Annotated in this window: 47 protein-coding genes (1 of these 47 running past the window's edge); 23 read left to right on the top strand and 24 right to left on the bottom strand. The window is 53.9% G+C overall.

Going from position 1 to position 57,671, the window contains the following annotated elements; all coding sequences use genetic code 11:
• Positions 1-321: 321 nt before the first annotated feature.
• Positions 322-1,815, bottom strand: coding sequence for an L-asparagine permease (ansP, locus tag KW828_RS00005; protein ID WP_218334429.1), 1,494 nt, complete (start codon positions 1,813-1,815; stop codon positions 322-324).
• 404 nt (positions 1,816-2,219) lie between these two features.
• On the opposite strand from ansP, the gene KW828_RS00010 reads away from it, so the two are divergent.
• Positions 2,220-2,402, top strand: coding sequence for a hypothetical protein (locus tag KW828_RS00010; protein ID WP_218334430.1), 183 nt, complete (start codon positions 2,220-2,222; stop codon positions 2,400-2,402).
• 182 nt (positions 2,403-2,584) lie between these two features.
• Here KW828_RS00010 and KW828_RS00015 read toward each other — a convergent pair whose 3' ends face one another.
• From KW828_RS00015 to KW828_RS00035, 5 genes are all read right to left on the bottom strand, one after another.
• The gene (locus tag KW828_RS00015; protein WP_218334431.1) at positions 2,585-3,688 is read right to left on the bottom strand and encodes an RHS repeat-associated core domain-containing protein; all 1,104 of its coding nucleotides are present in this window, start codon (positions 3,686-3,688) and stop codon (positions 2,585-2,587) included.
• 24 nt (positions 3,689-3,712) lie between these two features.
• On the bottom strand, positions 3,713-4,876 hold the full coding sequence (locus tag KW828_RS00020; protein ID WP_218334432.1) for an RHS repeat-associated core domain-containing protein: 1,164 nt from the start codon (positions 4,874-4,876) through the stop codon (positions 3,713-3,715).
• A 44-nt stretch (positions 4,877-4,920) separates the two neighbouring features.
• Positions 4,921-9,132, bottom strand: a complete 4,212-nt coding sequence (locus KW828_RS00025; RefSeq protein ID WP_218334433.1) for a hypothetical protein — start codon at positions 9,130-9,132, stop codon at positions 4,921-4,923.
• 76 nt (positions 9,133-9,208) lie between these two features.
• Complete coding sequence (locus KW828_RS00030) at positions 9,209-11,299, bottom strand: hypothetical protein (RefSeq protein ID WP_218334434.1); 2,091 nt, start codon at positions 11,297-11,299, stop codon at positions 9,209-9,211.
• Between the two features lie 794 nt (positions 11,300-12,093).
• Positions 12,094-12,663 carry a flavin reductase family protein gene (locus KW828_RS00035; RefSeq protein ID WP_218334435.1) on the bottom strand — a complete coding sequence of 190 codons (570 nt, stop codon included), beginning with the start codon at positions 12,661-12,663 and terminating at the stop codon, positions 12,094-12,096.
• 229 nt (positions 12,664-12,892) lie between these two features.
• Here KW828_RS00035 and KW828_RS00040 point away from each other — a divergent pair, with 229 nt between their 5' ends.
• The 4 genes from KW828_RS00040 to KW828_RS00055 all read left to right on the top strand — a co-directional run bounded on the left by KW828_RS00040 (position 12,893) and on the right by KW828_RS00055 (position 17,167).
• Positions 12,893-13,594 carry an ABC transporter ATP-binding protein gene (locus KW828_RS00040; RefSeq protein ID WP_218334436.1) on the top strand — a complete coding sequence of 234 codons (702 nt, stop codon included), beginning with the start codon at positions 12,893-12,895 and terminating at the stop codon, positions 13,592-13,594.
• The gene (locus KW828_RS00045; protein WP_218334437.1) at positions 13,591-14,559 is read left to right on the top strand and encodes an ABC transporter substrate-binding protein; all 969 of its coding nucleotides are present in this window, start codon (positions 13,591-13,593) and stop codon (positions 14,557-14,559) included. The genes KW828_RS00040 and KW828_RS00045 overlap by 4 nt, the downstream gene beginning before the upstream one ends.
• A 39-nt stretch (positions 14,560-14,598) precedes the next feature.
• Complete coding sequence (locus KW828_RS00050; protein WP_218334438.1) at positions 14,599-16,254, top strand: iron ABC transporter permease; 1,656 nt, start codon at positions 14,599-14,601, stop codon at positions 16,252-16,254.
• 76 nt (positions 16,255-16,330) lie between these two features.
• Positions 16,331-17,167, top strand: a complete 837-nt coding sequence (locus KW828_RS00055) for an arylamine N-acetyltransferase (RefSeq protein WP_218334439.1) — start codon at positions 16,331-16,333, stop codon at positions 17,165-17,167.
• A gap of 4 nt (positions 17,168-17,171) precedes the next feature.
• On the opposite strand, the gene KW828_RS00060 is transcribed toward KW828_RS00055, so the two are convergent.
• Positions 17,172-17,762 carry a TetR family transcriptional regulator gene (locus KW828_RS00060; protein ID WP_218334440.1) on the bottom strand — a complete coding sequence of 197 codons (591 nt, stop codon included), beginning with the start codon at positions 17,760-17,762 and terminating at the stop codon, positions 17,172-17,174.
• Positions 17,763-17,875: 113 nt separating this feature from the next.
• On the opposite strand from KW828_RS00060, the gene KW828_RS00065 reads away from it, so the two are divergent.
• Positions 17,876-19,372: a SmvA family efflux MFS transporter gene (locus tag KW828_RS00065; protein ID WP_218334441.1), complete on the top strand. Its 1,497-nt coding sequence runs from the start codon at positions 17,876-17,878 to the stop codon at positions 19,370-19,372.
• Here the strand turns inward: KW828_RS00065 and yddG are convergent.
• From yddG to ycgZ, 12 genes are all read right to left on the bottom strand, one after another.
• Positions 19,369-20,250, bottom strand: a complete 882-nt coding sequence (gene yddG, locus KW828_RS00070; RefSeq protein ID WP_218334442.1) for an aromatic amino acid DMT transporter YddG — start codon at positions 20,248-20,250, stop codon at positions 19,369-19,371. The genes KW828_RS00065 and yddG overlap by 4 nt on opposite strands.
• Positions 20,251-20,315: 65 nt before the next feature.
• Complete coding sequence (locus KW828_RS00075) at positions 20,316-20,834, bottom strand: GNAT family N-acetyltransferase (protein WP_371316062.1); 519 nt, start codon at positions 20,832-20,834, stop codon at positions 20,316-20,318.
• Entirely contained in the window at positions 20,819-21,109 is a 291-nt protein-coding gene (locus KW828_RS00080) for a DUF1778 domain-containing protein (RefSeq protein WP_218334443.1), read from the bottom strand. Before KW828_RS00080 ends, KW828_RS00075 begins: the two co-directional genes overlap by 16 nt.
• A 90-nt stretch (positions 21,110-21,199) precedes the next feature.
• Positions 21,200-22,897, bottom strand: a complete 1,698-nt coding sequence (locus tag KW828_RS00085; protein WP_218334444.1) for an NAD-dependent malic enzyme — start codon at positions 22,895-22,897, stop codon at positions 21,200-21,202.
• Positions 22,898-23,075: 178 nt separating this feature from the next.
• Entirely contained in the window at positions 23,076-23,213 is a 138-nt protein-coding gene (gene sra / locus KW828_RS00090; RefSeq protein WP_218334445.1) for a stationary-phase-induced ribosome-associated protein, read from the bottom strand.
• Between the two features lie 221 nt (positions 23,214-23,434).
• A complete protein-coding gene (locus KW828_RS00095; protein WP_218334446.1) occupies positions 23,435-25,153 on the bottom strand; it encodes an ABC-F family ATP-binding cassette domain-containing protein in 1,719 nt (572 codons plus the stop codon).
• Positions 25,154-25,413: 260 nt separating this feature from the next.
• Positions 25,414-26,493: an alginate lyase family protein gene (locus KW828_RS00100; protein WP_371316063.1), complete on the bottom strand. Its 1,080-nt coding sequence runs from the start codon at positions 26,491-26,493 to the stop codon at positions 25,414-25,416.
• 42 nt (positions 26,494-26,535) lie between these two features.
• Positions 26,536-28,074, bottom strand: coding sequence for a PAS domain-containing methyl-accepting chemotaxis protein (locus tag KW828_RS00105; protein ID WP_218334447.1), 1,539 nt, complete (start codon positions 28,072-28,074; stop codon positions 26,536-26,538).
• Between the two features lie 295 nt (positions 28,075-28,369).
• Positions 28,370-29,377: a LacI family DNA-binding transcriptional regulator gene (locus KW828_RS00110; RefSeq protein WP_218334448.1), complete on the bottom strand. Its 1,008-nt coding sequence runs from the start codon at positions 29,375-29,377 to the stop codon at positions 28,370-28,372.
• Positions 29,378-29,501: 124 nt separating this feature from the next.
• Complete coding sequence (locus tag KW828_RS00115) at positions 29,502-31,403, bottom strand: beta-glucoside-specific PTS transporter subunit IIABC (RefSeq protein ID WP_218334449.1); 1,902 nt, start codon at positions 31,401-31,403, stop codon at positions 29,502-29,504.
• A 243-nt stretch (positions 31,404-31,646) separates the two neighbouring features.
• The gene (locus KW828_RS00120) at positions 31,647-31,925 is read right to left on the bottom strand and encodes a biofilm development regulator YmgB/AriR family protein (RefSeq protein WP_218334450.1); all 279 of its coding nucleotides are present in this window, start codon (positions 31,923-31,925) and stop codon (positions 31,647-31,649) included.
• 97 nt (positions 31,926-32,022) lie between these two features.
• On the bottom strand, positions 32,023-32,268 hold the full coding sequence (gene ycgZ / locus KW828_RS00125) for a regulatory protein YcgZ (protein WP_218334451.1): 246 nt from the start codon (positions 32,266-32,268) through the stop codon (positions 32,023-32,025).
• 343 nt (positions 32,269-32,611) lie between these two features.
• Between ycgZ and KW828_RS00130 the strand changes: the two genes are divergently transcribed.
• Together KW828_RS00130 and KW828_RS00135 are read left to right on the top strand one after the other, a co-directional pair.
• Positions 32,612-33,832, top strand: a complete 1,221-nt coding sequence (locus tag KW828_RS00130) for a diguanylate phosphodiesterase (protein ID WP_218334452.1) — start codon at positions 32,612-32,614, stop codon at positions 33,830-33,832.
• A gap of 188 nt (positions 33,833-34,020) precedes the next feature.
• On the top strand, positions 34,021-34,752 hold the full coding sequence (locus tag KW828_RS00135) for a MerR family transcriptional regulator (RefSeq protein ID WP_218334453.1): 732 nt from the start codon (positions 34,021-34,023) through the stop codon (positions 34,750-34,752).
• Between the two features lie 3 nt (positions 34,753-34,755).
• Here the strand turns inward: KW828_RS00135 and KW828_RS00140 are convergent, their stop codons facing one another.
• Together KW828_RS00140 and KW828_RS00145 are read right to left on the bottom strand one after the other, a co-directional pair.
• Entirely contained in the window at positions 34,756-36,096 is a 1,341-nt protein-coding gene (locus KW828_RS00140) for a glycoside hydrolase family 10 protein (RefSeq protein ID WP_218335322.1), read from the bottom strand.
• Positions 36,097-36,167: 71 nt separating this feature from the next.
• Positions 36,168-37,079, bottom strand: coding sequence for a LysR family transcriptional regulator (locus KW828_RS00145; protein ID WP_218334454.1), 912 nt, complete (start codon positions 37,077-37,079; stop codon positions 36,168-36,170).
• Between the two features lie 94 nt (positions 37,080-37,173).
• On the opposite strand from KW828_RS00145, the gene KW828_RS00150 reads away from it, so the two are divergent.
• The 4 genes from KW828_RS00150 to KW828_RS00165 all read left to right on the top strand — a co-directional run bounded on the left by KW828_RS00150 (position 37,174) and on the right by KW828_RS00165 (position 40,949).
• Complete coding sequence (locus tag KW828_RS00150) at positions 37,174-37,644, top strand: DMT family transporter (RefSeq protein ID WP_218334455.1); 471 nt, start codon at positions 37,174-37,176, stop codon at positions 37,642-37,644.
• Between the two features lie 236 nt (positions 37,645-37,880).
• A complete protein-coding gene (locus tag KW828_RS00155; RefSeq protein WP_218334456.1) occupies positions 37,881-38,573 on the top strand; it encodes a hypothetical protein in 693 nt (230 codons plus the stop codon).
• A gap of 240 nt (positions 38,574-38,813) precedes the next feature.
• Positions 38,814-39,293 (top strand): type VI secretion system tube protein TssD, encoded by a 480-nt coding sequence (locus tag KW828_RS00160; protein WP_218334457.1) that lies wholly within the window; start codon positions 38,814-38,816, stop codon positions 39,291-39,293.
• Between the two features lie 447 nt (positions 39,294-39,740).
• Positions 39,741-40,949, top strand: coding sequence for an aldose 1-epimerase family protein (locus KW828_RS00165; RefSeq protein WP_218334458.1), 1,209 nt, complete (start codon positions 39,741-39,743; stop codon positions 40,947-40,949).
• 36 nt (positions 40,950-40,985) lie between these two features.
• On the opposite strand, the gene KW828_RS00170 is transcribed toward KW828_RS00165, so the two are convergent.
• Positions 40,986-41,981, bottom strand: coding sequence for a LacI family DNA-binding transcriptional regulator (locus KW828_RS00170; protein ID WP_218334459.1), 996 nt, complete (start codon positions 41,979-41,981; stop codon positions 40,986-40,988).
• A gap of 242 nt (positions 41,982-42,223) precedes the next feature.
• Here KW828_RS00170 and KW828_RS00175 point away from each other — a divergent pair, with 242 nt between their 5' ends.
• From KW828_RS00175 to KW828_RS00190, 4 genes are all read left to right on the top strand, one after another.
• Complete coding sequence (locus tag KW828_RS00175; protein ID WP_218334460.1) at positions 42,224-43,465, top strand: MFS transporter; 1,242 nt, start codon at positions 42,224-42,226, stop codon at positions 43,463-43,465.
• A gap of 18 nt (positions 43,466-43,483) precedes the next feature.
• Entirely contained in the window at positions 43,484-44,917 is a 1,434-nt protein-coding gene (locus KW828_RS00180; RefSeq protein ID WP_218335323.1) for a glycoside hydrolase family 32 protein, read from the top strand.
• Between the two features lie 121 nt (positions 44,918-45,038).
• A complete protein-coding gene (locus tag KW828_RS00185; RefSeq protein ID WP_218334461.1) occupies positions 45,039-46,382 on the top strand; it encodes a carbohydrate porin in 1,344 nt (447 codons plus the stop codon).
• 25 nt (positions 46,383-46,407) lie between these two features.
• Complete coding sequence (locus KW828_RS00190; protein WP_218334462.1) at positions 46,408-47,361, top strand: aminoimidazole riboside kinase; 954 nt, start codon at positions 46,408-46,410, stop codon at positions 47,359-47,361.
• A 44-nt stretch (positions 47,362-47,405) separates the two neighbouring features.
• On the opposite strand, the gene KW828_RS00195 is transcribed toward KW828_RS00190, so the two are convergent.
• Positions 47,406-49,910 carry an EAL domain-containing protein gene (locus KW828_RS00195; RefSeq protein WP_218334463.1) on the bottom strand — a complete coding sequence of 835 codons (2,505 nt, stop codon included), beginning with the start codon at positions 49,908-49,910 and terminating at the stop codon, positions 47,406-47,408.
• 355 nt (positions 49,911-50,265) lie between these two features.
• Between KW828_RS00195 and KW828_RS00200 the strand changes: the two genes are divergently transcribed.
• Both KW828_RS00200 and KW828_RS00205 read left to right on the top strand, forming a co-directional pair.
• Complete coding sequence (locus KW828_RS00200) at positions 50,266-51,483, top strand: ADP-ribosyltransferase domain-containing protein (protein ID WP_218334464.1); 1,218 nt, start codon at positions 50,266-50,268, stop codon at positions 51,481-51,483.
• 338 nt (positions 51,484-51,821) lie between these two features.
• The gene (locus KW828_RS00205; protein ID WP_218334465.1) at positions 51,822-52,862 is read left to right on the top strand and encodes a linear amide C-N hydrolase; all 1,041 of its coding nucleotides are present in this window, start codon (positions 51,822-51,824) and stop codon (positions 52,860-52,862) included.
• A gap of 10 nt (positions 52,863-52,872) precedes the next feature.
• Here the strand turns inward: KW828_RS00205 and KW828_RS00210 are convergent, their stop codons facing one another.
• Entirely contained in the window at positions 52,873-53,421 is a 549-nt protein-coding gene (locus tag KW828_RS00210; RefSeq protein ID WP_218334466.1) for a winged helix DNA-binding protein, read from the bottom strand.
• A 254-nt stretch (positions 53,422-53,675) separates the two neighbouring features.
• On the opposite strand from KW828_RS00210, the gene KW828_RS00215 reads away from it, so the two are divergent.
• The 5 genes from KW828_RS00215 to KW828_RS21805 all read left to right on the top strand — a co-directional run.
• Positions 53,676-54,398, top strand: coding sequence for a DUF969 domain-containing protein (locus KW828_RS00215; RefSeq protein ID WP_218334467.1), 723 nt, complete (start codon positions 53,676-53,678; stop codon positions 54,396-54,398).
• On the top strand, positions 54,395-55,381 hold the full coding sequence (locus KW828_RS00220) for a DUF979 domain-containing protein (protein WP_218334468.1): 987 nt from the start codon (positions 54,395-54,397) through the stop codon (positions 55,379-55,381). The genes KW828_RS00215 and KW828_RS00220 overlap by 4 nt, the downstream gene beginning before the upstream one ends.
• A gap of 26 nt (positions 55,382-55,407) precedes the next feature.
• The gene (locus tag KW828_RS00225) at positions 55,408-56,403 is read left to right on the top strand and encodes a DUF2891 domain-containing protein (RefSeq protein WP_218334469.1); all 996 of its coding nucleotides are present in this window, start codon (positions 55,408-55,410) and stop codon (positions 56,401-56,403) included.
• 243 nt (positions 56,404-56,646) lie between these two features.
• Positions 56,647-57,222: a YrbL family protein gene (locus tag KW828_RS00230; protein WP_218334470.1), complete on the top strand. Its 576-nt coding sequence runs from the start codon at positions 56,647-56,649 to the stop codon at positions 57,220-57,222.
• A gap of 346 nt (positions 57,223-57,568) precedes the next feature.
• On the top strand, positions 57,569-57,671 hold the 5' end (the start) of the coding sequence (locus KW828_RS21805; RefSeq protein ID WP_256349922.1) for a hypothetical protein. Its footprint extends 257 nt past the window's final position; only the first 103 of its 360 coding nucleotides appear in the window; its start codon is at positions 57,569-57,571; its stop codon lies beyond the right edge, outside the window.

Raw genomic sequence — 57,671 nt, forward strand, 5'->3', positions numbered from 1 at the left:
TGCGGTGACGGCCGTCAGGACGCAGCACATCGACATCGAGCTTTGCTTTAGAGACATCAATGCCAATGAAGTGCAGTTCGTGTTCCATAGTGAAACCATCCTTGTCAGTGCGGATTACCGGAAAAAAACCGGTCCATGATACTGTCCGGTTTGTCACTTGTGGAGAAAGGCAGTCCACTGCATAAATCTACGTCACAGGCTGCAAGCCTGAGGCCGGGTACGGCATGTGGACTGCATGGCAGAAAGAACCGGCCGGTTCTTTGTGCACGGGAAGCATAATACAAGGCCGGGTAAGGCGCAGCCGCCACCCGGCACACAAACTTAACGGGATAACTCTTCCGTTAACTTCCCGTCCTGACCCTCTTCCGGATGGACCGGCGCGGTGCTCTGAATTTCCTGTACGCGCTTGCGCACGCCGAACCAGCCCGCCACTAACAGCACGGCGAGGAACGGAATAGAGGCGATGGTGTAGGTGCCGTTCGGGTAATCGAACGCCATCAGTACCAGCACGCTTAACAGGAACAGCAGCGTCAGCCAGGACGTGAAAGGCGCGCCCGGCAGTTTGAACGATACATCCGCCGCTTTGCCTTCTTTAATAGCTTTACGCAGACGCAGCTGGCACACCACGATAAACGCCCAGGAGGCGATAATGCCCAGCGCCGCCACGTTCAGCACGATCTCAAACACGCTGGCCGGAACCAGATAGTTCAGCACCACACCGAAAACATAAATCACCAGCGTCGCCAGAATACCCGCCCATGGAACCTGCTGTTTGCTCATTTTTGACATGAACTTCGGCGCGGAACCGCCCATCGACATGGAGCGCAGAATACGACCAGTAGAATAGAGGCCAGAGTTGAGGCTGGAGAGGGCCGCCGTCAGTACCACCATGTTCATGATGTCGCCGATATAAGGCACGCCCAGTTTCGAGAAGAAGGTCACGAACGGGCTTTGTCCCGCCTGATAGGCGGTCCACGGCAGCAGCAAGACCAGCAGCACTACGGAGCCGACGTAAAACAGGGCGATACGCCAGATCACGCTGTTAATGGCTTTCGGCACCATGGTCTGCGGATCCTTACATTCGCCGGCCGCCGTGCCTACCAGTTCGATAGAAGCAAAGGCAAAGACTACGCCCTGGACCAGCACCAGCGCGGGCAGCAAACCGTGCGGGAAGAAACCACCGTTATCGGTGATCAAATGGAAGCCCGTCGCGTTGCCGTCCAGCGGCTTACCGGTGCCGAGGAAAATCGTACCGACCACGAGGAATACGACGATCGCCAGCACTTTAACCAGCGCAAACCAGAACTCCATCTCGGCGAACCATTTCACGCCGATCATGTTCATGGTGCCGACAATCGCCAGCGCGCCGAGGGCGAACACCCACTGCGGCACATCGCCGAACGCACCCCAGTAATGCATATAGAGCGCCACGGCGGTGATGTCGACGATACCGGTCATCGCCCAGTTGACGAAGTACATCCACCCGGCCACGTAAGCGGCTTTCTCACCGAGGAACTCACGAGCGTAAGAGACGAAGCTGCCGCTGGACGGACGGTGTAACACCAGTTCGCCGAGGGCGCGGAGAATAAAGAAGGAGAAGATCCCGCAAACGGCATAGACGATAGCCAGTGATGGCCCGGCCATTTGCAGTCGTGCGCCTGCGCCTAAGAACAGCCCGGTGCCGATAGCCCCGCCAATCGCTATCATCTGTACCTGGCGGTTGCCCATCGCTTTGTTGTATCCCTCTTCATGAGAGTTTAACCAGCGACGTTTTGCAGCATGATGCTCCGCTGCGCTGTTGTTGTTTTTGTTCATTGAGTTACCTGTTGACCTGTCTGAATCATCGAAGGATTTCCTCACCCGTCAGGGCAGAACAAACGATTGCCCCGACGAATTAATGTCTTGTCTTTCCAGTCTTTTTGCGTGTGGATAAGACAAAACATGGCGCAGCATCCTACCTGCAAACCGTAAACGACGCAAAACTTACCCTTTTAAAAATTGAAGGAGGTCTCGTCATTTTATGCAGGCGGTTGCAACACCGCGTAGACACGATTCAGCTTGTTTAAAAAGGTGGCGGGGTGGTGAGAATTTACCCATATTCAGATACATAAAAAAGCAGGCCAGGCTAAAATTTTGGGCGTAAATTTATAAGTATTTGCGATGAATGAAAGGGTTTTGAAAGCCCCTGTCTTAACGGCACTAAATAGGGAAGGGGGAAGATGAAAATGTTTAAATGGACGTTTGACTTGGATGTGCTGGCGCAACATATCGTCGCCCTGAGTCTGGCCGGTCACATTTCAGTATTAACGGTGCAACAGGGTTCGGCGGTTCTTAGACGTCACGATGATATTTTAAACGGAGATTTGAGGGAATTAAATTCCAACAATGTCTTATCTCCTTAACAGCTCAACGATACGAAGTTTAAAGTCATTAGAATAGACAGTTCGCGATTCGGTTTGCCAGTCGGCAGTGTTTTTCATGGTTAGAGCTCCTTCTAAATTAAATGGAGCTCTAACCTGACGACACCTGGAGCAAAATAACAGATAGCCGTGGCTATACGCCTACCGTGAGAGAGTTAAGGTATTCACTTAAAATTCACATATTTAGCTTTGTATTGCGGTACAGTTTCCTTTAATCTTTCTGGCATTTCTGTGGTGGGAATTACATTTATTTTTACCCCATTAACCCCAACGGATTTTAAACAAAATTCGGTATATCTCAAATTTTTTTCGCCTGGATAAAAATGTCCAGATGAATTTGACATCGATATTAATATACCCTCTTGAACAACCATTTCGCCTGCAGAGACAGGCCATTCCTTTCCAAGGATAGATGAGTGTTTGATTCCTTTTGAATTTGCTTCCACTCCATACAATTTACCACTGGTATCCTGTATGAATTTAAATTCACCATTGCGGTCTGTTGTTAACGGAGCACCTTGATAATAAAGTTTACTTTCACGAATTCTTATTCTGAAATCACGTCTTGTTTCTTGATAATTTACAAACACACCTTTTTTTATTTTTTTTGCGTCTTCAATCGCTTTATCTTCAAGCATCGCCAGGGGAGCTGGTTGTGCAAGGCTGGGCTTAGGATTGACTTTTCCTGAAAGGGAACCCGCTTGTATTTTAATTACCGGCGGACGTGCAAATTGTTTGTGAATTCTCTCCTTATGCACAGGAGGGACAGGAGGGTTAGGTTTCCCTCGCTGTTCGGCCTGCCCAGGAGGATTGCCTGTAGCCCCATCGGGGCCCTGAATTGGCTCTTTTTGTGCAACATGAAGCGCATTAGCTTGTTCATTGTGCGCTGGCTTAAACGCTACCAAATGGACGTTGTTTTTTTCTTCTTGTGTCCATACTTTTTTTGGCATATGCCCGCTGGGGTCAGTGTTGTTGACCGGGTCATGCTCACAGTACACATACGGGTTTATTCCCCCGTCACCAAAGGGACTCTCACTGTCCGGACAAGTAAAACGACGCAAGGCCGGGCTGTAAGCCCGGTAGCCGTTCCCCAGATGTGTCACTCCGGACAACGGGTCCTGGCGCTCACCGTTAAATCCCGGCAATGAAGTTGCTGTACGTGTCGCGCCGCCCCCGAAGGGGCTCCAGGCAAATATGCTACAGTTGCCTCCCGACAGTGATAGCTCGGGAGAGCCGTTCATGTTATTGCCGGTCATCTGTAAGGTCATCGTGATATCCTCCCAAAATGATTTTTAAAAAAAGCTCGTATAATGGACAGCTCCCGATCTGAACCCAGGTTCCGTGGACTGTCGTCTTACCCGCAAAATGAGCGTCTTTAACAGCAGTTCCTTACCCGTAACGTGACGACCACTGACGCGAACCCGGGCGCTCATTTCTCCGGGATCAAAAACAGACGCCCTGGTAAGCCAGGTACCAGCCAGTCGGTCATGTGTCTGTGAAATAGGCTCCAGCAACGGTGTCACTGCGGTATCACCGATGACAGAGCCGCCCCGCTGGATGCTGCCCGGAATATGTGTGGTCCCGCCAGCCCTGCGTTGCATTACAGTCCCGTTACGGTCTGACAGAGAGAATTCTGCGTTATTGACCAGATTATCATCTGCCAGTGAGTGCAGAGATGACATACGGGAGCGTAATGGCGTATCAGGAGTGAGTGTTTCCATCTCCATAGCTCCGGATGCGGCAGATTTTTCTAACGTTTCATCCAATATTCTTCTGTATCCCCCTTCGGGCCCGAACAGGCTGGATAATTCAGAGTCAGAGGATGTAGCTTTCTTGAGCCCATACCTTTTTGCCGACTTGCGCAATTTTTTTACCGTATGCCTGATATCCCCACCTGCCAGCCCCATAGACAATGAGGCCCAGGTCAGCTCACGGGACGCTGTCAAATTTCCGCGGGCTTTGGCTATCTGCTGGCCTATTCCTGTCGCCACCTGCGTGGCAATCTCCGTCCCGTTTTCCACCGCGCTGGCAGTGGCTAACCCCGCCGCAATACTGTCTGCGGCTTCTTCTGATGCGATACCCAGTTTCACGCTCAGTGTGATCACCTTGCGTATCAGCCAGGTGATCGGGCCGTGTCCGTTGGGGTCGGTCCGGTTGACCGGGTCATGGTCACAGTACACATACGGGTTTATCCCCCCGATACCAAACGGGCTCGCACTGTCCGGACAGGTAAAGCGACGCAGGGAAGGACTGTAGGCGCGGTAGCCGTTTCCCAGATGTGTCACTTCGGACAGCGGGTCCTGCCGCTCGCCATTAAAACCCGGCAGCGAGGTCATGCTACCAGTGCGGGCTGTTCCGCTCCCGAAGGGTCCCCAGGCAAACGTGGAGCTGTTGCCACCGGAGAGCGAAACCTCCGGGGAGCCGCTCCGGTTAGTGCCAGTTAACTGTATAATCATTTCAGTATTCTCCTGATAGCAGGCAGATACCCGTGGTGTCCAAATCACAGGGACTCATCACTGACAGCTGATGTACCCAAGTAGCCGGGAATATTACGAGTAATATGGTTCTGTTCCACGTGCACTTCGCTCAGCAGGCGGCTGCCAGCATAGTACAGCTCACGGGTGTCACCACTCAGGCTCTGTGTCACCAGTGTATCGAACGCATCATAGGCGTACTGGCTGCTGCCATCCTGACCGGTGATGCTGACCAGTCGTCCGGCTTCATCGTAAGTCAGGGTCCGGCCTGCTTCATCGGTGGTCATCCGTCCGTTAGCGTCATAGACCAGCGTGATACTGGCGGGGTAGTGGCTGGTCAGGGTGTGCGTAACCGATATCAGCTGGCACGGATCGTCTGGGTTGGTGTACAGGTATTCCGCGTCATCCGTTGCGCCATTGTCTGCCAGAATGGTCTGGCAGTGTGTAATATTGCTGTACACATCTAGTGTGAAGTGCTCCGCGCTCAGTGCATTCCCGTACGCATCCTGTGTCGGGACACTGCCAGTGCAGACGTAATCAGTCATCCGGTTGCGCACATCGTAGGTGAAGGTTTCATCTCGCAGGGTGGTATTGCCTTGAGTGGTGGTGCGGTTATGTACCTGTCCACCCAGGGTGTAGTGGTTAATAATCGTTAACATATCACCGACGTTTGGGGCGATATCGCGCTGAACTTCACGACCATAATCATCCAGTATCAGGGTGGTGATTAACACATCGGAACCAAAGTGTGGGTTTTGCTCCACTTTCTGTGAGGTCAGCCGTCCGGCAGCATCATATCCAAAGGTCACCGTCACCAGCGGGTCACTCAGGGTGTTCAACTGTCCGTCACTGGCATAATCCAGAATGAGCGTGTTATCCGCGACATCGGTCTGTGTCAGCGGTTCACCCAGCAGGCTCCACGTATTGCCTGCGTGACGGTCAGTTCCGGATGGCGATAAAAAGTTCTGCGTGTTGGAGCTGCCTGACGAAAGCCAGGTATAGGTATTACTCCGGCTACCGTTTTCAGTCGCAGAATAAAGCCGCCCGGTATTATCAGCTACACCAGCGTCTGTCGGCTTCCTGTAGTAGTCAATCGTCTGACTCAGACTGTTTGCATCGTTGTAGACTGTATTCAGGGCGTTATTCAGTTCGGGGATGTAGCGATAGTTCAGTTTATGTCCCGCAGCGTCCGTGGTGGTGTCCGGTACCATATTTGCACCGGAATATTCAGCGTTCAGTGACCGGCCACCACAGACGCTCCCGCTCAACCGCCCAAATCCGTCAAAGGTCTGAGAACCCATCAGCACGTCCGGGTCATTTTGCTTTTCCCGAAGGTAAACATTGACAGGAAGATGAGCATACGCGAATGGTGCATATGTCCATGACTGGACTGCTACCGTTGACGGCTTGGTTGTTCCCGCCTTATCGCTGACATCCCACTGTGTAGTGGTGCTCACCCGGTCAAAAGTATCGTAGGTGTAGCTTGTGCTCACCCAACCAGTCGTATCCGTATCGGACGGGTGCTGGTCCCAGGCATTTGGTTGCGGGTAGGTAGTTTTACGCAGGCGCCCCAGCCCGTCGTATTCATTGACGGAGGTGGTATATACCTTCCTTGTACTGTCGTCTCCAGCTGTCTCCTGCTTTGATTCGGTTATCAGGGTTTCGGTCATCAGGGTTTCGTCCTGCTGTATTTTCTGACGACCCAACAGCAGCATATTACCGGGCACCTGCAGCTCAGTCACTGTAATCTGAGTGACCGGGTCCTGGTCTGAAGCGTACAGCATGCTCAGCGTAACGCCCATGGAGACAGGAATGGAAAGGTTCTGTTCCCCCCAAACGTCATACCGCGCCTGATGCTCAATGTTGACATCTGGTATGCCGGGGTCCGGTTTGTAGGAGGGGGCATCAGGATCCGTATAGAATGTCTTAGTCCAGTCTTGTCGGGTAATGCTGAGTCGTCGCCCCCAGCCATCCCAGCTAACAGCACCGGTCTGAAAGAAATCATTCGGCAGACTGATATCGCTGGCATTAACCTTGTGTGCAACAGGGCGCCCCATGCCGTCGTGATAAATCATTGTCTTATTCCCGGCATTGTCTGACCGAGTTGTGGTTATGGCGTCTACTACATACTTCCCTGTATCTGTATGCCCCTCCAGCGCATATTTATGGGAATGACTAATTTCATAGTCAGTTCCCAGTGCCTGGGTTTCCAGTAACAGGCGACCAAGAGGGTCAAAAGCGAACGTGACAGTGTTACCAAGAGTATCCGTGATGGAATACGGCTTGCCGGTAAGATATGAATGGGAGGATGAACCCTTCAAACTCAGCCCGTCATGCGTTGTCAGGGTATCCTCCTGAATCAGTCCGTAGTCGTCCTGATCGAAACTCCATACGGTATCCAGCGTCTGGATGTAGCTTTCTATGCTGTGTTCCGGGTCCTCTGGGTTGTAGTCAGGGTCACAGATGGTGGTTGTCTGCTGTACCTGTCGCCCGTAGTGAGGAGAGCTGATATCCGTTTCATACGCATTCGCACGGTTCAGTAACATATGGGTGTCCGTCGTCACGTCAGAACCATAATACGAGTCCTGTGCTGGTATTACCGCTGTAGCATAGACCATACCATTAATCGTGTTCATCGACGCATAACGGTAACGTGTTGTCCTGACCGGGACATCTTTATAACCATTTACAAAAGGAGGGGTGACTTTGGTGATTTTCGGGCGGTACACAAAACCATACGGATCCGGCGGGCAGCCGATGGTTTTATCGGTGTTGTCGGCCTCGCCTGCCGGGGGGTAAAATTTATATTCCGTCAGAGTACTGTTGGAAGCCACACCACCGGCGCTATTCGCCAGACTCACCTGCTGTGTCAGGTTACCGTAGTCGTCATACTCATAACTGGTGTACTGGGAGTGACTGCCTGACGGGCTGGTCCAAGTTTCATTCTGCAGCTTCGGGCACTGAAAACAGGCTGGCTGTTCGTTAAATGTTTTACTGGTATCGGCATACCAGTCCGTTTTCACTGTGTTCACGTGCACACCATCCTGTGTGGTGACGGTCGATACCAGGAGATGATAGCTATTGTACTGGTATGTGGTTATCAGTGCATTATCACTGCCGTCAGTGGCCGGCTGCCTGGAAACACTCTGATAGAGATAATCCGGCTCCTGTATACTGTAGGTGGCATCGGAATCAGCTAACCACGCCGCACCTGCGGTATAGCCGCCATATCCGAGATAGTTTTTAGAGGGAGAACTGCTGGCCTGGCTGCTACTGTCGACGAATGACCAGTAAGTGACAATATCCGGTGAACCCAGCCCCGGACTGATGGTCAGTATTGTAACAGCCGGCAGATGATACCGGGGGGCATTCGGGTCGTCAGGAAACGCCATCGCCTCCATATCGTAACCCACTGATTTGACCAGCCCTGTGGGCATGGTGATGGCCGTCAGGGGGCGCAGCCCGGAAGAGCCGATTTCCGCGTCAGTGCAGTACGTAAATGTCCAGGGCACCGGAACCGGCGGAGACGCCGAATCGGTAAGGGCTGAATTTGTCATGGAAACCAGGTAGTCACCGCTCGTGTTCAGCGTGAAGGTTTGTTCGCTATCCGTCCCTGGCAGCAGGGTCATGACCAACCCCGAACTGTAAACCGCAGAAAACAAAACTCTGAGAAGCTGGGTGGTGTCATCCGTGGTATTATCGGTAACTTTCGACAGATAGAGATGGCCTGTGCCTGGGTCCCGTGTCCAGGATATTTTCAGAGAGCGTCCTAGAGGGGACCACAGGGTTACCGGCAGATAATATCCACTATCCTGCTCATAAAGTTCGGTGATATTACCGCCATTGTCAGTGACTCGGTACCAGATTTCATCTGTACCATTATCAATTTTTTCAGCATTAAAGGTTTTAATTTTGCACTGCTTCACATTGAAATAAACCGTTCCGCTGCCATCGGTAGATTCATCAATTTTATAGGTCTCACCGGAGTTTAGATAAAGGGTTCGGGTATTTTTATCATACCAGGTGAGGGTAAACATCATCCCGGTTCCCATCCCCCAGGTGTTATCGGTTGTCGTGGGGGAATAGGTAAGAGTTAGATCCAGCGAGGGGCCCATGTCATAATTGCCGACCAGGGTGGCCAGGGAATGATTAAAGGAAAAAAGACGCGTGCGGGGATCCACATCACCAGAGGAAGCGCTGATGAAATTGGGGGTCTGTGTATAATATTTCAGACTCATGTCGAAGCCTCTCTATAAATTTAGTGATAGACGATTAGTCGCGGGAACACAAATTACGTGTCAATTAAAAAGCATGTTACTGTTCTTCAACGGTTAGAGTCATACTTGTTTCCTCCTTTGGATTAACATCATCGGTACCGAAAATGGGCACCAGAAAAATATGATTGCCAAAATTATCCACCAGACCGATGGGGGATTTCCCTGTGTCGTCCGGATGGTTATTTTTATCCCAGATAACATCTGTAGACGAAGACTCAAATGCGATATTGACCGCAGCGAATGCAATTTCTCCGGGGTTAATAGTGATTCCGTCTTCAGCTGTGTCTCCTATAACACTCAGAGTCCCGGCGCAGGCCCACCCATTTTTTTCATGCGTTCCCACAGGACCTATTTTATGTCCTAATTCAATAAAAAAAGCCTCAGTAAGAGGTCTTTGTGCGGTATAAGTATAGTCGGGTAATAATATGTGCTGGGCATAAGTAGCCCATTGCGGTTTGCCATGGATAGCCATCCCTTTGATATAGGCAGAGTAAATATGGGATCCATAACTCGTGTAACTGCCGTCCACTTCCGGGTATAAAAAATGAATCCATAACAATTTATTAAATTTAAATGAATATTTTGATTGCTCAGGGGTAGAATCAATGTAAACCCTGTAAATGACTCTTTCATGGATTGTTCCTACGTCTCTTACTTCATTACTGCTTTTGAATAATATCTCATCTGACGCTGTTTCCTTACTTACCAGTATATATGCACTGCTCCCGGCAGTGTCAGAGTACTGGTACTTTTTCCTGGATATAAAATTTACACTCACATTAGCGGGCATTTCCCCGTTAGACGTATATTTATAGGTCCCTGTGGACAGTGGTGCCTCAAGATGGATATACACATTGATATTGCCTGGAATAGGATCGGTATGATATTTTGGGCACCAGGCACCAAGGTTTAGTTCATGGTCATATGCCCCACTACTCGGGGATAAGTCTGGCAGCGGGAATGTGGTGGTCGTTTTATAATATGCGTTCCGGTAATCTATGTTGGTAGTAAGGGCAAAATTGTCTGATATATCAATAATGGTTTCGCCATCAGTACCAAGACCGACCAGCGAAAGCGCGGTTAGTACCTCATCATTTGTCGGCTCGTCAAAATTGTCGCTGAACCGCTTAAATGTTATGCCCACAAACACAGGGATGCTGTGTGCACCAAAGGTATTGTATTCGTCATTTTCTCCGTTCATAAACAACGTTCCTTTGTTAGTACTAGTTGTATCATCTGACTGCATACCTATAAGACATGATTTAACAGACGCGACGTTATCCCAGTGGTTGCTGCTGGCGGCGATGACAGTGACAGACGCACTGGCCCCCACTGGCTGACCATCAGACCTGGTATACTGGACTTTGCCGTTATCCAGAGTGCCAAACTTAGGCATGCTGCTGTCAACAGCCAGAGTCATAACACATTCGCTCCATGTGACATCGTCTGCGGTGAGTGTCAGGCGGGCATTCAATCCGTTATTCTCGGGAGTAAAGGTATATTTGTCGGCAAGATTCGGGTCACTGAGAGTACCCCCTGTGATGGTGGCGTTGTGGCTGATTGTTTTAGTCGCAGGGTCGGTGTAAGTTGGGGCGGTGAAGTAAAGGTAAGAACCCTTTCCGTCCGGAGAGTCAGCCACAACGCTGAATGGTATAGCACCGGACATACCCGGAAAAATCCAGGGAATATGTCCGTCAGTCTGTTGCTCTGTGATGGTCACGGTGGCAGCGATAACGGAGATACTGGCATCATTACCCATTTGCTGGCCGTCAGCCATGAAATATCTGGCAATCCCGTCATCCATGGTTATGCCCGATACCGCCTCACTGTCAACTGCCAGGCTCAGTTCGCAACTGCCCCAACTGGTAATGGCCTTTGTCAGTGTAAGATTCCCTGTGCGATGGTCATCGGACAGCGTAAATGTGTAATAGCTGCTGCTCAGGTCCGAAATACTGGCATTGACCAGCGAGGTGCCCGTGGGGGATAAAAAATGAATACGGTCACCACTGCTGACAGTGGTACTGGTCTGAACGCTGAATGTCACAATGCCCGTTGTGCCGGGGGAAATCCAGGGAGCATGGCCACCCGTTTGCTCTTCTTTGATTACCGTTGATGACGTTTTTTGCATAATATTTTTCCTGTTAATTCATATCGTTAATAAAGAATTACATAGATTAAAACGATATTTGATGTTTTTATTCACACCTGCAGATAGGCATCTTCTGCGAACGTGAATAGCGTTCACAATAAAAACAGAAAGTTACAAATACTGTTTTTTTCCGGACTGTAATTTATAAGCCCGTAAAAACCATTTTGTCAGAATGACAGCGAAACAGACTGGGTGTGAATATACATATAACGAGTACGCCAGATAATCCAGTGGGCTGGCAGGTAATGATGGTTAATTAAATATTAATAGCATCGATTCATTAATTTTTAATAAATTTAAAATCTTCAGGTTATTCATTTTTATGATGTAATTTAAATTCTGTCCGGACAATGATATATCTTAAAACATCCTGCAGATCGGGTGGAATTAATAAGTGCCACACACCAGGCTGGTTGATAGTGAAAGATCACCCTATCAGCAAAATGTCAAGATCATGATTCACGTCACATTATCTACTGTGGTACTGAAACCCTACTCATGGCATTGCAATTGACCTGGCTACAACATTTTGCTGATATTGAATCCGTTTGGCTGAGAGGCATATACCCTAAAAGCGTTCCGAATACCGCTACACTTTTACCAGCCCGTCTCCTCGGGGGATCGGGCTGACTGTGTTCATAGTTGATCAAAAAACCGGGTTATTCGATGTGATGCTGCGCCGGGTGGCGGCTACGCCTTACCCGGCCTACAAATTTACTCCGCTGCCAATGACCTTTTCGGTAGGCCGGGTAAGCGCAAGCGCCACCCGGCGCTTACTTCACGCTCAACGTCTTTCCGCAGGCCACAAAATTCCCGCCGCCGAGATGGTGCAAGGTGTTGAGTTTATCGTCATCAAACTGCCAGTGACCGTTGATAAACGCCCGTTCATCTGCGGCGGCGGCCACCACTTCGCCAAACAGCGTGTCATATTTTTCCTGCGCGGCGGTGGCGGGCAGCAGACGGCACTCCATCCATGCCAGACATTTCTCTTCCACCACCGGTAAACCCAGCACCGGACCGGCTATCGCCGGAATGCCGTAGCAATTAAATTTATCCTCATCGCGCCCGGTCACACTGCCCACGGCATAGGTCCATCTGACGGCAGCAACGCCGGGAATAACGATGCCGAACATCCCGCTGCGCTCGATAAGCTCGCGCGACCAGGTACTTTTGTCCACCACAATGGCAATGCGCGGCGGCGAGAACTCGACCGGCATCGACCAGGCGGCAGCCATCACGTTACGGCGGTCGATCTGATCATCACGACTGGTGATCATGATGGTCGGCCCGTGATTGAGCAGGCGGCTGGCGTGCTCGAGGGCAACAGGGCGGAAATGGCTCATGGGGGGCTCCTCATCGGGTTGATAACGCATTTAATGCCTGACGGCCCTGATAAAGCAAGTCGTAACCTGGGCGTAATCCCTTCGTCACAATCCCTCCCTATAGTCTCGCCCTACTAAGTCCCAAAGAGGATAACAATATGTTGACTCCCCTGTGTTTTCCACAGGTGAGTGCGGCCCGGCGGATGTCCATCCCCGGCGCGTATCGGCTTCCCGTTGTGGGAGGGCGATCATGAACGCATTCACCGCAATACGGCTGCAAGGCGTCTCTTATGCCTTCGGCTCACATACCGTTCTCAATCACATCGATCTCACTGTCGACGCGGGCAACATTGTGGCGCTCCTTGGTCCATCCGGCTGCGGCAAGAGTACGCTGCTGCGCCTGCTGGCGGGGCTGACACAACCGGCGGAAGGCGAAATTTATTTTGGCGACCGTCTGGTGGCGAAACCGAACTGGTCACTGCCGCCGGAAGCGCGCGACATCGGCATGGTGTTTCAGGATTACGCCCTGTGGCCGCACATGACGGTGGCGCAGAACGTCGCGTTCCCGCTGAAAATGCGCAATGTGCCGCGCGGTGAGCGGGTGGCCCGCGTGCTGGCGGCGCTGCATCGCGTCGGGCTGGCCGATTTCGCCGACCGCAAACCCGCGGGCTTATCGGGCGGGCAGCAACAGCGCGTCGCTCTGGCACGGGCGATTGTCGCCGAACCGCGCGTGCTGCTGTTCGATGAGCCGCTCTCCAATCTCGACAGTGAACTTCGTGAGTCGTTATGTCTTGAGATGTCGCGCCTGCTGCGCCAGCTCGGCATCACCGCCGTCTATGTCACCCACGATCGTCGGGAAGCCGAACTGCTGGCCGACCGCATCGTGCATCTTTCTGCGGGCAGCATCGCTGCTGTGCGCGCCGTTACATCATCCTCAGGGGAATATGCATGAAAGCCATACTGTCTGTGAAAAAAGGAGTCGCACTCGCCATGATGTTGTCTTCCGTCATGATGTCCAGCGCCCACGCGCTGACGGTGTATACCGCAGGGCCGGGATCGCTGGCGAAGAATCTCGCCACCGGTTACGAGAAAAAGACCGGCGTGAAAGTGAATATTTTCCAGGCCACCACCGGCAAAGTGATGGCGCGTCTGGAAGCAGAACAGGCGAATCCCCAGGCGGATATTTTGATCTCCGCCTCCTGGGATACCGCCGACGATCTGCACGCCCGCGGCTGGTTGCTGCCTTATCAAAGCAGCAACGCCGACAAGGTGCCTGCCTCGCTGAAAACCGCTGAATATGTGGCGCAGGGCATCTCCGCGCTTGGCATCGTCTGGAATACCAAAAGCGGTACCCCGGAACCGAAAGAGTGGCAGGATCTGACCGCCCCGGCGTTCAAAGATAAGGTGACGACGCCGGATCCGGCGCTGTCCGGCGCCTCCCTCGATCTGCTGATCGGGCTGCAAAACAGCATGGGCGATAAGGCCTGGGCGCTGTTTGATGCGCTGAAGCAAAACGGCATGGTGGTCAGCGGCCCGAACGCCCAGGCGGTGACGCCGGTGATGCAGGGGGCAAAAGCGGCGGTGTTCGGCGCGGTGGATTACGTCTCCTATGGCAACATCAGCCAGGGTGAATCCCTGAAAGTGATCTTCCCGGCCAGCGGCACGGTCATAGCACCGCGTCCCATGATGATCCTTAAAACCACCCAACATGCAGACGACGCCAAAGCCTTTGTCGATTACGTGCTGTCGCCGGAAGGACAGGCGATGGTGGCGGACGCCTGGCTGATGCCGGCGCGCACCGATGTGCAGGCTAAACGCCCGCTGCTCAACGATCTGCACATTCTGCCGACCAGCCAGGACGGCACCAGTGAGCGCAGCGACGTTCTGCAACGTTTCAATATCCTTTTCAGCCAGTAAATTCAGCCGACGGGGGCAACCCCGTCTTCAGGATCTTTTGTGAATCAGAGAGTGCTTGCTGTCCTGACGCTGACGCTGCTGGTGGTACTGGTTGCGTTGCCGCTGTCATTTATTGTCCTACAGGCGATTTTCCCGTCGTTCAGCGCCGGGTCGTTTGCCGCGCCGTTTAGCGCGGTTCTGCCACAGTTTAGCGACCCGCAGTTGCCCGCGATGCTGGGCGGCACCTTGTGGATCGCCGCAGGTGTAGCGCTGTTGAGCGCGCTGATTGGCCTGCCGCTGGGCGTAGTGCGCGGGCTGTTTAACCTGCCGTGCCCGCGATTATGGGATGTACTGTTTTTGATCCCTTTTCTGACGCCGCCCTATATCGCTGCGCTGTCATGGATGCTGGTGTTACAGACCAGGGGTTATCTGGCGCAGGTGGCGGGCTTTGATCTCAACGATCTGCTGTTCAGCCGCAGCGGGATTGTGCTGGTAATGACGCTGAATATCTTCCCGGTGGTCTATTTTGCGGTGTCCCGCAGCCTGCTCGCCAGCGGGCAACGGCTGGCGGTGGTCGCTCGTGTTCACGGTGCGAGCGCCTGGCGCGCCTTCTGGCATGTCACATTGCCGATGCTGTCGCCCGCGCTGGCGGCAGGCATGCTGCTGGCGTTTACCCTGGCGGTGGAAGAGTACGGCGTCCCGGCTGCGCTGGGATCGCGATCCGGTGTGGTGATGATGACCGTTGGCATTGAGAAGAAGCTTGCCGACTGGCCAATCGATTTACCGGGGGCGTCGTTGCTGTCGCTGATCCTGATCGTCATCGCGCTCGGCGGCTGGTGGCTGCAACGTCAGCTGGTGGGGGATAAAGACGTCACCAGCGTGACCGGCAAACCGACGGAAAACCTCGGCGCGTCATTGGGTATTGCGACGCTGCCGGTGATGCTGCTGATGGGTGGCGTCGGGTTTCTGGCGGTGGGGCTGCCCGGGATCGCCATGGCGGTGACCGGGATTATGTCGACGCTCTCCGGCGGTCTGTCATGGGAAAACCTTACCAGCAGCCATTATCACGCGCTGTTCTCGCAACAGGGGGATGCGCTTTCCGCTCTCGGCACCAGCCTGTCACTGGCGCTCGGCTCGGCGCTGATCACCGGCGTGCTCGGGTTACTGGCGGCGTGGCTGGTGGTGGTACAAAAAATCCGTGGCCGCACGGTGCTGGATGCGCTGTCTTTGATGCCCGCTGCGCTGCCGGGGATTGTGGTGGGGGTCGGGCTGATCCTGCTGTGGAATCGCCCGTTCTGGCCCGTGTCGCCCTATAACAGCTGGCTGATTTTGCTGCTCTCGTACTGCTGTTTGCTGATGCCGTGGCCGGTGCGCTACGTCGGCAGCGCGTTACGGCAGCTCGGCGGCAATCTGGAGCCTGCCGCCCGCGTGCATGGCGCGAGCGCGTTTCAGGCGCTGCGGCTGATCGTTCTGCCGCTGGTGTTTCCCGCGATGCTGGCGGCGATGCTGATGGTGTTCGCCATCGCTTCACGGGAACTGGTGACGTCACTGCTGCTGGCCCCGGCGGGGACACAAACCGTCGCGGTGTTTATCTGGCGTCAGTTCGAGCAGGGATCGGTCGGGCAAGGTATGGCGATGGCGACGCTGACGCTGGTGACCGGGCTGATCCTGATGTTGACAGCGCTGGGTATCATGCAGCGAAAAGGCCGGGGATAAACGCCAGTGCACAAATTGCCGCATCAAAATAGTCATCCAGGGTATAACTAAGGCTCATCTTTTGCCGGAGTGTGAAATGAGCCCATTTTTAACGGCCTGGTTTGAACGCCTCAACTGGACGGGTACGCCTGAAGCCGATCTGGCGACGCTTCAGTCCCTGCACCAGCACCACAACAGCGCTATCCCTTTTGAAAATCTCGACGTGTTACTGCCGCGGGAAATTGAACTGACGGACGAGGCGCTGTTTGCCAAGCTGGTGGTCGCCCGGCGGGGCGGCTACTGTTTCGAGTTAAATGGCCTGTTTGAACGGGGGCTACGGGAGATCGGTTTTACCGTGCGCAGCCTGCTCGGGCGGGTGGTGATGTCTAATCCGACGCAGATGCCGCCGCGCACGCACCGTATTCTGCTGGTGGATCTGGACGGCGAACCCTGGCTGGCGGATGCGGGCTTTGGCGGGCAGTCTCTGACCGCACCGATCCGCCTGCAGGCCGACATTGAGCAGCAAACGCCGCACGGCCTGTACCGTCTGCAACAGGAGGGAGTGGACTGGATCTTACAGTTCCGGCATCACGACCGCTGGCAGCAGATGTACCGTTTTGATCTCAGCCAGCAATATTTCTCCGACTTCGTGACGGGTAATCTCTATTCCGCCCACTGGCCGCATTCGCATTTCCGCCATCACTTGCTGATGTGCCGTCATCTGCCGGATGGCAGCAAACTGACGCTGACCAATTTCCACTTTACCCGCTGGCAGAACGGTCATGCCGAGGAGCAGTTCAACGCCATTGATGTGCCTGCGCTACATGAACTTCTACAGACGCGGTTTGCGCTCGGAACGGACGATGCGCAGCATGGTGTGACGCTGGAACAGCTGACGGCAGTGATGTCCGGGATCGCCACGCACGACAAGTAATCCGTCAGGATCCTGCTTTACTGAACAGTTCCAGTTCGATCGCCCGGTCTATGTGGCGATCGAACGCCGCGTCATCCAGCCCGTCCAGTTCCAGCACATGCATGCCGTCCAGACCACATACCAGCGCGATCAGCCGCCAGGCGACGTTTTCCACGCTGTCGGTGAGCATAAATTCCCCGTCCTGCAAACCGGCATGAATGATTTTCATCGCTTCTTCATGCCACATCTCCATGGTCAGCACGTAGGCGCCTTTGATTTCCGGATCGCGCATCGCCATCAGCTGCGCTTCCCGCCACAGCGTAATGTAACGCTCAAAGCCGCGGTCATCGCTGCCGAGCATGGAATGCAGGCGCTGTCGCCAGCTGGCGTTGTCAGGCACGACATCCGTATCCAGCAGCACGCGGATCAAGCGGATAAATGCCAGCGCGCGCAGTTCACTGGTGGAGGCGAAATGGTGATGCACCTGGCCTGCGGCAACGCCCGCGACGCTGGCGATACGGCGCACGGTCATGGCGGATAATCCTTCTTCCAGCGCCACGGACATGGCGGCCTGAAGAATGATTTCCCGACGATCTTCTCGATTGAGGTAGCCCATAGTAGCTCTGTGAGTGAGTGGCGGGAGGACTATAACAAAAAGCTGGACATGCGTTCAACTTCAAGTAGGATCGCGCAGTTCTGGACGCTTGTCCAAAAATGGAAGAGGTGAGTATGCTTCGTCAATGGGTGACGTTATGGATAATTGTTCTGGTCTATATTCCGGTGGCGATCGACGCGACGGTTTTGCATGTGGCGGTGCCGACGCTGAGTATGCCCCTGCGTCCCGGCAACAATGAGCTGCTGTGGATCATCGATATTTATTCGCTGGTCATGGCCGGCATGGTGCTGCCAATGGGCGCGCTGGGCGACCGCATCGGCTTTAAACGGCTGTTGCTCTCCGGCAGTGCGCTATTTGGCCTGGCCTCGCTGCTGGCGGCCAGCGCCTCGAGTGCAAGCGCGCTGATTGTGGCGCGCGCATTGCTGGCGGTCGGCGCGGCAATGATCGTGCCCGCCACGCTCGCCGGTATTCGCAACACCTTCTCAGAAACCCGGCATCGCAATATGGCGATTGGTATCTGGGCGGCGGTGGGTTCCGGCGGTGCGGCCTTTGGCCCATTGGTGGGCGGATTACTGCTGGAGCACTTTTACTGGGGCTCGGTTTTTCTGATCAACATTCCCATCATTATTGTTGTAATGGCGCTGACCGCCTGGTGCGTGCCACGGCAAGCTGGACGGCGGGAGCAGCCGCTGAATTTCGGTCAGGCTGTGATGCTGATCGTGGCGATTTTACTGCTGGTGTACTGCGCCAAAATGGCGCTGAAAAATGCCGTCGCGCCAGGTTTACTGGCAGGCGGGGCGGTGACTGGCATGATCCTGCTAGTCACCTTTGTGCGAATTCAACTTGCCGCCCGCACGCCGATGATCGACATGCGGTTGTTTTCAAATCGCATCATTCTGAGCGGCGTGATAATGGCGATCACCTCGATGATCACGCTGGTGGGTTTCGAGCTGCTGATGGCGCAGGAGTTGCAGTTCGTGCATGGCTTTACGCCGTTTGCCGCCGGGGTGTTTATGCTGCCGGTGATGCTGGCGAGCGGTTTTAGCGGGCCCATCGCCGGGCTGCTGGTGTCGCGCCTTGGCCTGCGGCGGGTAGCGGCAGGCGGCATGGCGCTGAGCGCGCTGAGTTTTCTCGGCCTGTCGGTGACGGATTTTACGACCCAGCCATGGCAGGCGGGCGCGCTCATGGCGCTGCTGGGCTTCAGCGCCGCCAGCGCACTGCTGGCGTCCACAGCTGCGATTATGGCGGCGGCACCGAAAGAGAAAGCGGCCGCCGCCGGGGCTATCGAAACCATGGCCTACGAGCTGGGAGCCGGGCTTGGGATCGCGATTTTTGGTCTGCTGCTAAGCCGGAGCTATTCTGCTTCTATCGTGCTGCCCGACGCACTGAGCGCAGAACAGGCGGCGCAGGCCGCGTCTTCCATTGGCGAAACGGTCCAGCTGGCGCAAACCCTGACACCCGATCTTGCCGCCACGATCATGCAGGCGGCAAAAACGGCTTTTATCAGCTCGCACAGTGTGGCGTTGAGCAGCGCTGGCGTGATGCTGCTTATTCTGGCGATGGGGATTTGGTTTAGCCTGGCGGGTACGGATAAACGGCAGGGGCGTTAACGCTGCCGGGTGGCGTACCAGCACAGCAGCGATCCGCCGCACACCATCAGCGCCCCCTGCCAGAACGACAGTGACAGCGGGGCGCTCAGCAGCAGCGCTGCCAGCGCGGAAGAAAGCACGGGGGTGAAATAAGACGCGGCGGCGAGCACGTTAACATGACCGTGCAATATCCCGGTATTCCATGCCGCATAGCCAAAACCCAGCGCTCCGGCAACGAGAAATAATTTTAGCGTAACCGGCCCGCTGAAAATCATTGGTGGCTGATCACTGAGCGCGTATTTGATCCACAAACTGAGCGCGGTCAGCAAAATAAAGAAGGTAATACCGTTGTGCCCGCGGGCATATTTACGGGTAACGGTACAATACGCCGCCCAGATAATCGCCCCGCAAAACGCCAGAATATAACTGAGCGGGCTGGAGATCACGTTACGCATAATCTCCGGGAGGTTAAGACCATTCTCACCGCCCAGTACCCAACAGACGCCAAACAGGGAAAGTAACAGGCCGGGGATCACCCACAGGCTGGATTTTTGTCCGTCAAACAGGATGGCAAAGAGAATGGTCAGACTGGGCCACAGATAGTTCACCATGCCCACTTCAATCGCCTGCTGACGCGTCGCGGCATAGCCGAGCGACAGGGCGAGGCACAGCTCATAGCTGACAAACAGCAGGCTGCCGGCGAGTAAATAACGCGGCGGGAAACGACGAATATCGGGAAAACCCACGGTAATAAGTAACAGCAGGCCGCTAAGCGTGTAAATCATGGCGGCGCCACCCACTGGCCCCAGCCCCTCACTGACACCACGGATCAGCCCGACCAGGGTGCTCCATAATATAATCGCCAGTAAGCCGATCAGCGTTGCTCTTTTTTTGGTCATCCCGCGCCCGTTATTTCCCCGAAAACCGAAGGCGAATTTATAACATTATTTGCGATCGGCGGGGATCAGATTAAAAATTCGAACTGATTAACGTGATAGAACAGCGTTAACGGCTGCGATTTTGAAAGGGTAAAGCCTAATGACTGATAAAAAGTGGCGGCGGCCTCGTCTTTAGCTTCGACGAAAAGCGCATAGATGCCCACCATGCCTGCGGTTAACCAGGTGCGGCGTATAGCATCGAACAATAATTTCTCACCGAAACCTTGTCGTTGCAGACGGCGATCCACGGCCAGTCTGCCGAGCAGGACACAGGGCAGATTGCGGTAAGGCAATTTGCGTTGCCGGGAGCCAGAAAGATGCTCTTTTTCGTAGGACGCCCCGGAGAGGGTATAAAAGCCCATAATTTCAGGGATCGCTTCGTTTGTGACCAGCACGTAGCAGCGCAGAATTCGCCGCTCTTGCTGAATCGACATCTGGGACGTTAAAAACGTATCCAGCGCCTCAACGCCACAACTGAAATTGTCAGTCCGGTAGGGGCGGGCAGGATCCCAGGACTCAATGCTTAGCGTTAATTCTTCTGCCACGTCCAGCTGTCCTTGTCATGATAACGTGCAGCCACTGCTTTCATGCGTTCCGTTGGCTGCGGTGGATTGTCCAGCAGCGCCTGAATGCGCGCCCAGTTTTGCTCATCCAGCGCGATACGCCGATGCTCATTGATGACTTCAGCGGCTCGCTCACGCACGGCATCGATCACAAAGGTACTGACCGGAATGCATAGCAGGCTGGCGGCTTCTTCCATCTGTTTTTTCAAATTCTCATCAAGCCGAAAATCAAAACGCTCTTTTTTCACGGTGGACATAGTCAACCTTAATATGTACGGTAAATTGCCGTACATAATATCATGCCCGTTTAAAAAAACGCCAGCGGATAAACGCTGGCGTCACTACAATCAGATAGACGTCCGGCGGTAGCTGCGGTATTCCGGCTGCCAGAAGTTTTCTTCGATAGCCTGCTGCAACGCCTCGGCGGAGGTTTTCACCGCCAGACCCTCTTCCTGCGCCATTTTCGCCACGGCCAGCGCAATCGCCCGCGACACGGTCTGAATATCTTTCAGCGCCGGGAGCACCATGCCTTCACCGTGGTTTGCCAGCGGGGAGTGCTGGGCCAGAGTTTCACTGGCGGCCATCAGCATGTTGTCGCTGATGCGGGATGCGCCGGACGAAATCACCCCAAGGCCGATGCCAGGGAAGATGTAGGCGTTATTACACTGGGCGATGGGGATCACTTTATCCTGCCAGTGCACCGGCATAAACGGACTGCCGGTAGCAACCAGCGCCTGACCATCGGTCCAGCTGATAATGTCCTGCGGGGTGGCTTCGACGCGAGAGGTCGGGTTCGACAGCGGCAGCACGATAGGGCGCGGGCAGTGCTTGTGCATCTCGCGAATAATTTCTTCGGTGAATAATCCGGTCTGCCCGGAGACGCCGATCAGAATATCCGGCTTCGCATTGCGCACCACATCCAGCAGCGAAATCGCCTCGGCGTCAGTATCCCAGTGTTGCAGATTGTCGCGCTTTTGCACCAGTTTGCTCTGGAACGACAGCAGGTTTGGCATCTGGTCGGTCAGCAGGCCAAAGCGATCTACCATAAAGACATTCTGACGCGCGGCGTCTTCGCTCAGCCCTTCACGCTGCATCTGGGCGACGATCTGCTCGGCGATGCCGCAACCGGCGGAGCCTGCGCCAAGAAATACCACTTTTTGCTGGCTCAGCTGGCTGCCCGCCGCGTGGCTGGCGGCGATCAGTGTGCCAACGGTAACCGCGGCGGTGCCCTGAATATCGTCGTTAAACGAGCAGATTTCATCGCGATAACGGGTCAGCAGCGGCATGGCGTTTTTCTGCGCGAAATCTTCGAACTGCAACAGCACGTCCGGCCAGCGCTGTTTCACCGCCTGAATGAATTCATCGACAAAGGCGTAATATTCATCGCCGGTGATGCGCGGATGACGCCAGCCCATATACAGCGGATCGTTGAGTAACTGCTGGTTATTGGTGCCGACATCCAGCACCACCGGCAGGGTGTAAGCCGGGCTGATGCCGCCACAGGCGGTATACAGGGAGAGTTTGCCGATAGGGATCCCCATGCCGCCGATGCCCTGATCGCCGAGGCCCAGAATGCGCTCGCCGTCGGTGACCACTATCACTTTGATATTATGGGTCGGCACGTTTTGCAGCATGTCGTCCATGTTGTGACGGTTCTGGTAGGAGATGAATACCCCGCGCGCGCGGCGGTAAATCTCAGAAAAACGTTCACAGGCGGAGCCGACGGTCGGGGTATAGATCACCGGCATCATCTCGTCGAGATGGTTATCGACCAGACGGTAGAACAGGGTTTCGTTGGTGTCCTGGATGTTACGCAGGTAAATGTGCTTGTCGATTTCCGTTTTGAAGCCCTGGTATTGTAACCAGGCGCGCTCGGCCTGTTCCTCAATGGTTTCTACCACATCCGGCAACAGCCCCAGCAGGTTGAAGTTGCTGCGTTCTTCGAGGCTAAAGGCGCTGCCTTTATTGAGAAGGGGGAATTCCAGCAACACTGGACCGGCGTAGGGAATGTACAGAGAACGGTTTTTTTTATACTTCAGTAACATCGCAAAGCTCCTTAAAAATCGATCCCGTCATCTGCGTAATGACGGCGACGGCTGCGGCGCAAGTATAAAGCATGCAGATGGCAAATACTTCCCGGTTGCGCCAATCGTAAGGAGAATGTTGCAGAATTGCGAGGCGGGTTCAGAAGCCCGGCAGACGAGTGCCGCCGGGCAAATACGATTAAGACTCCGCGCGGCGATGACGGCCGGTGCGGTGCGTTACCACGGTAGCTTGATCCTCTTTAGTAACGACTTTTCGCTGGTTGGACAGCTTGTGATCCATACCCAAAACATGACGTGCCTGACGATTCGTTTTCATGCTGACTCCTTAATCCTGTGACAAGTTTCAAGGACGCGCCCGCAGCCTGAGCGGGTGAGCGTAATCCCATAGCAAAAACCGTTGCCGCACGGTACAAAAAGTGCGCGGCAACATTGATGTTCGGTCATCCCATACCAAATATCAATGGTTGAGCCGGCTTTCAGAACAGTCTGTGATGTCACTCAGGTTCCCCTCACCAGACCGGTGAGGGGACGTGCGGTTCACTCTAGTTCAAGCTTTCGGTTGATGTGGTCGATAGCCGCCTGCCATTGCGCCTGTAAATGCGGCTTCTGGTGTTTTGGCTTACGTGCCCGATCCTCCGCCAGCCGGTTTTCCAGGGCAATCAGCTCGGCCAGCAGGCGATCGGCATCAGTGTCTGGCCTTGTCGTGGCGGAGGGGATGGCGACAGGGGCGGTCACGGCATCCGGCTCCCGCAGCCGTGCGAATACCGCTTCCACGTCGTGCCACTCCTGCAACTTGCCGTCTTCAATCAGCCAGAAACGGTTACAGCTGCTGGTGATCAAATCACGATCGTGACTTACCAGCAGCACGCCGCCGTCAAAGCCCGTCAGCGTTTGCGCCAGCGCTTCTTTACCTTCCATATCCAGATGGTTGGTTGGCTCATCCAGCATCAGCAGCGCATAGCGCGCCAGCGACATGCCGACAAACAGCAGGCGTGAACGCTCGCCGCCGCTTAACGTGCTGACCCGTTGCCCATGCCGCGCAAAGGTAAAACCCGCGGCGATCAGCGCTTGCTTGCGCACCTCCGGCGGCGGGGCGAACGGCGCTAGCGCATCGAACAGCGTGTCATCGTCCGACAACTGGTGCAGCGTCTGATCGTAATAGCCGAGGGTGACGCGCGGATGCAGCACCACACCGTCATAAAGACGCTGCTGCTGATACTGTTGCCACAGCAGGCGTAACAGCGACGATTTCCCGCAGCCGTTGCGTCCCATGATCGCCACGCGGTCACCGCTTTTTATACGGGCCAGCGGCAGCGTAAACAGCGGAGCGGCATCCGCCGCCGGGGCTACCGCTAATTCGCGCATCTCCAGCAGCCGGTCGGCGCGCAATGCATCGCCCTGTAGCGAGAGCGTCCAGTGGCTACCGGCGGTGACGTCGGTCTGCACCTCTTTCAGACGCAGGATCTGCTTTTCCATCTGCTTCGCCTTACGGGCGAGATCTTCGTTATCGTAAACCTGTCCCCAGGTCGCCAGCCGTCTGGCGCTGGCGGTGATGCGGTCGATCTCTTTCTGCTCGGCTTTCTGGCGCAGGGCGTCAGTTTCATCCCGCTCCGCCAGCGCCCGCCGCGCCGCCTGACACGGCAGCGCAAAACAGTGCAGCGTTTGGTCGCGGAGGATCCAGGTGTTGTTAGTCACCGCATCCAGCAGTCGGGCATCGTGGGACACCAGCACAAAGCTGCCGTTCCACCCCTGCAAAAACTGCTCCAGCCACAGCAGCGTGGGGAGATCGAGATGGTTGCTCGGCTCATCCAGCAGTAACAGATCCGGCTGGCGGATGAGCGCCCGCGCCAGTAACAGCCGCGTGTGCTGACCGCCACTAAGCGTACCCGCGCACAGTTGCCATTCCCGCTCGCAAAAGCCCTGACTGGCCAGCAAGGTTTCCGCCTGCCAACGTTGGGTTTCACGTTCCGCCTGCGGCAGTTGCGACAGCACCGCGTCAAGCATGGTGAGTGCCGCGAGTTCGTCAGGCAGGTGTTGTTCGACCCGCGCCAGCAGGCAGTGTCGGGCCACAGAATAGACGCCAGCGGTCGGGGGAAGGGTGCCATCCAGCACTTTTAACAGCGTGCTTTTGCCGCAGCCGTTATAGCCCACCAGACCAATGCGGTCGCCTTTTTTGACGGTAAAAGAGAGATCGCGAAACAGCGAACCGAACGCCGTATCGACACGAAGGGATTGTGCAGTTAGTAATGTGCTCATTGCTTACTCAAGAGTTACAGGCACGTCTGTGCCTCGTCAAACCTCGCTGACGATAACCCGGTAAGCCCGAGAGAAGGGAGTTAGGTAATAGCTTCGCTCAAGCTTCAGTTATCGCAGCACGATACCGATAACGCTTGAGCTATGGCGATCGCCAAAATGATGTGAATAGATAAACAATTCACAGCGCAGCATAAGTAACCTCCTTTTTTATTTATCAGGTGAATGGATAGAGTGAGTGTAACGAGCAACGCGGCCTTTGCCTAGTCGCCAGCCACTACCAGATTTTGTCCTGTCAGGCGGGAAAGATTGCCGCCAAGCCGCACGTTATTCAACGGGCGTAGCGCGGCAAGTCGGTTATTCACCGCCGCCGGACAGGTATAGAGGGTGCACCAGGCTTCCAGCCAGGCCAGATTGGTCGGCTGTTCTAAAAAGTGACGATCCTGTTCGCTGCCGGTAGCTTCCCGGAAGGGCGTGGGATCGTCAAACCCGGCGATCACCCGTTCGCCCAGACGTTTTAGCGCCGCGTTTTCTGCATCGCTCAGCACCACGTGATTCGCACGGGCAAACAGCGCCAGCATCACCAGCGGTTGCAGGGCGTAATTATGATAGGCCAGCGCCCGCTGACGGCGCTTCAGCTCGTTGGGTAGAAAACCGCGCGCATCCACCTGGGCTAATCCGATGCGCAGCAGGGCAACAGCATCCCCAAACAGATCGTCGCGCCCGGTGACGATGGCCGTTGACATCAGCGCCCAGCCCGCCCAGTAACTGTGGTTGTTGATTTTGTTAAGCGGCAGCCCGCGCCAGTCGCGGGCGGTCAGCGTGCCGAGCTGGCTTAGCCAGTGCTCCACCTGCGCGGCGGCCGGATCGGTGTTCAGCGCAGAGTGCGGGGCGAATTTCATCTGGATCCAGGCCGAGGAAAAGCTCGCCAGCGCCCATTTACGCACCGATCTGCCGGTATGGCTGGTGTCCGTGGAGGTGAGCGCCCCGGCCCGCGCCCAGCTTTCCAGCGCGTTGATGGCACAACGACTGTCGCCCCGTTGCACCAGTTTGCTGACCTGGCGCTCCATCGCGTCAACGGTGCGGGTCGAGTCGCGATAGGCCTCTTCCGCCTCTTTATTTAGCGTGGCGCGGGCGGCGTCGGACCCTTCATATTTACTGCGCAGACGCAGCGCGCCGGTATAGGGCGGCGGCACCGGAGGACAGGCTGCTTTTGCCGTTGCGGATTGCGTGGGCAGGGTAAACCCGGCGGGGGGCAGGTACTGTGCGGCATGCGCCGTCGCGCTGAACGACCCGGCAGCCGCCAGTACCAGCAGGGAGGAAAGAGGTAACCATCGCAGCACAGTGTCAGCCTTAAGGTTTGATAAAGCTGAAACTATAGCAAATTAATGGGTGCCAAAAACCTGCACCGCGCGTTGCAGGCGGGTGGCGCGGGCGGAGAGATCGCCTGCGGCGTCGGTTACCTGCTCCACCATGCCATTGTTGTTATGCGTCATCACGCCGATACGCGATACCGAGCTGTTGATCAGCTGTAACGCCTGCGTCTGCTCCTGGGTGGCAGTGCCGATCTCTTTGATCATCGTCGACATGTGAATGACGTTGTCGATCATCGCCGTCAGGTGGGATTCCGTGCTCTCCACCATCGCCACGCCGTGACTGACGTTGGCGACGTTTTTCTCGATCAGCGTTTTGATCTCTTTGGCCGCCGATGCGGAGTGCTGCGCCAGGTTACGCACTTCGGCGGCCACCACCGCAAAGCCGCGACCGGACTCACCGGCGCGCGCCGCTTCCACCGCCGCATTCAGCGCGAGAATATTGGTCTGAAAGGCGATGCTGTCAATCACGCTGATAATATCGACAATCTGCCGGTTATCCCGGGACACCGACTGCATAATGCTGATGGTTTGCTTCATGATGTCGCCGCTGTTGATGGCGTCGCTGCTGGTTTTATCGGCACGGATCATCGCCTCGCCTGCGGTTTCCGCCGTCTGTTTCACTGCGCTGGCGATTTCTTCCACCGCCGCCGCAGTCTGGTGCAGGTCGGCGGAGGTTTCTTCGGTGCGGGTGTGCAGGTTGGTGCCTTCTTTGGCGATGCGCTGGCTGATCTGCTGAATGCCGTGCAGCTGTGTATTCACGTCATCGACCAGGGAGTTCAGATTAAGACCGGACTGATTCACCATGCGCAGCAATAAGCCAATTTCATCGACGCGATTAAACTGCACATAATCGGCTTTGCGCCCGGAGATGATTTTTTGCATCTGACCAAGAATAACCTTTAACGGGCGCGCGATCTGTTTATTCAAAAACAGGGAGAGCAGAATAAAGATAATGAGGGTGACCGCCATTTTCACCGGCAGCATAACCGGCATTATTTCCAGCACCAGAACGGCCAGCAGACTAATAACCATCGCGAGATGGATGCGCGTTGCCACGCTTATCCACTTAAATATCGACAGGAACGACAACAACCCACGCCGCACCAGCACACCTTTATAAAAACGATGGCCTTTGAGGGTATTTTCATTTACCGCTGCATAAAGTTTTTCGCTGGCGTCGATTTCATCGCGCAGTGGAATATTACGTACTGAAATATAGCCAGTCAGCCGCTCCTGATGATAGACCGGCGTGACGTTGGCGCGTACCCAGTAGTGATCGCCGTTCTGGCGGCGGTTCTTCACCAGCCCGGTCCAGCTCTCACCCTGCTGGATGGTGAACCACATATCGGCAAAGGCCGCCGGCGGCATGTCGGGATGACGAATAATATTATGCGGCTCGCCCGTCAGCTGGTCTTCTTCATAACCACTGGCAGCAATAAACGCGGAGTTCGCATAGGAAATATGGCTGTGTGTATCGGTGGTTGACATTAATGTCATGCAATCTTTGAGCAAATACTCTTTTTGTGTAACAGGAGTGTTACGCTTCATGAAATCCCCACGATGAAATTCTTCAGGTAATCCCTGAAAGTAAAGTGTCGGGTAGTGCATATTTTTCTTTTCGGCGTGGCATTTTCTACTAAGTGCAATGCGACGGATAGTAGCAGCGCGAAATATTTTTTAAGCAGGAATTACATGAGGTTGTTATAAAATTGATAAATAAAAACATCGGCATTCTTATTAAAAGAACGCCCTGAAGACTTAACGCAAATAAAAAGTGAAAAGCGGGAATAATGGGCAGATAAGTATTTTCGCATGAGGCATTTTATTAACACCTCATGCACATTTAACGACGTGGGGCCACCGACTCCCGAATAATTAACCGGCCCTCATGGCGCGGCAGCGGGGCGTTTTTGCTTTCATCGGAGGGGGATAACAGAATACGCACCGCGTCGCTGATCATCTCATCCATCGGGATATGCACTGTGGTCAGCGTCGGGGTGAAGTAGCGGCCAATGGTCGAATCATCGAAACCGGCAACGGAAATATCTTCCGGTACGCGAAAACCGTGATCGGTCATCGCTTTGGTGACGCCGATGGCCATGTCATCGTTGGCGGCAACAATGCAGGTCATGTCCCGGCGCTGTTTCAGGAGCGCGCACCCGGCGTCATAACCGCTTTCCGTGCTCCAGCTGCCACGTACAATCAGCGAGTCATCGGGCGCGATCCCCGCCTGATTTAGCGCATCCAGATACCCCGCCAGACGGCTGTCGCCCGTCGGCGAGCCTTCACCGCCGCCCACGAAAGCAATGGTGCGATGCCCTTGATCCAGTAAATAGTTCATCATCTGCAGGCTGCAATGACGATGGTCGACAAATACCGCACTGTTACGATTACGCTTCAGCTCGCGGTTGATCACCACAATCGGCACGCTGTTCTGGTCGATAATATCGTCCAGATCGTCAACGCTGAGGTATTTGGGGTAAATCATGATCGCCTCGCAGCGCAGCTGGAGCAGGAAATTAATAGCATTAAGTTCATCTTCCCGGCTGTGCTTGCCGTCCGCCAGCACCAGCTGTCGCTGGTGATCTTCACTACAGGTCGCGGCCTGGTAAATCATCGACGAAAAGAACGGCCCGTTATACAGACCGTTGGTGATCACAAGCCCCACGGAATTGGACTCATTCGTTGCCAGCTTGCGCGCCAGCAGATTGGGCCGGTAGCCGGTTTCTGCAATGGCCTGAAAAATGCGGGCTTTCACCTCCTCGCTGACCACCACTTTGCCGTTGAGCGCGCGCGACACCGTCGCTTTTGAAACGCCCGCTTTTCTGGCGACATCCAGTATCGTGACCATAAATTCCTGCTAGTTATCAATGCCTGTGCCTATTATGCAGCAGGAGCATGATTTGAGGGGGGATTTCACAGCGGAATTGTGCGGCAGAGCAGCGATTTCACCGTTCTGCCGCGTGCATTTTGCCTCAGGACACCGTCATTAACGGCGCATTTTGACGAATATCCCCCCCGGACTGGTGCCAGGTTAACTGATAGTCGTCGCTGTTGATCACCAGCACTGGCGTGGTGAGGTCGTACCCGGCACGCTCAATGGCCTCTTTATCAAACTCCAGCAGCGGTGTGCCCGCTTTCACTAGATCACCTTCTTTGACCAGCGGACGGAAATGCTGACCCTGCAAATTAACCGTGTTCAGCCCGACGTGGATCAGCAGTTCTGCGCCGTTATCGCAGGCCAGTCCGACGGCGTGATGGGACGCGATCAGGGTTTCCACCCGTGCATCACAAGGAGCGACAACCATGCCCGACTGCGGGCGAATGGCGATACCATCACCCAGCGCTTTCTGCGCAAAGGCGTCATCTGCCACCGTTTCCAGCGCGATCACTTCGCCGTCCAGCGGGCTCATGATGTTCAGACTGGCCGTGGTTGCGGCGGCGGTTGTGGTGGTGGTTGAAGAGGCAGCGACAGGCGCGACGTCCGGTTCGTTAAGATGCTCATCCGCCACCGGGTCTTCAAAGCCGACGAACTGCACCAGCACAATGGTCAGTACAATCGCCGTGGCACTGCCCGCCAGCTCACCGATAAAGGACATCGGCGCGTCCGGGCTGATGGCATTCACCAGCGTAAACAGACCTGGCAGCGCAGCATAGGCGTAGTAAAGGGAGCCAAACAAACTGGCGACTACCGCGCCCACCGCGCCACCGATACAGCCGCAGATAAACGGCTTTTTAAAGCGCAGGGTCACGCCGTAGATAGCCGGTTCCGTAATGCCAAAAATGGCGGTCACGCCCGCCGACAGCGAGGTGGTTTTCAGTTCGCGATTGCGGGTTTTCAGGAATACGCCGAACACCGCCGCCATCTGGCCGATCACCGCGATGGTCTGGTATGCCTGGAAGGAGTCGTACCCCTGAGTATCGAAGTTCGCCATGATCACCGGGGTGATCCCCCAGTGCACGCCGAAGATCACCACGATTTGCCACACGCCGCCAATCACCGCAGCAGCCACGGCGGGTGCGGCGGCAAAAAGCGCGTTATAGCCGGAGGCAATGCCCATGGCCGCCCAGGTCGTTACTGGCCCGATGATGATCAGCGTCAGCGGAACGATGATCACAAAGCACACCAGCGGGGTAAACAGGGCGGTGACCACATCCGGCAGGATGCGCTCAACACGTTTTTCCAGCCATGACAACGCCCAGACGAGGAACAGCGGCGGCAGCACCGATGAGGTGTAGACGGTTTTCGCCAGCGGAATAAACAGGAAGGTAATAGTTTCACCGCCCGCGATACGGCCCGCCATGGCGGACCATTCCGGGTTGATCAACGCACAGCAGCAGAGCACGGCGATATAAGGGTTACATTTGAAATGACGCGCGGCGGTGATGGCGATAAACACCGGCAGGAAGGCAAACGGCGTCCACGACATAAAGTTGAGGATCGCAAAAGTCCCGGTGGTTTTCACATCGGCATCGATAAGCCCGACGACAATCAACAGCCCCTGCAAAATACCGGCCGCCGCCAGAATATAGACGATAGGCGCAAACACCGCTGACATGGTGCCAATCACCGCATCCAGCCAACGGGTTTTCGGTTTTGCCGTTGCGCCCGTATGATTTTCGCCAAGCAGGGCGGAGAGGGCATTAAACACGTCCGCGACATGGGTGCCAATCACCACCTGAAACTGACCACCGCTCTCTACTACCGCAATCACGCCGGGTAAATTTTGTATGCGGCTTTTTGCTTCGGCCGGGGTTTCATTGAGCACCAGGCGTAAGCGGGTGGCGCAGCGCGTAAAGCTGCTGATGTTATTTTCGCCGCCTGCCTCGCGAAGGATGTCACTGGCTAACTTATTGTAATCCCTGATAACTGCCATTCTTATGTACCTTTTTTATGGGTAAATTTATGCGTGACCGTTCGTGTAACCGGTTTCATGCTAGCAGTGAATGATACCCGTGCAACCGGTTTCATGGCGGAGTGTGGGCTGAATCACATTGATTGACTGAATGAATTTACCAGGGCGAGGCGAGATTTTTTTTCAGAAGGGGACAAGAGATAAATCGACGAGCGAGAGAAAAACGGGGCCATTCCGTTGGCCTGAGACGGGGATGCGCGGGGCTTAAATGTCATCCATGGTGTAACTGACCACCAGCTCCAGACAATGACGGATCACATCGGCCGCAGTGGCATCGTGCGTCGTTTCCAGCGCGCCAATCAGCCACAAAATAATGTCTTTATTGGTGACATAGGCGTGTGAAATCATCAGACTTTTAATGGCGGTAGCCAGCAGGGCCGCCTCATCGGGCATTAATTCTGCGGCGTTACGCACATAAGTCGATAAAGCCGGGTTGTGCAGTGCTGAAAAGACGTCTGGTTGCTGTGCAATGGTCGTGTTCATGTTATTCACCGCAGTTATAAATTTAGTGGCTGACGTAGGTCAGGTGATAGTGATGCTGTTACGACTGTTCGAACAAATCTGTATTTAACTGAAACTATTAGCTCTGACGCTCAAACAGCAAACCAATCAGCGCCTGATAATGTTCTTCTTCTTCCAGCGTGGTGGCCTGTTCAAGACGCACCAGCAATTTTGTACATAAATTTTTGCGATTCAGATGGCGGCCTGTTTTCAGGATTTCCACCACGATCTCACCCAGTGTTTCTTGTTGGGTCGGCAGAGCGGCTTTATTAAAATAATGTGCAATGGCAGCAGATGAATCGAACGAATACCCGTCCTGTTGCATTGGTCGCTCCTGTTAAATGTACTAAACCTCTTAAGTTGCCGCCTAAGTTATACAAACTTTATAAACTTGTACATAACAACCGTACAGGTTTTGCTACGCTTTGGCCTTTTGAGGATATATCGCCCTGCTATCAGGCAGTTAAACAGAAAAATAATTTCGTTGATTTCTGCGCGAGCTGTACAGCTTGTACAACGAAAAACTGTACCGAAAGTTACTGTCGTAACGGGCTTAACTGACTGTAATATCTGCACAAAAATATATTTTATAAAGCCCACTGACGGGCAAGACGAAGCGCCTGGCATCTGGTAATGTTGCCCGCAGACAAGAAAATCTCGGGGAAAAAATGCTCACAACCATCATCTACCGCAGCCATATTCGCGATGACGTTTCAGTTAAATCGCTGGAAGAAATGGTCGCGGGAGCCAATCAGATAAATAGTCAGGCGAATGTTACGGGCATTTTACTTTTCAATGGCACGCATCTTTTCCAGTTGCTGGAAGGGCCTGAAGAAAATGTTGTGAAAATTTACCGTCATATCTGTCGCGACAACCGCCACTATAACGTAGTGGAGCTTCTGCATGATTACGCCCCGGCAAGGCGCTTTGGCAAAGCGGGCATGGAACTGTTCGATTTACGGCAGTGCGAAAAAGACGAAGTGCTGCAGGCCGTACTGGACCGCGGGACTTCAAAGTATCAGTTAACCTATAACGACCGCGCATTGCAGTTTTTCCGCACCTTTGTCGAGGCGACGGAAAAAGAGAACTACTTTGAGATCCCGCCCGGCGACGCATGGGCCTTTGTGCCAGATGACGAGGTTGTACAGCTCGGCGCGCCGCAAAAACAAGCGTCGGCGGATTGCAGCTTCGCCTTTCAGCCCATTATCGACCCGCTGGCCCGCAAAATCGTCTCGGTTGAAGCGCTGCTGCGCACACCCGACGGCGCGGGGCCGGAAGCCTGGTTTGCTGATAAGCACGGGGATGACATTTACCTTGCCGATCTCAACAGCAAGAACGTCGCGTTTGCGATGGCGAGCGGCCTGAATCTGTTCGAACAGTCGTTGGCGGTCAACCTGTTACCGATGACGCTGGTGAAGATCCCTGATGCCGTCGAGGTGTTATTAGCGGGCATTCGCGCCAGCGGTCTGGTGCCGGAGCAGATCATCGTTGAGTTTACCGAAGGCGAGGTGATTTCCGGCTTTGACGCCTTTACCGGCGCAGTGCGCCAGCTGAAAGCCGCCGGCATCAGCGTGGCGATCGATCACTTTGGCGCGGGCTTTGCTGGCCTGCAGCTGTTGACCCAGTTCCAGCCGGACCGCATCAAAATCAACCGCGAGCTGATCAAGGATGTGCACATGAGCGGCCCGCGGCAGGCGGTGATCCAGGCGATCATCAAGTGCTGTCACTCGCTGGAAATTGCCGTCTCCGCCGTAGGCGTTGAGAAAGCAGAAGAGTGGATGTGGCTGGAATCCGCAGGCATCAGCCAGTTCCAGGGGTATCTGTTCGCACATCCGGGTATTGATGCTATCCCGGTTGTTGCCTGGCCGGAAAAACAATCCGCCTGGTAACCGTAACGGTAAATAACCCTGTTATTTGTACAAGCCCCGCCATGTCGGGGCTTTTCTTTCATTCGAAAATTAAAAATACCCTTAATAAACAAACTGTTAATTCTTGTACAACAAAAAAAGGTTTGTACAAGCTGTGGTTATTAGTTAGTTTAGATATGAAGTGTTAAACAGATGTAAGAGGGGGACCAATGGCTCACTACAGTATTGGCGATGTCGCTGAACGATGCGCAATCAATCCTGTAACGCTGCGGGCCTGGCAACGACGTTATGGGTTGCTGAAACCTCAGCGCAGTGAAGGCGGACATCGTCAGTTTGATGAAGAAGACATTCAGCGTATCGAAGATATTAAGCGCTGGATCAAAAGTGGTGTTCCGGTCGGCAAGGTGAAAGCATTGCTGGAAGCAAAAGACGTGGCCGTTGATGACGGTTGGGTGTCGCAGCAGGAAGAGATGATGGCGGTGCTGCGCCGGGTAAATCCGGCGAATCTGCGTGCCAAAATCATCGCCATGGGGCAGGAACATCCGGTTGATGCGCTAATCGATCAGGTTTATACGCCGGTGCGTCAACGTCTTAGCCTCGATCAAAACACTGCCCGCGCGATGAGTAGTCTGCTGGACGGGGCGTTGATCGAATACGCGGTGGGTTGCATCGCGCACGCCCGGACAAAGCCGGGTAAAGCAGCATTGCTGATTGGCTGGGATACCGACGATCGTACCCGCCTGTGGCTGGAGGCATGGCGTCTGTCAGAGCAGGGCTGGCATATTGATGTGCTGGCTGAACCGCTGGATCTGCCCCGTCCGGAGCTTTTCCCGGGTCAGCAGATTTTTATCTGGACCGGTAAAACCCTGACACGCCGTCAGCAGGAGCAGTTTGAGCACTGGCATGAGCAGGGTTTCACCATCGTCTTTCACGGTAAGTAAGCGTTATTTCCCCCAGCGGTCGCGCAGATAGCTGACCGCTTCCCGGGTCTGGGGCTGATTCAGATAATTTTCCCGAAACAGGATCGTGCCGTTAATGTTGGGCACGGACTCGTTCAAATCGATCTGCTTTTTCAGCTCAGGCACGCCGCCCCTGATTGCCCAGTCTGGTTCATTTTTCGACGGTTCTCCGACTTTATATAACGCGACGCCGATATACAGGCGCGTGTTGGTCGGTTTCACGACGTTCGCCCACCAGTGCGCCAGCACATCGTAACGCGCCGCGTCCCGCGCAAAGGGCCAGTAGATCTGCGGGGCGATATAATCCAGTAATCCCTGTTGCACCCAGCGCCGGGTATCGGCAAAGGATTCGTCATAGGCTGCCGCGCCGCGCGTGTTGGAGCCGGACGGATCGTGGGAAATATTACGCCACACCCCCGCCGGACTGACGCCAAACTCCACGTCCGGCTTCAGCTGTTTAATCGTGCGTGAAACCTGTTCAATTAACTGCTGCGTGTTATGCCGCCGCCAGTCGGCTTTCGAGGCAAATCCCTGACCGTATTGCCGGAACGTCTGACTGTCGTTCAGCATTGAGCCGGGCGTTTCGGTATAGAAATAGTCGTCGAACTGCACGCCATCTACCGCATAGCTCGTCACCACTTCCGCCACGATGCTGGTGATCCAGTCCCGCACCTCGGGGATTCCCGGGTCGAGCACATAGCGGTCGCCAGCAGTACGGATCCAGTCACGGTGCAGCACAAAAATACTGGCCGGATGTTGTGACAGCGTACTGTTCAGCTCGCTGGCAGTAGAGGGTTTGATGTTGGTGGACACGCGATAAGGGTTAAACCAGGCGTGAACTTTCATGCCGCGGCGGTGCGCTTCATCAAGCATAAACTGCAGCGGATCATAACCGGGATCCTGACCGATTTTCCCGGTCAGCATATCTGACCACGGCAGGATTTTTGACGGCCACAGCGCTGTGCCATCGGGTTTAACCTGGAAGAAGACGGTGTTAATGCCGAGTCGTTGCAAGTTATCCAGCTTGGTTTTCAGCGCGTCCTGCTGAATACGGATGCGCACCGCGCTGCTGCTGCCGTTCACCGACTCCAGCGGCGGCCAGTCGAGGCGGGATACCGTCGCCAGCCAGACGCCGCGCACCGGTTGCTGATCCTGTTTTGATTTATCCCCCAGCGGATGTTTTGCCACCGGCGGTAACGGGCTGACCATCGAGCGCGGTGCTTTGGAGGAACAGCTGGCCAGCAGCAGGACGCAGCCGGTGAGGGCGGCCAGATGTGTAATACGGCTGAAGCGTGGAAAGCGACGATTACGGGCGATTGAAGTCATTTTCATCATATTCACAGTGAAATCCACGCGGCCATTCGTGACACTGTCACTTAACGTCCGCGCATCAGGTGTTAATTCCGATAGTTATCGCAGCACAACATCATAGTACGACGCAGCCATTGATGCGCCGGATCTCGTTCTTTTCTTTCATGCCACGCCTGCGCATAGTCAAAACGGCTCAACGGTAAGGGTGGCGCGAAAGAGCAGAGTTCGTGCTGGTGATCCTCGCCGCTGACGGAGTGACTGGCGACCGTCAGCAGCAGATCGGTGCCCGGCAACACGCGCAGCGCAGCGCTCCAGTGCGGAAGCGCCACGCAGATATGCCGCCGCAGCCCCCGCGCTAATAGCGCTTTTTCAATCTCATCCACCGTATCCGGCACCACCACCAGCGAGACATGCGGCTTTGCCAGCCACTGCGCCAGTGTCAGCGTCTGGTTTTCCGGCAGAAATTGCTTATCAGCGAAGCAAACAAACTGTTCGGTGAACAGCGTCTGTTGTTGTATCGCGGGGGCCGCGTCCGGAAAGACGCCCAGCGCCAGATCCAGTTCGCCGTCCTGCAACTGCGCGAGCATACCCTCGCGACTGCTCTGGGAAATGGCCAGATCGATCCCCGGCGCCTCTTGACGCAGCGTCCGGAGAAGCGGCGGCAGCACCAGTCGGGCAGCATAATCCGACATGGCGAGGCGTAAACGCCGCCGGGTGGTCGCCGGGTCAAACTCCGGCGCACCCACCAGGCGGTTCAGCCCGCACAGCGCCGCGTCCAGCGGCGCTAACAGGCTCTGCGCCCGTGCGGTGAGCTGCATCTTTCCCTGCTGGCGGATCAGGAGCGGGTCGTCAAACAGGCCGCGCAGCTGCGCCAGCGCATGGCTGACCGCGGGCTGACTGCGGTGCAGACGTGTGGCGGCGCGGGTGACATGCTTTTCGGTGAGCAGGGCGTGCAGCGTCAACAGCAGATTCAGATCGATTTTGCGGAGTTCATCCATTTCGTGCATATCCACCATGCATATAAACGATTTTCATAAATATAACGGATAGTGAAAAATGCCGCCATCAGGTCATTTTTAGGGGAGCGTTAAGATGTTAAGCAAGTCGCTGGTTTTTGCACTGTTACCTGTCGTCATTACCCTGCTGGCGGGGGCGATGCTGCCTTTTCAGGCCGCCAGCAACGGCGCGCTGAGTAAAGCGCTGGGCCATCCGCTGTGGGCAGCGTTAGTTTCGCTGGTGGTCAGCATTATCGTCCTGCTGCTTTTGCTGTGGCTGAACAAAGTGCCTGCGCCGCGCATGGGCGGGGCGTTGCAAGGGTCATGGTGGATCTGGACCGGCGGCGTGATGGGGGCGTTATACGTCACCTGTGCAGCGGCCTTTGCGCCGCAACTGGGCGCGGGGAGTTTTATTGTGCTGGTGGTGGCCGCACAAATGATCACCGCCATTGTGGTGGATCATTTTGGCCTGATGGCCCTGACCCCGAAACCGGTGACGCTGGCCCGTGTCCTTGGCGTGGCGCTGATCATGGCGGGGGCGATATTTATTCAGTTCAGCAAGGACTAGCAGAAAATGAGAGCCAGATCCGTGCGCTGATGTAACGAAACGACATGTGAACTGGCTTACATTTTTGGGCTCTTTCACACTCTATAGTTACAGCACGCTAATCACAGGTAAGTAAGTCCTATTCAATTAGCGATCTGGCTGGATGAGTTTTCGTTTCTCGACCCACTGTTAACAGAACAGCTTCCCGAGGGAAATAATATAAAACTGGATTTAACGAAAATTAGCATGGAGCGGTTATGTACATTAACAATGAAGTTATCAGTTACCTACAAACTAACAGGATCCTCGCATTAAAGTTGGATCAGGCAGTTTCTGCCGTCGGCCAGCAGGTTACAAATCAAGTTGAAACCTTAGGTAAGGGCGCTACCCGCCTGCTGTATTACACGTCTTGTTTTACCGATGAATATAATGATGTTTGCCAGCAGCAAAAGACGGAGGACATGCGTTTCAGAAATGCTGTTATTCGCATTATCCAGCAAGGTGACGTTGTCTATGAAATGCTGCGGGTCTACTTTGAAGAAATATTCAAATACAAAACTAATGCCCAATTAGAGCATATAAAAAAAGCACTAATGGCCGTGAATGTACATATCGCGGCCAGCACGCTTACAGGTGCGGGATACGCTTTAGCAGTCGCTACCAGCGTCCGTATCGGATTGAATCTAAGTCTGCAACTCAGCTCCCTAACGGGTCGTGCAACGGGTACGGCGGCGGGGATTGTGGCCACGTATGGCCTGGTTCAGAAAGCGGCGGATAGTGCTCGCCGTCTTCAAGTCCAATATCCAGCGTATTACTCTGCACTTTACATGCAACAACTGGAAATGATGTATTTCTTGATTGAACCGGTATTCGAGCGCGCGGGCGCACGTGAAGCGCAATGGTCGTCTGATTCCGGTATAGCAAATATCATCACCCGGATGATCAGATAACCATGATTCGATCACTTAAGAAATTTCTACTGTGGCAACTCAGATTTTTTTCATCGCTGTACGGCCCCGTAATTCTTACGATTATTTTTGCATTGCTCCAGGGCTATTTTTTTTCCTGATAGCCCTGTCTGGCCTACAGGAGTATTCGCCATAGTTATGATTGTTATTTTCACGCGTTACTGCAAATGGTAACAGCGGTAACATTACTGTAATTTGAATCTTCACTGATAAGGAAGTTATATGTCTACTCCCGCTCATTTATGGCTTGAAGATGAAAATGGATCGCCGATTATCGGCAGCTGTTTAATGCCCCTGCGTTTAGGTTCCATCGAATTAAAATCATTTTCGCATGGTGTGTCCATTCCAGTGGATCCCAGTTGGGGCAAACTTACAGGCACACGCGTTCATAGCCCGATCACAATAGTGAAAGAATTTGATCAGACAACACCACTCCTGTACCGCGCTGTCTGCGAAGGCCGAAGCATGAAAAAGGCGACAATCAAAATGTATCGTATTATGGAGTCAGGTATAGAGGCCGAATATTTCAATATCATTCTGGAAAACGTTAAGTTCACAACAGTTGCGCCATATATGGCTCCTAACGGTATGAGTAGCACTCACCTTGAAACTCTAGAATTGCGTTATGAGGCGATCACCTGGAAGTATACAGAAGGAAATATCATCTATCGTGATTCATGGAACGATCGTTACTGTGCGTGATAACTAAAGGCATCAGAGGAGGCAAATACCTCCTCTGGCAGTAACGAGGAGAGAAAACAGCCGACTTTACTGCTGAAAACCACAACTGGCGAAGATGGTTCATGATCGTGCCTGTCGGTTTCCTCTGACAGAAAATCGTGATGCTCAGTTATAACTCAATGGATAACTGATAGGCGCAGCGCTGATAAACGCGCCAATAATCTTCGCGCCACACCACAACCTGCAACAGCTTATTGATAGCTGAAACGATAAAGCAAATACTGCGTCACCCCGCATATTTACCGCAAAAATGCGGGGCTATTTCACTTATAAAGCGATATAAAACACAAAATACCGGTTATTTCCGCGTCATTTCTCGCCAGTTGAACTTCGTCACATTTCTTTAACCTGCAAACCAGTAGATTTTTAGTCGTCAGGCAATAATCGATTCAGCAAAAAGGATTAAAAATGAAAATTAAACTGGCTTTAACGGTAGTTGCAGTGATGGTTTCCGGTCAGGTAGCGGCAAAAACCTGGGTGCTGACCAGCGCTGAACAGGGCATGGATAAAGGAAACTGGAAGATTTCCAGCGAGCAGCTGAAAATCAAAGACAAGCCGTTCAGCATCGAACAAAAAGTGCTGCACGGCGGTAAGCAGGAAGGCAGTAAAATCCTTGTTATTACCAGCAAGGACGGGCTGACCATCACCCTCAGCCCGACCCGCGGCATGAACCTGCTGCGCGTAGAAGGTTTTGGCTCAAAAATGGGCTGGGATTCGCCGGTAAAAGAGGTCGTCAATCCGGCATTTATTAATCTGGAAAGCCGCAACGGACTGGGCTGGCTGGAAGGTTTCAATGAAATGATGGTGCGCTGCGGCTACGAGTGGACCGGGCATCCGGTCACCGCTGACGGGCAAATCTACACCCTGCACGGCAAAGCCGGGAATACGCCTGCTTCACAGGTGGAAGTCGAGGTGGCTGACGCCGCCCCCCATGAGATCCGGATCCGCGGGCTGATAAAAGAGAGCACCTTTAAGAAAGCCGATTTGCAGACCCTGACCGAGCTGCGCTACGTGCCTGGCAGCAACAGCTTCAGCCTGCACGATGTGCTGACCAATCACGCGGATTATCCGCACGATTACCAGATCATCTATCACAGCAACTTCGGTATGCCGATCCTGGAAGAGGGCGCGCGCTTCCTTGCCCCGATGTCCAGCATCAGTCCGTTCAATGACTATGCCAAAGACGGCCTGAAAAACTGGCAGACCTACGCCGGGCCAACCAAAGGCTTTGACGAAATGGTCTTCAATATCCAGCCGCTGGCAGGCGACGATCATCAGACGCTGGCGGCGGTGGTTAACAAAGCGGGGGACAAGGGCGCGTCCATCCAGTTCGACACCCGCCAGTTGCCGGTGCTGACGCTGTGGAAAAACACCGACACCGTTAAACAGGGTTATGTGACCGGCATCGAGCCTGGCACCAGCTACGCTTATCCGGTGACCATCGAGCGCGAGCAGAAGCGCGTGAAACAGTTGCAGCCAGGCGCCAGCACGCAGTTTGATTTGACCTATACCCTGTTGCATAACAGCGAACAGGTGAAGGAAGTAGAGAAGAAAATTACCGCGATTCAGGGCGAGACGAAAATCGACGAGAACGCCACGCCGATTGCTAAAGAGTAAGCCGGTCACGCGCTCCCGCAAAAACGGGGGCGCGTTTTACAGCGACTCACGCAGCAGCAACGGACTTTCCACGCGCACCGTATCTTTGTGCGTATGCTGATTGATGATATGCAGCGCGCTCAGGCGACCAATTTCATAATGCGGTAACTGCACCGTTGATAGCGGCGGGACAAACAGATCGCCGATGCCCACCATATTGTCATACCCCATCACGGCGACATCCTGCGGGATACGTAACCCCTGCGCCAGCAGCGTCTGGTAGACCATAAATGCAATGCGATCGTTACCGCAGATCACCGCGTCGAACTGCGGCTTGCCGTCGCGGATATGCGCCAGCAGCAGGGCGGGCATGTCACGATAGTGTTCATCGCCAAATTCCATATAAGCGTGATCGAGCGAGTCAGGATCGATACCCGCTTCACGGCAGGCGCGCTCCAGCCCCTGACGGCGACGGATGGTCGCCAGATGCTTTTCGGGGAGATGCAGACAGAGCGGGCGACGGTAGCCCGCCGCCAGCAGCGCTTTTACGGCGCTGTACTGGCCCTGTTCATCATCCGGGATGTAGCTCGCCACCGGATCGTGCAGGCTTTCACAGTTCGCCAGCACGCAGGGCAGCGTTAGCAGCTTGGCGGGCAGCGGCACCTGTCGCAGGCCCATGGTGGTATAGATGATGCCGTCCGGCCGGTGAGAGAGCAGCAAATCCACCATGGTTTCCGGGCTGTCGTCAGAGAACATGTTGACCACAAAACTGTTCCAGCCGTGGGCGCGGGCCGTTTCTTCAATGGAAAGGGTGATCTCCACCGAGAAGGGCGTGGTCACGGTATCCAGCGCCAGCACGCCGATGGTACTGGGGGAGGCATGGGCACCGCGGATTTTCTTGGCCGACAGATCCGGCACGTAATTCGTCTGCTCGATGGCCTGTTGCACGCGAGCCAGGGTTTCCGGCTTCAGTCGCTCCGGGCTGTTGAGCGCGCGGGAGACGGTCATCAGCGATACGTTTGCCAGTTTTGCCACATCTTTCAGGGAGGCCATTCTCTTACTCCATCATTGCTGCGTTGCGAGGGCAGTATAACTAAGTTGCTGATGTAAAAGGATCATACGCTATTCTTTTGCCACCGTGTCGCCGGGCGTACCGCGGAAATGTTGATCGCGATCTCATCTCCATTATGTTAACGTTAACTTTTGTGATTAACATCATAAATCGTAGCAAAGTGGCGTGAGGATTTACTTTTGTTAACGTTACCATTCAGGCATACCTCCAACACGAGATCGCCATGATGAAAGTCCATCATTCTCACAGTTACCCGTTACTCAGTGCCTTGCTGTTCTTCTTTTTTGTCACCTGGTCCTCCTCAGGTTCATTGCTTTCTATCTGGCTGCATCAGGAAGTCGGGCTGAAAGCGGGGGATACGGGGATTATTTTTGCGGTGCTGTCGGTTTCGGCGCTGTTCGCGCAGATCTGCTACGGCTTTATTCAGGACAAACTGGGCCTGCGCAAGCATCTGCTGTGGTATCTCACGGCAATGCTGATCCTCTCCGGCCCGGCGTATCTGCTGTTCGGTCATCTGCTGAAGATCAACGTGCTGCTCGGCAGCGTGTTTGGCGGCATTTTTATCGGCCTGACTTTCAATGGCGGTATCGGTGTTCTTGAGTCTTATACCGAGCGCGTGGCGCGTCAGAGCCAGTTTGAATTCGGTAAAGCGCGCATGTGGGGATCGCTGGGCTGGGCGGTGGCGACCTTTTTCGCCGGGGTGCTGTTTAACATCGATCCGAAACTGAACTTCGCGGTGGCGAGCTGCTCGGGTCTGGTCTTCCTGGTGCTGCTGGCCCGTCTGCGGGTGTCGTCAGCGCCCCATGCCATGCAGGAAGCAGTGGCGGGCGGTAAAGTGACGCTGGCAGACGCGCTGCGATTGCTGACGCTGCCGCGCTTCTGGGCGCTGGTGTTCTTCGTGGTCGGCACCTGTATTTACGGCGTCTACGATCAGCAGTTCCCGGTCTATTTCTCGTCGCAGTTTGCCACGCCGCAGGAGGGCAATGCGATGTATGGGTATCTGAACTCGTTCCAGGTGTTCCTGGAGGCTGCCGGGATGTTCTGCGCGCCCTGGCTGGTGAATCGCGTCGGGGCGAAAAATGGCCTGATTTTCGCGGGCATGGTAATGGCGATGCGCATGATTGCCTCCGGGCTGGTGGAAGGGCCGCTGCTGATCTCCATCACCAAACTGCTGCACGCCGTGGAATTGCCGGTGCTGCTGGTGGCGATCTTCAAATACAACAGCCTGAACTTCGACAAGCGCCTCTCCTCGACCCTTTATCTGGTGGGCTTCGCCTGCACCAGTTCAGTGATCGCCTCGGTGCTGTCGCCGCTGGCGGGGTACAGCTACGAAAAATATGGCTTCGCCGAATCCTATCTGTTTATGGGAATGCTGGTGTTCGCCATTACCTTTATCTCCATGTTTTTACTGCGATCCGGCAAGGCGTCGGCGGATCCGCAAGCCCCCCAACTTTCCGCTATCTGATTAAAAAGAGTGAAGATGATGACCTACACAATTGCTGCCGCTGAGCAGGAACTTAAGGCAAAGCGCGAGGCGCTCAACCTGCGCTGGTATCCGCGCTACCATCTGGCCGCCCGCGCGGGGTGGATGAACGATCCCAACGGGCTGGTGTGGTTTGATGGCTGGTATCACGCCTTTTACCAGCACCATCCGTACTCAACCAAATGGGGGCCGATGCACTGGGGACATGCGCGCAGTCAGGATCTGGTGCACTGGGAACCGCTGCCGGTGGCGCTCGCCCCGGAAGGACCGGAAGACAAAGAGGGCTGCTTCTCCGGCTCGGCGGTGGTGGATGGCGATACGCTGGCGCTGATCTACACCGGGCATAAATTCCACGGTGACGCCAGTAACGAAGATAACCTCTATCAGGTGCAGTGCCTCGCCACCAGCCGCGACGGCATTCACTTTGAACGGCAGGGAATTGTGGTGGATACCCCGCCCGGCGTGCATCACTTCCGCGATCCGAAAGTCTGGCGGGAGGGCGACAGCTGGTGGATGATCGTCGGCGCACGGCTGGGCGAAACCGGGCAGGTGCGTCTGTATCGCTCGGCGGATCTGCGCGAATGGCAGGAAGAGGGCGTGCTTGATGAAGCGGAAGCGGGCATGGGCTTTATGTGGGAGTGCCCGGATTTCTTCACGCTGAACGGCAAGCGCGTGCTGATGTTCTCTCCGCAAGGAATGGTCGCCGATGGCTTTAAAAACCGAAACCTGTTCCAGAGCGGCTATATCACCGGCGACTGGCAGCCGGGACAGCGTTTTGTGCGCAGCAGTGAATTTGTCGAAATGGATCACGGGCACGACTTCTACGCGCCGCAGAGCTTCCTGACGCCGGACGGACGACGCATTGTCATCGGCTGGCTGGATATGTGGGAGTCGCCTCTGCCAGAGCAGCAGGATGGCTGGGCCGGCATGTTGTCGCTGCCGCGCGAGCTGAGCCTCAGTGCCGATAATCGTCTGTGCATGCGTCCGGCCAGAGAAGTGGAAACGCTGCGCCAGAGCTGGTTCCCGTGGCCGGTCAGTACGCTCAATAATCAGCAGATCGATGTGGCGGAAAACGCCGGGGCGATGGAAGTGATCCTGCACTGGAAAAGTGCCGACAGCACCGCTGAACAGTATGGCGTGAGCCTGGGCGAAGGCCTGCGGGTGTATGTGGATACCCAGCAGCAGCGGCTGGTGCTGGAGCGTTCCTATCCGCAGCATGGATTATGCGGAACGCGCAGCGTGCCGGTCTCCCTCGCGGGCGATATCAGTCTGCGTCTGTTTATCGACAGCTCCTCCGTTGAAGTTTTTGTTAATGACGGTGAGGCATGCCTCAGCAGCCGTATTTATCCGGACGCCGGTCAGCGGGAATTACGTTTATTTGCCTGGAGCGGTCACGCGGTATTATCTGAGGGCGGTGCCTGGCAGCTGGAATAACTAAAAATATATGTAGTCAATAACCCGTCCCTGGCGACGGGCGGGTTATTGCTGTCTGTGTCGCCGGAATATCCCTGCACCCTTAATGATTGATTAGCGAAATAATAAAAAAGGTTTCCCGATGAAAATACTGGTAATCGGCTGTATGTTGACGTCTGTCTTCAGCGGCGCGGTCTGCGCCCAACAAACGCTTTCCCTGGAAGAACGCCTGGCGCAAATGGAAAACCGGCTGAAAGCCACCGAAGCGCGTGCCGCCAGCGCAGAGGCCGAGATCCGTGCTTTAAAACGCCAGGATGCGCCCCGCGCGGTTGCCACCCGCGCACCGGTAAAACCCACACTCCAGGTCAACGACACTGACGAATTAAAATTTTATGGCGATGTGGAATTTAATATGGACGGTGCCAGCCGCACCGGCGGCCTGACGTCGCTGAAAACCAGCGCCAATAAAAACTGGACGCCGGGGGAAAAAGAGCGCTGGGATATTAACGGGCGCATTCTTCTTGGTTTCGATGGGCTGCGAAAGGGCGCAGACGGCAAATATGCCGGGTTCAGCGTGCAACCGCTGGCGGATATGAGCGGCAAAATGAATCTCGACGACGCGGCGTTTTTCTTTGGTCAGCAGGATGACTGGAAAATTAAAATTGGCCGTTTCGAAGCCTGGGATATGTTCCCGTTAAATCAGGATACCTTTATCGAATATTCCGGTAATACCGCCAACGATCTCTACAGCGACGGTTACGGTTATATCTACATGATGAAAGAAGGGCGTGGCCGCAGTAACAGCGGCGGTAATTTCCTGCTCAGCAAAAATATCGATAACTGGTATTTCGAGGTGAATACGCTGGTAGAAGACGGCAGTGAGCTGTTCGTCGACAAGAACTATCACGGTAACGCGCTGGATAACCGGAAAAACGTGGTGTATGTGCGTCCCGTCGCAGCATGGCAGTCCGGTCCGTGGTCGGTAGCCGCCGCGCTGGAGAGTAACCTGGTGAATAACGCTTACGGCTATCAGCAGGCGGACGGCCGCTTTGCGGATCAGTCCAGCCGCACCGGTTATGGCATGACCATGAGCTGGAACACGCAGCGGATCGACGCGGAAAACGGCGCGGTGGTGAATCTGAGTACGGCTTATCTGGATGCCGCCGACGAAAAAGACTTCAGCGCCGGTATCAATGCGCTCTGGCATCGCGTCGAGGTGGGCTATATCTACGCCCATAACAAAATTGACCGCTTCAATATGACAGGCGTCAATGCCGACTGTAATGGCGACTGCGCGATCCTCGCGCCGGGCCGTTACGACATCCACACGCTTCATACCTCATGGCAGCTGCCGGAGATCATGGATCTGCCGAACTTCAATATTTACCTCGGGGCATACGCCTCCTGGCTGGATGCGTCGGCGTCCGAAAGTGGCAGCAACGATGACCGCTACGGCGCGCGGGTTCGCTTTAAATACCTGTTCTGATCTGACTTTACGTTAAGGGGAATATATGAAGGTCTGGGCTTTAGGCGACGCGGTGATAGATCTGTTGCCGCAGGGAGAGATGCAGTACACCGCCTGCGCCGGCGGTGCGCCGGTGAATGTTGCCGTCGGCGCCGCGCGTCTTGGCAGCGAGTGCGGGTTTATCGGGCGCACCGGCGACGATCCGTTTGGCCGTTTTCTGCAACAGACGCTGGCTGAGGAGGGCGTGGATACGCGGTATATGCAGTTTGACGCGCAGCACCGCACCAGCACAGTGCTGGTGTCCCTCGGCGATGAAGGGGATCGCAGCTTTACTTTTCTGGTCAATCCGTCTGCCGATCAGTTTTTAACGGCGGAGGATTTGCCGGAATTTGCTGACGATATTCTGCATTTTTGCTCGCTGGCGCTGGTGGCCCCGACCTGCCGGGAAACGCTGGTACGCGCTATTGGCCGTATTAAACAGCGTGGCGGCCTGCTGAGTTTTGATATTAATCTGCGCGAACAGATGTGGCCGGATGCGCAGGAGATGGCCAACACCGTGCGCCATTTTGCACATCAGGCCGATATTCTTAAACTCTCCCAGGAGGAGCTGTACTGGTTAGCGGGCACCGCGCAGCATGACAAAGCGCTGGCGATCCTCAGCGGCTATCCGTCGCGCCTGAAAGTAGTGACCTGTGGTGCGGAGGGCGCGCTGGTGTTGTGGCAGGAGCAGGTGATGCAGGTCAGTGCTTATGCCGTGCAAAGCCTCGACACCACCGGCGCGGGGGATGCATTTATGGCGGGATTACTGGCAAGTCTGGCACAGGGCAATACGCTGGACGACCTGACGCAATTGCAACAGGCCATCACCCAGGCGAGCGCCTGTGGCGCACTGGCCACTACCGCCAAAGGTGCATTAGCGGCGTTGCCTGATGCCGGCGGCGTGGCGGCGTTCTGTGCCGCGGCGCCGGCGCTGCACTTTCGCCTCACGCACCAGGCATAAAAGTCGTCATAAAACAGGGAGCCTGTGCGGCTCCCTGATTACACTCACATCATCTTATTTTGCGGGATTTTCTCCAGCGGCACTGGGCGGCCAATGTAGTAGCCCTGCGCCTCATCGCACTTAAATTTTTCCAGCATACTGAGCTGTCCTGAGGTTTCCACACCCTCGGCGGTGACGTTCAGGCTGTAGGATTTGCCCAGATTAATCATATTTTCAATCACATCCCTGGCGTTATCCGAAGACTCCATGGCGAAAATAAAAGATTTATCCAGCTTGATGCCGTCAAAAGGAAAGGTGCGCAAATAGTTAAGGGAGGAATAGCCGGTGCCGAAATCATCGATCAGGAAGCGCACGCCCAGTGTTTTCAGTTCGTGCATGATGTGGAGTACCCGTTCCGGTTGTGACAGTGTCACGTTTTCGGTGACTTCCAGCTCCAGCTGCGCGGCGGGCAGGCCGGAAACCTCAAGCGCTTCTTTCACACGCTCCACTAAGCCCGGATTCAAAAACTCCACCGCGGAGATATTCACCGACAGCGTCATCGCAGGCAGCGACTCGTTGATGTCCTTACAGGCGTTGAGCAGCACCCAGCGGCTCAGTCCCATGATCAGGCCGGAACTCTCCGCCAGCGGAATAAACTGATCGGGCATCAGCAGGCCCAGCGTAGGGTGCTCCCAGCGCACCAGCGCTTCAACGGCGTGGATGCGGGACTGCCGAAAGTCATAGCGCGGCTGATAATATAAAAGGAACTGGTTTTCACTGATGGCGCAGCGCAGATCGTTTTCCATTTCCCGGCGCTGAATGATTTGCTCGATCATATTCTGATTGAAATAGATCCAGCGGGTGTGTTCGTCTTTCTTCGCTTCATAGAGCGCAATGTCAGAGAAACGCATTAAATCCCAGGGAGTCTGCGTATCATTCGGATAGAGTGCAATCCCCATGCTGACACCGATAAAAATATCGTTGTTATCGACGAGCTCAAACGGCGCACTTAACGCCGCAGTGATGTTTTTACAGACCGCGTCCACCTCGGCGCGATGCTGAATATCGGGCAGGATAATCACAAACTCATCGCCACCGTGGCGGCTGACCTGATCGTTTTTACTAATGCAGCCCGCCAGCCGGTGGGCGACCTGTTTCAGCAGTTTATCGCCCGTCGCATGGCCAAAGAGATCGTTTACCGGCTTAAATTTATCGAGGTCGAGGGTGATCACCGCAATCTGGTTGCCAGAATAGGGGTGCTCACGCAGCTTTGATTCGAGGAAATCTTTCAGGGAGATGCGGTTAGGCAGGCCGGTTAATTCGTCATGGAACGACAGAAATTTTACCCGCTCCTGAGCCTCAAGCTCGGCTGTCACATCCGTCGCGGTTCCCCGGAACGTGGTGGCACCGCCTGACACATCAACACGTTTTATGACAATGTTGCAGTATCTGCCTTGTCCCTCGGGGGATAAATAAGCGCAGTTTTTGCGTGTGAAAACCGTGTCTGCCGCCGGATCCGTGAACCATTCCTTAATGGCGGTGGCTGACTGAGGCACAAACGCTGTCACACTCCGCCCCAGCCACTGCCGCGTCGGATAGCCGGTGATCGCCGGAAAGCGATCTGAGATCCACGCAAGCTGCAGATGCTCATCCATTTCCCAGATCCAGTCGGTGGTGGCTTCTGCCACATCACGAAAACGCCGTTCACTGGCGGCCAGCGCCCGTTGACTCTGTTTTAACAACCAGACATTACGGTCGTTGCTACGGGCTTTCGCTAATACGCTGCGTAATACCGCCGCAATAAACAGCAGGGTGATGATCCCCATCCCCAGTAATAACGGAAATTGCCATTTCAGCAGCGCGCCGCCGGGATCGTCACTTCTCCAGCCGAGCGTCATGTCACCCTCATCGGTGGGTATATTCACCATGCCCACGCGATAATCAGCGGCCTGGGCGAGGGGGTTGGACGGTTTAAAACTCACCTGTTCAATCGCATACTTGTGGCCCATCTGCACTAATTTCTGCGGGGTGAGTTTGTCGACAAAGATCATTACCGTCGAGTTATCTGCCGTCTGCCGGACGCTCGCATCACTGCCTGTTTTTATCCAGGCCGCGCCTATAATGACCGGCTCACCGTTGGCCATCATGATACGGGTCAGCGGCGCACCTTTGCTGAGCGCCAGTTCGTTTTGCAGACGCTTTAACACCTGCGCGCCGAGCCAGGTTTCGAACGGCTCAAGCTGGCGCTGCCCGTTAAGCACGCTGTAGGTTGTCTGGCCCGTCGGTGAGATGACAAACACCCCTTCATACTGAAACAGTTTATAGAGTGAATCCCCCAGGTTTTGCCCGTCCCAGGCCCACTGGATGTTCATACGCTGATGAAGGTTGAGATACGCTTCTCCCCAGTCGGCATAATCCGCCAGATGATCGCGCAGGGTCGCGGTTCTGTTATCGAGCGCTGTTTTTAATAACTGGCCGCTGCGCAAATCTGCACGCTCGTTTTGTTGGCTGGCAACGCGCCAGGTGGCGGTAATGGCAACAATAAACATCACCACAATCATTAAGATCATAAAAAGCATAGATTTCTTTACTATGCTAAGCGTGTCGTGCTTGACGAAATTACGGGTTTGTCCGGGTTGCCAGTTCATATTTTATCGCTCACACATCACGGCTACGGGTGATTATTTTTTAGAGGTATCCGTAACGGTTATCGGCAGAAAAGGCATTAAATTTAATAAATGGCGAGAAATTGGGCTGCGTTAACAGTGACTACTATCAGACGGTTCAGTTCGGTAATATGTGGTCTGTCAAGTCTGACTAAGAGTCGTTTTTTGATAGCCCCTCTACCATGAAATCTGCAATCATTATAAGTCTTTGCAATCTCATATATTAACAGTATCTATATCTTCGGCAGTGAGGGGAAAAATGCCAATAAATTCTATTAGAAATAATACCGCAGTGCATGTGAATGACATACGTCAAGAGCGGGTCGAATTAAAGAAGCTTAGAAACAATTTATCACAAAATATTACAGGCATTAAAAATTGCTTAACTGAAATAAATAAGTCCATTACCGCGCACAATAAGAATATTGCTGGCAACCAGTCATTACTTAAAAGTCTTCAGGCAGTCTCAGTAAATCATGGTGAGAATGCCACGGTACGTTTGAAAAACGATCATTTTAAATACGGTCAGGCGAGTAACTTTTTTAAGAATCTTTTCCATGGTAGCCGTTATCAGACTGAGCGCGAGGCGGCAGCCAATAAAATCAATGCTGAAGGGAGTGCGGTATCTGCCGGAACGGTGATTAAAACGTTACAGACAAAAATTGACAGCGACTTAAGTATCGTTAATGCGCTAAAAACAGAAGTCGCCGAGTGTGCTAAGGAAATTGATAATATTGAGACGAAAAAACATAAAATAGACAAAAAAATAGACAAGCTGGATAAAACTGAAACCGATGCGAAAAGGGCTGAAGAAAAAAACCATCAGACTCGACAAAATTTTTCTATGATCTATCAAAGTAACGCGGGATGCAAAGCGCTCAATAGTGAGGCACGTCATCAGTTTGGCAACGCTCCTTCTGGTGGCAAAGTGAGCGGGAGTAAAGTCGTTGAAGAATACCGCAGGGTTCATGGTTATGAGATTTTCAACCATGGTAATAAGTCACTGACATCTACTATTAAAGCAAATTGTAGCGGACTGAGTGGGCTGGTGGAAACGGCCGCTAAAGCATGGTACACCCCGACAGAAAAAAATATCACCACTTACCGCGGGCAAGGCATTACACAGAGCGGCATTAACTCATTAATTTCACAATTTAATGCTGATGAAAAGAACAACACTGAAACCGTGTACAACCTTGGGCAATTCTTTTCCACATCCAGACATGTAAATGTTGCCAGCGATTTTGCAAAAAATAGTCAGGATGATGCAAAGGTCATATTCAAGGTGAAAGGCAATAGCAGTAACGGTTTATCCATCCCTGGTGGCCTGTCATTTAAGAATGAGGAGGGCGAAAGACTGTATTCCCCGCTGGCAAATTTCAAAGTTACAGCCATATCCACAGCACCGTCGAATACCTACCATGTCACGTTAGAGGAAGTTAAGAAGACTGACAGTGCGCTGCTCCTGCCTTATTAACTGAAGAATCAAATGTGAACGTAGCGCCCTTACAGGACGTTACGTTTACAACAGAGCGAACGCCTCAAATGCTTTCACTGGTCCATGCTGGCCGTCTGTTCTTCGGTACACTCATATTATTCAACCTCATTGGTTATTCAATTTTTTAAAAGTCACTGTTATGGCTCTACCAACCTTGACGAAAGGAGGCACATCTAAAAATAGATTTTCATACAATCAAAAAAGCTATAAAGACAATTAATTAGCTTTTAGTACTATTAATTAACTACAACGACGGGGTGCTAAGGTGATATTCGCTACGGTCAGTTTATTATCAAGGGACATGCAGGAGATATTCAATGGAGAAGAAACTTATTGCGTTACTTTGCAGCGCCGTCCTTACCGCGTCATCACTCTCACTGGCAGAAGCCTGTACTCGCATTACTTACGCCACAACCGATAACGTAGTGGTGACGGGGCGAAACATGGACTGGGATAAGGATGATAATTTAAAACTGCATATCATGCCTCGACACGCGCAACGCAGCAGTGATGGGAAACACCCGTTCTCGTGGACGGCAAAATATGGCAGCGTAATGGCTTATTCCTTTAACGGCAGCGTGGCTAATTCCGGAATGAATGAAAAGGGCCTGCAGGCAGATCTGTTATATCTGGGCGAGGGTAGCTACGCTGATGCTTCCAGCGCAGAAAAAACCCTGGAAGCCAGGAAATTTATTCAGTACGTGCTTGATAACTTTGGCACGGTAAGCGAAGCAGAGACAGCCCTTAAAGGTGAAGCCCTAAACATGGTGAACACCGCGCCGACAGCCGGTTTACATTATATGGTCACGGATAAAAGCGGCGAGAATATCATTATTGAAATCTTCGGTGGCAAACTTAAAATCCATCCTAAAAAGGGCAATGCGGTAATGACCAACGATCCCAATTATGAAGCAATGTCCAAAATTTATGATTACTACCGCGAGAAAGATCTCTCGAGAAATATGCCAGGTTCGCCCCATTCCGTTGATCGTTTTATGCGCGCCGCCGGCTGGCTGGAACAGCTCAGCAGTGAAAAAGTGAACGATTTTATTAATCTGGTTCCCGATGAAGATTTTGCCATGCAGGCGAAAATGAGCGTGCTGTCCGTCATGCGCAATGTCTCAACGCCCTTCGCGATAACGACGGAACGAAACCCAGAAAACAGCACAACAGTATGGCGTGGCGTCAGCGATCTGAAGAATCAAGTGATGATGTTTGACCTGGCAGGCTCGCCTACCACCGTGTGGGTGGACCTCAAGAAAATTGATTTTGATGAGGGTGAAAGGGTGCTCAGCTTGTCTGATGGCCGTATTAAACACGGCGACGTCACCGAGCAGTTCCTGCCTGTCGCTGGATAATAACACCCCGTCACAATGACGCTGCCGCCCTGGCGGCGGTGTCATACAGCGAGGCGATGGTGCGTAATAACTGCGCCGTCTCACCAATTGCGCTACCAGAGATGCCACTTTCCGCATGAATATTGACAAGACAGGCTTCGCGCACATCCCGGTATTTCATGCATAAGGCCCGACCTTCGTCTGTGGTCGAGAAAAAGAGTTCTTTTCCCGCTTTTTCGCTGGTCACATAGCCCGCTTTGACCAGTTTCTTCAGGGCGTAGGTCACCACATGGGTATCTTCCACGTTGAGAACAAAGCAAATATCAGCCAGTTTCTTTTTGCGATTGCGATGATTCACGTGATGCAGAAGCGACACATCAAAAGCGCCCATATCCGGCTCGCCCGCGGCGGTCATGCAGCGCACCATCCATTTGTTAAAGGCATTGCTGGTCATGATCAGCGCGTACTCCAGCTCGGATAATTCCGCACAGCGTTCAGACACCAGATGGCGCGAGGAGACGATGCGGCCATCCGTAATATCGTCGTGATGGGTTGATGGGGCACTCTTTTTTGCGGTCATATCGTTCCTTATCGGATTGTGACTCTTGGCCAAAAATGTAAACGCAAAGCGATAAAATAAGAACATTTTATTGATAAATTGTTTACATGGTTTTGAGCATAAGTTATAGATTTTGAGTGCAGGCGCTGTGCGAAAAACAGTTCCTGTACACAACACAACATTTCTCGCCGTCATGGATCACGCTTCGCGTTGACGTGAAGTATTAAAAAAAAAGCCGCCGGCGCGCAACGCTCACTTTAGATAGGGTAAATGGTATGGATGTTTCTACGTTGTTGCCGCTGATCGGTATACCGATAGTGGTTATAGGTTTTGCACTGCGCTTCAACCCGCTGCTGGTGGTCGTGATAGCGGGGCTGGCTACCGGTCTATTAGTCGGCATGGATTTTGGCATGCTGCTGGAAACCTTCGGTGAAAAATTTGTCAATAGCCGCTCGCTGGCGACCTTCATTCTGATCCTGCCGGTGATTGGGTTGCTGGAATATTACGGGCTGAAAGAGCGCGCCCAGGCCTGGGTGGCAAAGATTGCCAGCGCCACCTCGGCCCGTATTCTGATGCTCTATTTTGTGGCGCGCGAGGGTACGGCGGCGCTGGGACTGATGTCTCTTGGCGGTCATGCGCAAACGGTGCGTCCGTTACTGGCACCGATGGCCGAAGGGGCGGCGCTGAATGAATACGGCGAGCTGCCGCAATCAATCCGCGACAAGATCAAAGCGCATGCGGCGGCGTGCGACAACATTGCCGTGTTCTTTGGCGAAGACATCTTTATTGCGTTTGGCGCGGTGCTGCTGATCGATGCGTTCCTGAAGGAGAGCGGCATCGAGGGGATTGAACCGCTGCATATCGGCCTGTGGGCGATCCCAACCGCCATTGCAGCATTGATTATTCATATGACACGGTTGCTGCGACTTGATGCCAGTATTCGTCGCGACGTCATGGCATGGCGCGCGGAGCAGGGCACACAGGAGGTGGCGCGATGAGTACGTTAATCACCATTAACCGCGTTTATTACCTGATCGGCTTTGTCGTGATGCTGCTGGTTATTATGACGCTGCGCGATCGCGCTAACACAAAACGTTTTACCACCGCGCTGTTCTGGTTTTTATTCGGCGGCATTTTCCTGTTTGGCGATCTGATGGTGCAGGAGTTGGGCAAGTCGCTGGCCTACCGGATCATCGGCGGTGGCGTGATTGCCATTGCTTTACTGGCGGGTTTTGGGCTGGTGGGGAAAGGGCACTATAAAATGTCGAGCGATGAAGAGCGCGTGGCTTCATCACAGCGGCTGAAAAACTGGCTATTTTTACCGGCACTGATGATCCCCGTGGTGACGGTTATCGGCACCCTGTTCCTGAAAGGGGTGTCGGTGGGCGGCGTCTATCTGCTCGATCAAAAACAGCTTACGCTGGCCGCGCTGTGCGTTGCCTGTGTCGCGGCGATCCTGACCGGATGGTGGCTGACAAAGGGCACGCCGCTGCACGCGATTCGCCAGTCTCGCCGTCTTGTGGATACCATCGGCTGGGCGGTGATCCTGCCGCAAATGCTCGCCATGCTGGGCGGGGTGTTTGTGGTCGCTAATACCGGTGAGTCGGTGCAAAAGGTGGTGAGCCTGTTCGTCGATCCTGACAATCGCTTCCTGCTGGTGGTGATTTACTGCCTGGGCATGGCGCTGTTCACCATGATCATGGGTAACGCCTTTGCGGCATTCCCGGTGCTGAGCGCGGGGATCGCCTTGCCATTCCTGATCAACGTTCACCACGGAAACCCGGCACCGCTGCTGGCGATCGGCATGTACGCCGGTTACTGCGGCACACTGATGACGCCGATGGCGGCGAATTTCAATATCGTTCCCGCCGCGCTACTTGAACTGAAAGATAAATATCAGGTTATCAAGATCCAGATCCCCACGGCGCTGACGCTGCTGGTGGTGAACGTGTTTTTAATGTATTTCCTTGTGTTTCGCTAAGCGCGGCACGGAATTAAGGAGCGGTTATGGAATTAACGCAACATCAGGCCGATGCTTTCGCCAGAATGCCTTTAACGTATTTGCGACAGGAATACCCAAACCACATCATGCATCTTCTTAATGATGATGGTGATGTATTATCGCCGCGTCAGATGCACCCGATTTTTTATGGCTGCTTTGACTGGCACTCGGCGGTGCACGGCTACTGGCTGCTGTTACGCTGTGTTCGTCTGTACCCGGAACTGCCGTGCCGGGATGACATCATCGCGCTGTTTGACGAGCACATAACGGAAGAGAAGGTGGCGCAGGAGCTGGCGTATTTCAACGCGCCGTTCCGCGCGTCTTTTGAACGCCCGTACGGTTATGGCTGGTTGCTGGCGCTGGCACAGGAGCTGAAGCAGTCGTCACTGCCGCAGGCACCAGCATGGCATCAGGTACTTGAACCGTTAACCCAGGATATTCGCCACCGGCTGATGGCGTATCTCAGTAAACTCACTTACCCGATCCGCGTAGGCACGCATTACAACACGGCCTTTGCCCTGGCGCTGGGAGTGGATTATGCCCGGGAACTCAAAGACCGTACGCTGGAAGTGGCCATTGTCGAGGCGGCTACGCGGTTTTACCAGGCCGACACGAATTATCCCGCGCATTATGAGCCTGGCGGTGATGAGTATATTTCCGGTGCATTAACCGAAGCGCTGCTGATGAGTAAGGTCGCGGCTCATTTCCCGGCATGGTTCGATACGTTCTTACCCGATGTTGAGGCAGTTTCAGCACTGATGAACCCGGCGGAAGTCAGCGATCGCACCGATCCGAAAATTGCGCATCTTGATGGCCTGAATCTGAGCCGCGCCTGGTGTATGAAACATATCGCAAAAGCCTTGCCAGAAAACCATGCCGCCCAGGCGCCGCTGCGTAACGCAGTGGATCGCCATCTGGCGGCCAGCGTGGAACATGTGGTGGGCAGCCACTACAGCGGTGGCCACTGGCTGGCCAGTTTTGCGTTGTTGGCGCTGGAGTAAAAGGCAGGGCGCACGTTATCTGTTATCCGCATCATCAAAAGCCCCGGTAGAAGGGGCTTTTTACATTGTGATAGGCAGCGAGATAACCACAAAGTTATTAACGGAACGGAAAAATCTGCGGCTCATTTAATTTACGTTTATCCGACCACGTTTAACATCATGCAAATTTATCTGTGATACCGTGCCCGGCCATTATTGGCTGGCGTCGATAAGTATCATCTTATCAAAGAGTCAAAATCTGCCATGATGCCCAAACTTACGTTGACCGATGATGATTTACTGGCCAGAGGTAATGACCGTTACGTTTTTCAGCATCCGCAAGATAGCCGACTGTTAATCAAAGTTGTGATACCCGGTATTCCGAAATACAAAAGCAAGATTCGTGAGGTGTACCGGGAGTTAAAAGAGTGCAAACCACGTAACGATGTTGATGCACTGTTTCTTCAGCGCATGCAAGGACTGGTCGAGACAAATAAAGGTATCGGGCAAGTGATCGTCAAAGAAGCGGACGAGCAAAATAATATTGCCCGCACGCTTTACCAGCTTGCGAAGGACCATGAGCTTGACGCGGAAAAGTTAAGTAAGCTCAACGCATTTTTAGCGTGGTTCGTGAATACCGACGTTATTATCAACTCATTGCACTGTAAGAATATTGTGTATGCCTGGGATAGCGCACGTCAGGAGTATCGCTTCAAAATCATCGATGGCTTCGGGGATAAAACCTTTATCCAGCTCAGTAAGCTTTCAGGCGCGATACGCGATAAAAATAAAATTAAGTGCCTCAAGCGTATGCTGCGGGATCTTCACAACATTCAGTAAACGCAAGCGGGGTGCAGGTGGGAGGGGGTATGAGTGAGCGGTCTGCGCCCCATTTTAGTTCATGGGTATGTAACCAGTAGCTCATGAAATACACAATTCTTCAGTTCTCAATTTATGAAATTATCTTTCACATAGTGTGATGTGAATAATGATTTCGAGCTTCTGATGACAAAGTCCTGAGTGAAATCTTGTTCTAACGGAAGTAGAACGGCAAACGAGACAATTAATACCATATTCGCCGCAGTAGCGAATGATCTCAGTAATAAAATTTGCATAAATTTCACTCCCTTTCGTCTTAACTCCCTGTGATGATTATGGTTATGGAGATTTAACTTAAGGGAAGAGGATGCAGATACGTTATCCGGTACGGAAAGCTGACGGACGGGACTATAAGAACTATGACGAGTTACAGACCGACATCCGTAAAAACGCTCACGGTTGGTGGTTAC

The organism is Enterobacter sp. ENT03, from assembly GCF_019218745.1.
Taxonomy (GTDB): Bacteria; Pseudomonadota; Gammaproteobacteria; order Enterobacterales; family Enterobacteriaceae; genus Enterobacter_D.

Coding starts and splice junctions, on each gene's coding strand:
- KW828_RS00210 (WP_218334466.1), bottom strand. CDS start 53,421: ATGACCGCAAAAAAGAGTGCCCCATCAACCCATCACGACGATATTACG.
- KW828_RS00120 (WP_218334450.1), bottom strand. CDS start 31,925: ATGAACACGACCATTGCACAGCAACCAGACGTCTTTTCAGCACTGCAC.
- sra (WP_218334445.1), bottom strand. CDS start 23,213: ATGAAAACGAATCGTCAGGCACGTCATGTTTTGGGTATGGATCACAAG.
- KW828_RS00200 (WP_218334464.1), top strand. CDS start 50,266: ATGCCAATAAATTCTATTAGAAATAATACCGCAGTGCATGTGAATGAC.
- KW828_RS00030 (WP_218334434.1), bottom strand. CDS start 11,299: ATGCAAAAAACGTCATCAACGGTAATCAAAGAAGAGCAAACGGGTGGC.
- KW828_RS00095 (WP_218334446.1), bottom strand. CDS start 25,153: ATGAGCACATTACTAACTGCACAATCCCTTCGTGTCGATACGGCGTTC.
- KW828_RS00025 (WP_218334433.1), bottom strand. CDS start 9,132: ATGAGTCTGAAATATTATACACAGACCCCCAATTTCATCAGCGCTTCC.
- KW828_RS00215 (WP_218334467.1), top strand. CDS start 53,676: ATGGATGTTTCTACGTTGTTGCCGCTGATCGGTATACCGATAGTGGTT.
- KW828_RS00165 (WP_218334458.1), top strand. CDS start 39,741: ATGAAAATTAAACTGGCTTTAACGGTAGTTGCAGTGATGGTTTCCGGT.
- KW828_RS00225 (WP_218334469.1), top strand. CDS start 55,408: ATGGAATTAACGCAACATCAGGCCGATGCTTTCGCCAGAATGCCTTTA.
- KW828_RS00135 (WP_218334453.1), top strand. CDS start 34,021: ATGGCTCACTACAGTATTGGCGATGTCGCTGAACGATGCGCAATCAAT.
- KW828_RS00155 (WP_218334456.1), top strand. CDS start 37,881: ATGTACATTAACAATGAAGTTATCAGTTACCTACAAACTAACAGGATC.
- KW828_RS00055 (WP_218334439.1), top strand. CDS start 16,331: ATGAGCCCATTTTTAACGGCCTGGTTTGAACGCCTCAACTGGACGGGT.
- KW828_RS00170 (WP_218334459.1), bottom strand. CDS start 41,981: ATGGCCTCCCTGAAAGATGTGGCAAAACTGGCAAACGTATCGCTGATG.
- KW828_RS00115 (WP_218334449.1), bottom strand. CDS start 31,403: ATGGCAGTTATCAGGGATTACAATAAGTTAGCCAGTGACATCCTTCGC.
- KW828_RS00185 (WP_218334461.1), top strand. CDS start 45,039: ATGAAAATACTGGTAATCGGCTGTATGTTGACGTCTGTCTTCAGCGGC.
- KW828_RS00105 (WP_218334447.1), bottom strand. CDS start 28,074: ATGAAGCGTAACACTCCTGTTACACAAAAAGAGTATTTGCTCAAAGAT.
- KW828_RS00020 (WP_218334432.1), bottom strand. CDS start 4,876: ATGATTATACAGTTAACTGGCACTAACCGGAGCGGCTCCCCGGAGGTT.
- KW828_RS00035 (WP_218334435.1), bottom strand. CDS start 12,663: ATGAGCCATTTCCGCCCTGTTGCCCTCGAGCACGCCAGCCGCCTGCTC.
- KW828_RS00110 (WP_218334448.1), bottom strand. CDS start 29,377: ATGGTCACGATACTGGATGTCGCCAGAAAAGCGGGCGTTTCAAAAGCG.
- KW828_RS00180 (WP_218335323.1), top strand. CDS start 43,484: ATGACCTACACAATTGCTGCCGCTGAGCAGGAACTTAAGGCAAAGCGC.
- KW828_RS00145 (WP_218334454.1), bottom strand. CDS start 37,079: ATGGATGAACTCCGCAAAATCGATCTGAATCTGCTGTTGACGCTGCAC.
- KW828_RS00065 (WP_218334441.1), top strand. CDS start 17,876: ATGCTTCGTCAATGGGTGACGTTATGGATAATTGTTCTGGTCTATATT.
- KW828_RS00205 (WP_218334465.1), top strand. CDS start 51,822: ATGGAGAAGAAACTTATTGCGTTACTTTGCAGCGCCGTCCTTACCGCG.
- KW828_RS00220 (WP_218334468.1), top strand. CDS start 54,395: ATGAGTACGTTAATCACCATTAACCGCGTTTATTACCTGATCGGCTTT.
- yddG (WP_218334442.1), bottom strand. CDS start 20,250: ATGACCAAAAAAAGAGCAACGCTGATCGGCTTACTGGCGATTATATTA.
- KW828_RS00160 (WP_218334457.1), top strand. CDS start 38,814: ATGTCTACTCCCGCTCATTTATGGCTTGAAGATGAAAATGGATCGCCG.
- ansP (WP_218334429.1), bottom strand. CDS start 1,815: ATGAACAAAAACAACAACAGCGCAGCGGAGCATCATGCTGCAAAACGT.
- KW828_RS00140 (WP_218335322.1), bottom strand. CDS start 36,096: ATGACTTCAATCGCCCGTAATCGTCGCTTTCCACGCTTCAGCCGTATT.
- KW828_RS00010 (WP_218334430.1), top strand. CDS start 2,220: ATGAAAATGTTTAAATGGACGTTTGACTTGGATGTGCTGGCGCAACAT.
- KW828_RS00195 (WP_218334463.1), bottom strand. CDS start 49,910: ATGATCTTAATGATTGTGGTGATGTTTATTGTTGCCATTACCGCCACC.
- KW828_RS00085 (WP_218334444.1), bottom strand. CDS start 22,897: ATGTTACTGAAGTATAAAAAAAACCGTTCTCTGTACATTCCCTACGCC.
- KW828_RS00040 (WP_218334436.1), top strand. CDS start 12,893: ATGAACGCATTCACCGCAATACGGCTGCAAGGCGTCTCTTATGCCTTC.
- KW828_RS00130 (WP_218334452.1), top strand. CDS start 32,612: ATGCTCACAACCATCATCTACCGCAGCCATATTCGCGATGACGTTTCA.
- KW828_RS00190 (WP_218334462.1), top strand. CDS start 46,408: ATGAAGGTCTGGGCTTTAGGCGACGCGGTGATAGATCTGTTGCCGCAG.
- KW828_RS00150 (WP_218334455.1), top strand. CDS start 37,174: ATGTTAAGCAAGTCGCTGGTTTTTGCACTGTTACCTGTCGTCATTACC.
- KW828_RS00015 (WP_218334431.1), bottom strand. CDS start 3,688: ATGACCTTACAGATGACCGGCAATAACATGAACGGCTCTCCCGAGCTA.
- KW828_RS00175 (WP_218334460.1), top strand. CDS start 42,224: ATGATGAAAGTCCATCATTCTCACAGTTACCCGTTACTCAGTGCCTTG.
- ycgZ (WP_218334451.1), bottom strand. CDS start 32,268: ATGCAACAGGACGGGTATTCGTTCGATTCATCTGCTGCCATTGCACAT.
- KW828_RS00060 (WP_218334440.1), bottom strand. CDS start 17,762: ATGGGCTACCTCAATCGAGAAGATCGTCGGGAAATCATTCTTCAGGCC.
- KW828_RS00080 (WP_218334443.1), bottom strand. CDS start 21,109: ATGTCCACCGTGAAAAAAGAGCGTTTTGATTTTCGGCTTGATGAGAAT.
- KW828_RS00045 (WP_218334437.1), top strand. CDS start 13,591: ATGAAAGCCATACTGTCTGTGAAAAAAGGAGTCGCACTCGCCATGATG.
- KW828_RS00230 (WP_218334470.1), top strand. CDS start 56,647: ATGATGCCCAAACTTACGTTGACCGATGATGATTTACTGGCCAGAGGT.